General features: G+C 50.7%; 53 protein-coding genes and 2 tRNA genes. 47 read left to right on the top strand and 8 right to left on the bottom strand.

The features are described from left to right. Positions 1 to 162: 162 nt before the first annotated feature. From ACY2VT_RS06055 to ACY2VT_RS06015, 9 genes are all read left to right on the top strand, one after another. Complete coding sequence (locus ACY2VT_RS06055) at positions 163 to 564, top strand: hypothetical protein (protein WP_461879255.1); 402 nt, start codon at positions 163 to 165, stop codon at positions 562 to 564. A 13-nt stretch (positions 565 to 577) separates the two neighbouring features. Then, positions 578 to 859 carry a hypothetical protein gene (locus ACY2VT_RS06050; protein ID WP_461879254.1) on the top strand — a complete coding sequence of 94 codons (282 nt, stop codon included), beginning with the start codon at positions 578 to 580 and terminating at the stop codon, positions 857 to 859. A 99-nt stretch (positions 860 to 958) separates the two neighbouring features. Then, positions 959 to 1201, top strand: coding sequence for a hypothetical protein (locus ACY2VT_RS06045; protein ID WP_461874131.1), 243 nt, complete (start codon positions 959 to 961; stop codon positions 1199 to 1201). After that, a complete protein-coding gene (locus ACY2VT_RS06040; RefSeq protein WP_461879253.1) occupies positions 1188 to 1724 on the top strand; it encodes a DNA-deoxyinosine glycosylase in 537 nt (178 codons plus the stop codon). Before ACY2VT_RS06045 ends, ACY2VT_RS06040 begins: the two co-directional genes overlap by 14 nt. Continuing rightward, positions 1721 to 1951, top strand: a complete 231-nt coding sequence (locus ACY2VT_RS06035; protein WP_022463115.1) for a hypothetical protein — start codon at positions 1721 to 1723, stop codon at positions 1949 to 1951. Before ACY2VT_RS06040 ends, ACY2VT_RS06035 begins: the two co-directional genes overlap by 4 nt. Before the next feature lie 38 nt (positions 1952 to 1989). Continuing rightward, positions 1990 to 2334, top strand: coding sequence for a metal-sensing transcriptional repressor (locus ACY2VT_RS06030; protein ID WP_461874134.1), 345 nt, complete (start codon positions 1990 to 1992; stop codon positions 2332 to 2334). 30 nt (positions 2335 to 2364) lie between these two features. Continuing rightward, positions 2365 to 3189, top strand: coding sequence for a P-loop NTPase (locus tag ACY2VT_RS06025; protein WP_461874135.1), 825 nt, complete (start codon positions 2365 to 2367; stop codon positions 3187 to 3189). A 335-nt stretch (positions 3190 to 3524) separates the two neighbouring features. Beyond that, on the top strand, positions 3525 to 3752 hold the full coding sequence (locus ACY2VT_RS06020; RefSeq protein WP_461874136.1) for an HPr family phosphocarrier protein: 228 nt from the start codon (positions 3525 to 3527) through the stop codon (positions 3750 to 3752). Between the two features lie 388 nt (positions 3753 to 4140). Then, positions 4141 to 6633 (top strand): ATP-dependent DNA helicase, encoded by a 2493-nt coding sequence (locus ACY2VT_RS06015; RefSeq protein WP_461879251.1) that lies wholly within the window; start codon positions 4141 to 4143, stop codon positions 6631 to 6633. Here ACY2VT_RS06015 and ACY2VT_RS06010 read toward each other — a convergent pair. Continuing rightward, the gene (locus tag ACY2VT_RS06010) at positions 6624 to 7556 is read right to left on the bottom strand and encodes an AraC family transcriptional regulator (RefSeq protein ID WP_461879250.1); all 933 of its coding nucleotides are present in this window, start codon (positions 7554 to 7556) and stop codon (positions 6624 to 6626) included. The two genes, ACY2VT_RS06015 and ACY2VT_RS06010, sit on opposite strands and share 10 nt — an antisense overlap. A gap of 221 nt (positions 7557 to 7777) precedes the next feature. Between ACY2VT_RS06010 and ACY2VT_RS06005 the strand changes: the two genes are divergently transcribed. From ACY2VT_RS06005 to ACY2VT_RS05975, 7 genes are all read left to right on the top strand, one after another. After that, positions 7778 to 8947, top strand: coding sequence for a galactokinase (locus ACY2VT_RS06005; protein WP_461879249.1), 1170 nt, complete (start codon positions 7778 to 7780; stop codon positions 8945 to 8947). Positions 8948 to 8986: 39 nt separating this feature from the next. Further along, positions 8987 to 10480, top strand: coding sequence for a UDP-glucose--hexose-1-phosphate uridylyltransferase (galT, locus tag ACY2VT_RS06000; RefSeq protein ID WP_461879248.1), 1494 nt, complete (start codon positions 8987 to 8989; stop codon positions 10478 to 10480). A 73-nt stretch (positions 10481 to 10553) separates the two neighbouring features. Next, positions 10554 to 11570, top strand: coding sequence for a UDP-glucose 4-epimerase GalE (gene galE, locus ACY2VT_RS05995; protein WP_022463123.1), 1017 nt, complete (start codon positions 10554 to 10556; stop codon positions 11568 to 11570). A gap of 186 nt (positions 11571 to 11756) precedes the next feature. Continuing rightward, positions 11757 to 13715 (top strand): ATP-dependent zinc metalloprotease FtsH, encoded by a 1959-nt coding sequence (gene ftsH, locus ACY2VT_RS05990; RefSeq protein WP_461879247.1) that lies wholly within the window; start codon positions 11757 to 11759, stop codon positions 13713 to 13715. 92 nt (positions 13716 to 13807) lie between these two features. Further along, positions 13808 to 15667: an excinuclease ABC subunit UvrC gene (uvrC, locus tag ACY2VT_RS05985; protein WP_461879246.1), complete on the top strand. Its 1860-nt coding sequence runs from the start codon at positions 13808 to 13810 to the stop codon at positions 15665 to 15667. Between the two features lie 94 nt (positions 15668 to 15761). Continuing rightward, positions 15762 to 16697, top strand: coding sequence for an HPr(Ser) kinase/phosphatase (gene hprK, locus ACY2VT_RS05980; RefSeq protein WP_461879245.1), 936 nt, complete (start codon positions 15762 to 15764; stop codon positions 16695 to 16697). 4 nt (positions 16698 to 16701) lie between these two features. After that, on the top strand, positions 16702 to 17646 hold the full coding sequence (locus ACY2VT_RS05975; RefSeq protein WP_461879244.1) for an ROK family glucokinase: 945 nt from the start codon (positions 16702 to 16704) through the stop codon (positions 17644 to 17646). A gap of 96 nt (positions 17647 to 17742) precedes the next feature. Here the strand turns inward: ACY2VT_RS05975 and ACY2VT_RS05970 are convergent, their stop codons facing one another. Continuing rightward, the gene (locus ACY2VT_RS05970) at positions 17743 to 20322 is read right to left on the bottom strand and encodes a transglycosylase domain-containing protein (protein ID WP_461879243.1); all 2580 of its coding nucleotides are present in this window, start codon (positions 20320 to 20322) and stop codon (positions 17743 to 17745) included. Positions 20323 to 20522: 200 nt separating this feature from the next. Between ACY2VT_RS05970 and ACY2VT_RS05965 the strand changes: the two genes are divergently transcribed. Together ACY2VT_RS05965 and ACY2VT_RS05960 are read left to right on the top strand one after the other, a co-directional pair. Beyond that, positions 20523 to 21218, top strand: coding sequence for a YigZ family protein (locus ACY2VT_RS05965; protein WP_461879242.1), 696 nt, complete (start codon positions 20523 to 20525; stop codon positions 21216 to 21218). A 13-nt stretch (positions 21219 to 21231) separates the two neighbouring features. Continuing rightward, positions 21232 to 22260, top strand: coding sequence for a S66 family peptidase (locus ACY2VT_RS05960; protein WP_461879241.1), 1029 nt, complete (start codon positions 21232 to 21234; stop codon positions 22258 to 22260). Positions 22261 to 22332: 72 nt separating this feature from the next. Here the strand turns inward: ACY2VT_RS05960 and ACY2VT_RS05955 are convergent, their stop codons facing one another. From ACY2VT_RS05955 to ACY2VT_RS05935, 5 genes are all read right to left on the bottom strand, one after another. Further along, positions 22333 to 23016: a Crp/Fnr family transcriptional regulator gene (locus ACY2VT_RS05955; protein ID WP_238061332.1), complete on the bottom strand. Its 684-nt coding sequence runs from the start codon at positions 23014 to 23016 to the stop codon at positions 22333 to 22335. Positions 23017 to 23169: 153 nt separating this feature from the next. Continuing rightward, positions 23170 to 23640, bottom strand: a complete 471-nt coding sequence (gene trxA, locus ACY2VT_RS05950; protein WP_461879240.1) for a thioredoxin — start codon at positions 23638 to 23640, stop codon at positions 23170 to 23172. Then, on the bottom strand, positions 23610 to 24458 hold the full coding sequence (gene nudC, locus ACY2VT_RS05945; RefSeq protein ID WP_461879239.1) for an NAD(+) diphosphatase: 849 nt from the start codon (positions 24456 to 24458) through the stop codon (positions 23610 to 23612). Before nudC ends, trxA begins: the two co-directional genes overlap by 31 nt. A gap of 81 nt (positions 24459 to 24539) precedes the next feature. Beyond that, positions 24540 to 24611 (bottom strand) — tRNA-Gly (locus ACY2VT_RS05940). Positions 24612 to 24631: 20 nt separating this feature from the next. Then, a tRNA-Gly gene (locus tag ACY2VT_RS05935) sits at positions 24632 to 24702 on the bottom strand. A 267-nt stretch (positions 24703 to 24969) separates the two neighbouring features. Between ACY2VT_RS05935 and ACY2VT_RS05930 the strand changes: the two genes are divergently transcribed. From ACY2VT_RS05930 to ACY2VT_RS05885, 10 genes are all read left to right on the top strand, one after another. Continuing rightward, on the top strand, positions 24970 to 25236 hold the full coding sequence (locus ACY2VT_RS05930; RefSeq protein WP_461874149.1) for a 4Fe-4S dicluster domain-containing protein: 267 nt from the start codon (positions 24970 to 24972) through the stop codon (positions 25234 to 25236). Between the two features lie 172 nt (positions 25237 to 25408). Next, on the top strand, positions 25409 to 25864 hold the full coding sequence (locus tag ACY2VT_RS05925; protein ID WP_022463135.1) for an Lrp/AsnC family transcriptional regulator: 456 nt from the start codon (positions 25409 to 25411) through the stop codon (positions 25862 to 25864). A gap of 111 nt (positions 25865 to 25975) precedes the next feature. Further along, positions 25976 to 27100 (top strand): alanine racemase, encoded by a 1125-nt coding sequence (gene alr / locus ACY2VT_RS05920; RefSeq protein WP_461879238.1) that lies wholly within the window; start codon positions 25976 to 25978, stop codon positions 27098 to 27100. Between the two features lie 203 nt (positions 27101 to 27303). Then, on the top strand, positions 27304 to 28158 hold the full coding sequence (locus ACY2VT_RS05915) for an amino acid ABC transporter substrate-binding protein (protein ID WP_118666754.1): 855 nt from the start codon (positions 27304 to 27306) through the stop codon (positions 28156 to 28158). A 6-nt stretch (positions 28159 to 28164) separates the two neighbouring features. Beyond that, complete coding sequence (locus tag ACY2VT_RS05910; protein ID WP_461879237.1) at positions 28165 to 28812, top strand: amino acid ABC transporter permease; 648 nt, start codon at positions 28165 to 28167, stop codon at positions 28810 to 28812. A gap of 22 nt (positions 28813 to 28834) precedes the next feature. Further along, positions 28835 to 29593: an amino acid ABC transporter ATP-binding protein gene (locus ACY2VT_RS05905; RefSeq protein WP_461879236.1), complete on the top strand. Its 759-nt coding sequence runs from the start codon at positions 28835 to 28837 to the stop codon at positions 29591 to 29593. Between the two features lie 166 nt (positions 29594 to 29759). Beyond that, positions 29760 to 31196 (top strand): adenylosuccinate lyase, encoded by a 1437-nt coding sequence (gene purB, locus ACY2VT_RS05900; protein WP_461879235.1) that lies wholly within the window; start codon positions 29760 to 29762, stop codon positions 31194 to 31196. A 140-nt stretch (positions 31197 to 31336) separates the two neighbouring features. Beyond that, on the top strand, positions 31337 to 32617 hold the full coding sequence (locus ACY2VT_RS05895) for an adenylosuccinate synthase (RefSeq protein ID WP_055265795.1): 1281 nt from the start codon (positions 31337 to 31339) through the stop codon (positions 32615 to 32617). Positions 32618 to 32642: 25 nt separating this feature from the next. Beyond that, on the top strand, positions 32643 to 33335 hold the full coding sequence (locus ACY2VT_RS05890; protein ID WP_461879234.1) for a hypothetical protein: 693 nt from the start codon (positions 32643 to 32645) through the stop codon (positions 33333 to 33335). Positions 33336 to 33362: 27 nt separating this feature from the next. Beyond that, complete coding sequence (locus ACY2VT_RS05885; RefSeq protein ID WP_055265793.1) at positions 33363 to 34760, top strand: glycine--tRNA ligase; 1398 nt, start codon at positions 33363 to 33365, stop codon at positions 34758 to 34760. Positions 34761 to 34836: 76 nt separating this feature from the next. Here the strand turns inward: ACY2VT_RS05885 and arcC are convergent, their stop codons facing one another. After that, on the bottom strand, positions 34837 to 35766 hold the full coding sequence (gene arcC / locus ACY2VT_RS05880; RefSeq protein WP_461879233.1) for a carbamate kinase: 930 nt from the start codon (positions 35764 to 35766) through the stop codon (positions 34837 to 34839). A gap of 199 nt (positions 35767 to 35965) precedes the next feature. Between arcC and ACY2VT_RS05875 the strand changes: the two genes are divergently transcribed. The 19 genes from ACY2VT_RS05875 to ACY2VT_RS05785 all read left to right on the top strand — a co-directional run. After that, positions 35966 to 37441, top strand: coding sequence for a UDP-N-acetylmuramoyl-L-alanyl-D-glutamate--2,6-diaminopimelate ligase (locus ACY2VT_RS05875; RefSeq protein ID WP_461879232.1), 1476 nt, complete (start codon positions 35966 to 35968; stop codon positions 37439 to 37441). Beyond that, positions 37438 to 39666 carry a replication restart helicase PriA gene (gene priA / locus ACY2VT_RS05870; protein ID WP_461879231.1) on the top strand — a complete coding sequence of 743 codons (2229 nt, stop codon included), beginning with the start codon at positions 37438 to 37440 and terminating at the stop codon, positions 39664 to 39666. The genes ACY2VT_RS05875 and priA overlap by 4 nt, the downstream gene beginning before the upstream one ends. Positions 39667 to 39728: 62 nt before the next feature. After that, a complete protein-coding gene (gene def / locus ACY2VT_RS05865; RefSeq protein WP_349141709.1) occupies positions 39729 to 40220 on the top strand; it encodes a peptide deformylase in 492 nt (163 codons plus the stop codon). A gap of 27 nt (positions 40221 to 40247) precedes the next feature. Next, positions 40248 to 41219 (top strand): methionyl-tRNA formyltransferase, encoded by a 972-nt coding sequence (gene fmt, locus ACY2VT_RS05860; RefSeq protein WP_461879230.1) that lies wholly within the window; start codon positions 40248 to 40250, stop codon positions 41217 to 41219. 85 nt (positions 41220 to 41304) lie between these two features. Next, positions 41305 to 42000 carry a zinc metallopeptidase gene (locus tag ACY2VT_RS05855; protein WP_022463149.1) on the top strand — a complete coding sequence of 232 codons (696 nt, stop codon included), beginning with the start codon at positions 41305 to 41307 and terminating at the stop codon, positions 41998 to 42000. Continuing rightward, a complete protein-coding gene (rsmB, locus tag ACY2VT_RS05850; protein WP_461879259.1) occupies positions 41993 to 43357 on the top strand; it encodes a 16S rRNA (cytosine(967)-C(5))-methyltransferase RsmB in 1365 nt (454 codons plus the stop codon). The genes ACY2VT_RS05855 and rsmB overlap by 8 nt, the downstream gene beginning before the upstream one ends. Before the next feature lie 3 nt (positions 43358 to 43360). Continuing rightward, positions 43361 to 44401, top strand: a complete 1041-nt coding sequence (rlmN, locus tag ACY2VT_RS05845; RefSeq protein ID WP_461879229.1) for a dual-specificity RNA methyltransferase RlmN — start codon at positions 43361 to 43363, stop codon at positions 44399 to 44401. A 30-nt stretch (positions 44402 to 44431) separates the two neighbouring features. Continuing rightward, positions 44432 to 45175 carry a Stp1/IreP family PP2C-type Ser/Thr phosphatase gene (locus tag ACY2VT_RS05840; RefSeq protein WP_461874161.1) on the top strand — a complete coding sequence of 248 codons (744 nt, stop codon included), beginning with the start codon at positions 44432 to 44434 and terminating at the stop codon, positions 45173 to 45175. Beyond that, positions 45169 to 47436 (top strand): Stk1 family PASTA domain-containing Ser/Thr kinase, encoded by a 2268-nt coding sequence (pknB, locus tag ACY2VT_RS05835; protein WP_461879228.1) that lies wholly within the window; start codon positions 45169 to 45171, stop codon positions 47434 to 47436. Before ACY2VT_RS05840 ends, pknB begins: the two co-directional genes overlap by 7 nt. A gap of 2 nt (positions 47437 to 47438) precedes the next feature. Continuing rightward, on the top strand, positions 47439 to 48323 hold the full coding sequence (gene rsgA, locus ACY2VT_RS05830) for a ribosome small subunit-dependent GTPase A (protein WP_461879227.1): 885 nt from the start codon (positions 47439 to 47441) through the stop codon (positions 48321 to 48323). Position 48324: 1 nt separating this feature from the next. Further along, positions 48325 to 49008: a ribulose-phosphate 3-epimerase gene (rpe, locus tag ACY2VT_RS05825; RefSeq protein WP_461879226.1), complete on the top strand. Its 684-nt coding sequence runs from the start codon at positions 48325 to 48327 to the stop codon at positions 49006 to 49008. 33 nt (positions 49009 to 49041) lie between these two features. Continuing rightward, positions 49042 to 49695 (top strand): thiamine diphosphokinase, encoded by a 654-nt coding sequence (locus ACY2VT_RS05820; protein WP_461879225.1) that lies wholly within the window; start codon positions 49042 to 49044, stop codon positions 49693 to 49695. A 124-nt stretch (positions 49696 to 49819) separates the two neighbouring features. Next, complete coding sequence (gene ychF / locus ACY2VT_RS05815; protein WP_461874166.1) at positions 49820 to 50917, top strand: redox-regulated ATPase YchF; 1098 nt, start codon at positions 49820 to 49822, stop codon at positions 50915 to 50917. A 29-nt stretch (positions 50918 to 50946) separates the two neighbouring features. Next, on the top strand, positions 50947 to 51822 hold the full coding sequence (gene lgt / locus ACY2VT_RS05810; RefSeq protein WP_461879224.1) for a prolipoprotein diacylglyceryl transferase: 876 nt from the start codon (positions 50947 to 50949) through the stop codon (positions 51820 to 51822). Positions 51823 to 52146: 324 nt separating this feature from the next. Continuing rightward, complete coding sequence (mraZ, locus tag ACY2VT_RS05805; RefSeq protein WP_461879223.1) at positions 52147 to 52578, top strand: division/cell wall cluster transcriptional repressor MraZ; 432 nt, start codon at positions 52147 to 52149, stop codon at positions 52576 to 52578. 29 nt (positions 52579 to 52607) lie between these two features. Continuing rightward, entirely contained in the window at positions 52608 to 53546 is a 939-nt protein-coding gene (rsmH, locus tag ACY2VT_RS05800; RefSeq protein ID WP_461879222.1) for a 16S rRNA (cytosine(1402)-N(4))-methyltransferase RsmH, read from the top strand. 29 nt (positions 53547 to 53575) lie between these two features. After that, positions 53576 to 54085, top strand: coding sequence for a hypothetical protein (locus tag ACY2VT_RS05795; RefSeq protein WP_349141723.1), 510 nt, complete (start codon positions 53576 to 53578; stop codon positions 54083 to 54085). A 74-nt stretch (positions 54086 to 54159) separates the two neighbouring features. Beyond that, positions 54160 to 56214, top strand: coding sequence for a peptidoglycan D,D-transpeptidase FtsI family protein (locus ACY2VT_RS05790; protein WP_461879221.1), 2055 nt, complete (start codon positions 54160 to 54162; stop codon positions 56212 to 56214). An 82-nt stretch (positions 56215 to 56296) separates the two neighbouring features. Then, positions 56297 to 57671: peptidoglycan D,D-transpeptidase FtsI family protein (locus tag ACY2VT_RS05785; RefSeq protein ID WP_461879220.1), on the top strand; the 1375-nt coding region annotated here is incomplete at its 3' end.

Genomic DNA, 57671 nt, shown 5'->3' with positions numbered 1-57671 from the left:
TTTTACAAAAACGTGTTTTTAAAGAGCAGATCCAGATGTGCTTTTTCGGCAGGATGTTCAGAATCCAGAGGATTTCTACGAAAATCACGGATATTTATCTCCGATTTTTAGGGTATAAAAATTTATATACTTTGGATAAAGAAAAAGGAGGGAGCAAGTGTTATGAGCAAAAGAGCCAAAAAAACACGATCCGGAAAAGAGAAGTTCAGCTGGAAGCTGATGTGGAAACAGCGTTATCTGCTGCTGATGTCAGTACCGTTTCTGATCTGGCTGATCATTTTTAAGTACATACCACTCTGGGGATGGACGATGGCATTCCAGGAGGTAAAACCAAAGACCTTTGCACTGCCGGTATGGCAGCGTAAATTTGTCGGATTCGATAATTTTGTCAAAGCATTCACAGACCGAATCTTTGGACAGACCATGATCAATACCATCGGCATCAGTCTGATCGGATTGTTCCTTGGTACCGTAATTGGTATGTTCCAGTCTGTCGTGGGCGTCATCTTACTGTTTATTGCAAATAAAGTAGCCGGACTGCTTGGCGAAAGCAGACTGGTTTAGGAGGTAGAAAGTAATGAAAAGTGGAAAAAAAGCCCAGCCGTTTGACTACGTCCTGATTGTAGTTTTCATCCTGATTATCATCGCAACGGTTTATCCGTTCCTGAACGTTCTTGCAATTTCCCTGAACGATCCGATGGATACCATGCGTAACGTAAACTTTATCATCCCGAGAAAGTTTACCTTAAGTAACTATACCTATCATCAAAGAGAGAGTAGCACTTTCAGAAGAATAAAAGAGAAACGTAAAAAGGCGGTACAGAACCTTGAGGGGGGACTGTACCGCCTTTTTTTCTGATGGAAACGGGAAAATCCCCTGTTCTTTTTCGGAAAAGTGTGATAAAATACCCCATGGGCGTATCTTTTGGCGCCCGCTGCAAGAAGGAGGATGATAGATATGCGGCAGATGGAATTTAAGATGGAGCGACAGGGACTTCTCGAGGAAGGCCAGGAAGTCAACGTGACAGAGAGCGCACTGCCTACCTCCTATTATTATACGATTACCCCGGCAGTGGCCATGAGCAAGAATTATCAGGCGTATGAAAGGCTGCAGTCCCGGAAGGGAATCGTAAAAGAAGTAAAAGAGACACCGAGAGGATTCTATACGGTAGTGGAGTTTGATGAAGATGAGCCGACCTGACGAGAACAAAAAAGAGCACCCGGTGGTGCATCCGATTCCGCCGGTTTACCGTGCCGATTCCCGGATTCTGATTCTCGGCAGTTTTCCGTCCGTAAAATCCAGGGAGACCGGCTTTTTTTACGGCCATCCGCAGAACCGTTTCTGGAAGGTGACGGCCGCCGTGTGTGGGGAAGAGGTGCCGCAGACGGTGGAAGAGAAGAAGGAGTTTCTGCTCCGGAATCATATCGCTGTCTGGGATGTGATCGCGTCCTGTGTTATCACAGGCTCGAGCGATGCGAGCATCCGCGACGTTGTGCCGAATCCGTTGCAGGACATTCTGGTCTGCGCCGATATCCGGCAGATTTACTGCAACGGGGCGACGGCGTGGAAATATTACCGGAAGTACCAGGAAAAGCAGCTTGGAAGGGAAGCGGTCCGTCTTCCGTCGACAAGCCCTGCAAATGCGGCATGGTCCGTGGAGCGCCTTCTTGGCGAGTGGAGCCAGTGCGGCGATGTGCTGCGAAGTGAAGAGGAAAAAGCATGAAAAAAGAGTACGAGACCGTCTGGGAGATTTTTAACGAGTGTGCCAACAATCAGATGCGGGATGTCTTTTTCGATGAAATCGAGACGGATGACCCGGAGGCGTATATCCGTCAGAAATTTCCGGACAAAAACTTAAAATATGAAAAAACGGTGGAAGCGGACGGATCTCTGGTCTTTGACATTGAGACCTCCGGCATCCGCCAGCGGTTTACGTTTACAGAAATCTGAATCGCGCAGAAAATACCGGAAAAGCGGAGAAAAAAACGATGAGTGAAGAAAAACACACGCATGTGCATGTGCTGGAAGACGGCACCGTGATCGAGCATTCTCACGATCACGCCCACGGGCACCATCATACAAATACAAAAGCAGTCTTAAACCGCCTCTCCCGCGCGATCGGACACATGGAGTCGATCAAGCGGATGGTAGAGGAAGGCCGGGACTGCACTGAGGTTCTGATCCAGCTGTCTGCCGTGAAGGCGGCCATCAACAATACAGGAAAAATTATCCTGGAGGATCACATTGAACACTGCATCGTCGATGCAGTCGAGCATGGGGACACAAAAGCGATTGAGGAGCTGAATAAGGCGATCGACCGCTTTGTCAAATAAGCAAGAAAAACAAGAAAAGAGGAAAGAAACATGGCAAAAGAATGCAGCAATTCGAGCTGTTCCAAAGAAAGCTGCGAAGGATGTCCAAGCAAGGCAGGACAGGGCAAACCGGATTTTCATATTGATCTGAATGCCGATTCTTCGATCAAACATGTCATTGGCGTTGTCAGCGGCAAGGGCGGCGTTGGTAAATCCATGGTAACCGCATCGCTGGCAAACCAGAAAGCAAAAGAGGGCTACAAGGTTGGTATCCTCGATGCCGATATCACAGGACCATCCATCCCGAAAATGTATGGTCTGAAAGGACCTGCAAACGTAGATGACAAGGGTGTTTACCCAGCCGTTGCAGCAAACGGCGTCAAGGTAATGTCCATCAACCTTCTGCTTCCGGGCGAGGAGGAGCCGGTCATCTGGAGAGGACCTGTTATCGCAGGAACCGTAAAACAGTTCTGGACAGACGTCATCTGGGGCGATCTGGACTATCTCTTCGTCGATATGCCGCCGGGAACCGGTGATGTTCCGCTGACGGTTTTCCAGTCTCTTCCGGTAGACGGTGTAGTGATCGTATCCTCCCCGCAGGATCTGGTGCGCATGATCGTCATGAAAGCCTACAAGATGGCTCAGATGATGAGCGTTCCAGTGCTCGGTATCGTAGAGAACTACAGCTATCTCGTATGTCCGGACTGCGGCAGGAAGCTGTCCATTTTCGGCGAAAGCCACATTGACGAGATCGCAGCCGAGATCGGCGTGCCTGTTCTCGGCAAAATGCCGATTCATCCGGAGTTTGCCGAGCTGGTAGATGAAGGAAGATTCGCAGAAGTGGATAACACGGATATTGCGAAAATTAATATCTGATCATTAAATACAAGAAGATGCAATGACATAAAAAACTCGTTTTTTCTTGATTTTACAAGAAAAAGCGGGTTTTTTTGACAAGATTTTTACGTTTCTTTTGGAAAAAACTATTTTATTTTAAACGGATTTTGTGTAACCGGTTACACATGACTGCGCAAATGAGACAAAAAGCGACAAATATGAAGGGTTAATGAGAAAAACTTGCATAAAAAACATGCATAATATGGCAAAAATAAGGAAATAAATTCAATATTGACATTTAAAGAGAAAAAGTGCATAATCTACCTCAACGATAGGAAAACAAACAGCTATTGATTAAGAAAGAGGTGAATCGTATGTCACAGTGCGTAGTAAGACTCAGTGGAACTGAGGAAGTAGAGGAGTTTGTAAAAGCAGCTTCGAAATGTGATTTTGATATTGACATTTTTTACAACCGTGTTATTATTGATGCAAAATCCATTCTTGGCATCCTCAGCATGGATCTGAACCGTGATCTCACCGTACACTGCTATGGTGACAGCCCGGCATTCAATAAAACCCTGCAGAAATTTGCTGTAGCATAAATTTTGAGTTACAGTTCACTCGTGTGTTCTGGAGAGCAGATTTCATGCTTGCATGAAAATCTGTTCGCAGGAACACACGAAGAGAGCGCCGAGAAATGAGCAAAAAGGAGCTGCGTAGCAGCGGAAAGCGCTGAAAGCGCGGTTTTGCGAATGGCGCGGGTGAACTGTAACGGCTATTAAGGGAAATAAAAGAACAAAAACAAAACAAAAGCCTGCGCCGCCAGCGAGAGATGAGACAGAATTTGCGCAGGAGACTTTCTGAAGAAAAACTAATCACACGAGACACATAACTTCAGAGAGAAAAAAGGAGACTGTTGCGGCAGTCTCCTTTTTTCTGTATAATAGAGAGCAAATATATGTTCTGAGTAAAAACAAGAGGAGCGGGCAAGTGGAAGAGAAAAAGAAGGAGATCCGGATTTCTGTGCGGAATCTGGTGGAGTTTATTCTGCGCAGCGGGGATCTGGACAACTCGTCGGGTGGTTTTGGTGAGCGCGATGCGATGCAGGCGGGAACGCGGGTGCATCAGCAGATCCAGAAAAAACGGGGTGTCGATTACCGTGCGGAGGTTCCGCTGGTGCATGAAAAAGAATATGAGCATTTCACCCTGCGCGTCGAGGGAAGAGCGGACGGCATGTACGAGGACGGAACAACGACCGTGATCGAGGAGATCAAGGGAACGTACCGTGACCTCGAAGCGATGGAAGAGCCGGTTCCGGTGCATCTGGCACAGGCAAAATGCTACGCCTGCATCTACGGCCTCCAGAACTGCAAAGAGGAGATGGGCGTGCTGATGACGTACACCCTGCTCTCCTCAGAGGAGGAAGGCCTTCTGCGCCCGCTCACCAAAGAAGAGGTAAAGCCGGAGCACTCCAACTGGCGCATCCGCCATTTTCTGCAGACGTACAAGCTACCGGAGCTGGAGCAGTGGTTCGATGAGCTTCTCGATGCCTGGTTTATCTGGGCGGAATTTCAGTACCAGTGGCAGAAAGCGCGAGATGCCTCGATGCAGCATCTCGAATTCCCCTTCCCATACCGGAAAGGCCAGCGGGAACTGGTGAGCGGTGTCTACCGCACGATTCTGCGGAAAAAAGAACTCTTCGTCCAGGCGCCGACCGGCATCGGAAAAACAATGTCCACGGTCTTTCCGGCGATCCGCGCGATCGGAGAGGGCTGCGGTGACCGCCTCTTCTATCTGACGGCGAAAACCATCACCCGCACCGTGGCGGAGGAGGCGGTCTCGATTCTAAAAGAGAAAGGACTGCAGTTCAAAGCGATCACTCTGACGGCGAAAGAAAAAATGTGCGTCCTCGATGAGCCGGAGTGCGATCCGATCCACTGCCCGCGTGCGAAAGGCCACTTTGACCGGATCAATGCGGCGGTGTACGAGATGCTGACGGAATGCGATTCCTACACCAGAGAGGAAGTCCTGCGCCAGGCGGAAAAATGGAATGTCTGCCCGCACGAGCTCCAGTTTGACGTGGCTTCGTGGGTGGACGGCGTGATCTGTGATTACAACTATGCATTTGATCCGACCTCGAAATTAAAACGCTTTTTTGCAGAAGGAACGAAGGGCGGCTACATCTTTCTGATCGACGAGGCGCACAACCTGGTTGAACGGGGCCGCGATATGTTCAGTGCCACGCTCGTCAAAGAGGAGATTTTAAAGGTCCGCCAGCTCCTCCGCCCGTATGCGCCGGGCAAAAAGCTCGAGAAGGCGCTGAACCGCTGCAATCATCAGATGCTGGTCTACAAAAGAGAGTGCGATTCCTGCACGGAGCTGGAAAGCGTATCGACGTTTCTTCTGATGGTCAATCAGCTGCTGGAAGAGCTGGCGGGCTGGCTGGAAGCACACAAGACGAGCGAAATCCGGAAGCAGGTTCTGGAATTTTACTTTAACCTGCGGAATTTTTCAGAGATTTACAATTTAGTCGATGAAAATTATCTGATCTACACGAGTTATCTCGATAACGGCGATTTTGCACTGCGCCTGTTCTGCGTCAATCCGGCGGAGAATCTGCAGCAGTGCATCAACCAGGGGCGGTCGGCCGTCTTCTTTTCCGCGACGCTGCTGCCGGTGCAGTATTATAAGAAGATGTTCAGCACGAACACGGACGATTACGCGATTTACGTGGAGTCTCCGTTTGATCCCACGAAGCGGTGTCTGGCGATCGGAAGCGAGGTCAGCACGAAGTATCAGAGGAGAAACCGCGCAGAGTTTGAGAAGATCGCAGCCTACCTGAACGAGATGATCCAGAGCCGGAAGGGCAACTATATGGCGTTCTTCCCGTCATACCGCCTGATGCAGGATGTCTATGCGGTCTATGAAGAATTGTATGCGGATGAAAACGTGACCTGCCTGATCCAGGAGTCGGCGATGCGGGAGCAGGAGAGAGAAGAGTTTCTGGAAGCGTTTGCGAAAGACAACGAGAAAACGCTGGTGGGATTCTGTATCATGGGCGGCATTTTCTCGGAAGGAATTGATCTGGACGGCGAAAAGCTGATCGGCGCGGCCGTTGTGGGAGCCGGAATCCCGCAGGTGGGGCCGGAGAGAGAACTTTTAAAGCAATATTTCGACCGCAGCGGAGAGAACGGTTTCGACTACGCGTACCGCTATCCCGGCATGAATAAAGTATTGCAGGCGGCAGGGCGCGTGATCCGCACGACGGAGGACACGGGTGTGATTCTGTTGCTCGACGAGCGGTTCCGAAACAGGGAGTACCGCGAGCTGTTCCCAAGAGAGTGGGAGGACTGCCGGATTGTGCAGCGCAGCAGCCTCCCGGAGGTAATCCATTCGTTTTGGGAGAGGGTGGATTGTGAGAGCGGATCAAAAGCCGGGCAGCAGGAAATGAAATCCCGGTACGGCGCTGAACGTTACGTGTGATCCGCGCGGTTCCGGTATTCACTCGGGGAGCAGCCCATCTGCTGGCGGAAAATTTTAGAAAAGTAGGCAGGACTGGAAAATCCGGTCTGTTCGGCTACGGAAGTGATACTGGCCTGGCGCTCGAGAAGGAGCGGCAGGCTTTTTTCAATGCGGTAGTCGAGCAGGTAGTCAAACAGCGACTCGTTCATGCATTTCTTGAAGAAACGGCAGCACTCACTGCGGCAGATGTGGATCTGCGCGGCGAGATCCTCGAGCGTCAGATGCTCCATATAGTGGCGGTGGATGTAGTCGAGCAGAATGCGGAGCCGTTCGACATCGCGCGCCGCCGCGGTATTCTGGGATTCACCGGAAAAGGAAGCATGGCGGTAAATCTCAATCCAGATCGAGAGCAGAAGCTCCTGAATTTCCATTTCAAATGCGGCCGGCTGCGACAGCGAGAGGTCGTAGATGCGGTGCATACAGGTAAGCACCTTGTTCTGCCAGTCGATCTCCGGAGAAAAGACAATGGAGGCGAGCTGCATATCCGTCAGGACCGGTTCGACGTAGCGCGTCTGGATTACACTGTTTGAAAAACCATAGAGAAAGCGCGGGGCGAATGTGGTTGAAATATAGACGCAGTCCATCCCGTCGATCATGTGGCCGGTGTGAGGCGCATTCGTGTTGCAGAAAATGCCGTCCCCCTCTTTTAAGACATACGATTTTCCATTGACCTGATACCCGATCTGTCCTGAAAGGACAAACGTCAGCTCAATCTCCGGGTGCCAGTGCCAGGAAAAGGAGCCGCGCTCGTAGCAGGAGAGCTGTTCGTAACTGACATTGACGGGAAATTCATAACGGCCGTGGGCCTTTAATTCACGGTTTTCTTTATCCAGGCGAAGCTGCATGAAACGTACCTCCAGACGATAAAATTCATAAGAAATCATACGATAAGTAAAGTATGCGGCAAAAAGAAGAAAAAAACAAGGAAAAATCGAAGATCACCTCAATATAATTATCGTTTGCCCTAATATTGTTGTTGCGAAGGAGCGTATGGCTCACTATAATGATACTTAAGAAGATAAGAAAAACACACACAAACACACAATACACACACAACAAACGAAACCACGAAAACAACACACCAAAAAGAAAAGGAGACAACAAAATGAAACAGCAGGTACTGGATTGTTTTGCAAAACTGTTCGGGGGAGAGGGCGACATCCGCACCTACTTCGCACCTGGACGTGTGAACCTGATCGGTGAGCACACCGATTACAACGGGGGCCACGTATTTCCATGCGCACTGACCATCGGAACTTACATGGCAGCAAGAAAACGTGACGACAGAAAACTTCGTTTTTACTCCATGAACTTTGAGAAACTCGGCGTGGTAGAATCTTCCCTCGACGAGTTCCTGATGGGAAAAGAAGGCAACTGGACCGCATATCCGAAGGGAATGATGTGGGCATTCGGCCAGAAGGGCTTCCCGGTAGAGCAGGGCTTCGATATCGCGCTTTACGGAAACATTCCGAATGGATCCGGCCTTTCCTCTTCCGCATCCGTTGAGACGGTAACCGGCGTAATGCTGCGTGACATGTTCGGATACGACACCATCTCCATGATCGACATCGCTCTGTACGGCCAGTTCTCCGAGAACAACTACAACGGCGTCAACTGCGGTATCATGGATCAGTTCGCCATCGCCATGGGCAAAAAGGACTGTGCGATCTTCCTTGACACCAGCGATCTGAAATATGAGTACGCACCGGTTAAACTGGAAGGCGCAAGAATTGTCATCTCCTGCAGCAACAAGAAACGAGGCCTTGGCGACTCCAAATACAACGAGCGCCGCAGCGAGTGCGAGACTGCTCTGGCTGAGATTCAGAAAGTCAAAGACATCAAGAGTCTTGGCGAGCTGACTGAGGAAGAGTTTGAGACAGTGAAAGATGCCATCAAAGATCCGGTCCGCCAGAAACGTGCAAAACATGCCGTTTACGAGAACCAGAGAACCGTTCAGGCCGTTGCAGCTTTAAAGGAAAATGACATCGCAAAATTCGGCGAGCTGATGAACGCATCCCACGTTTCCCTGCGTGATGACTATGAGGTAACCGGAATCGAGCTGGATACTCTTGTGGAAGAAGCATGGAACTGCCCGGGTGTCATCGGATCCCGTATGACAGGCGCAGGCTTCGGCGGATGCACCGTCAGCATCGTAAAGACAGAAGATATTGACAACTTCATCGCAAAAGTAGGCGCAGCTTACAAAGAAAAAATCGGTTATGCCGCAGACTTCTATGTCGTAGACATCGGAGACGGCGCAGGCGTATTAAAATAAGAAACAAAAAGCCGGATCGGCAGCAGGGAGGAAGCTACAGTGATCAACGAGAGTATTGCAAAACTGGTAAAATATGGAGAAAATGCCGGTCTTGTTTCGGGACTGGATAAAATCTATGCGACAAACCGGATTCTGGAAGTCATGCAGATTTCCGATTACGAAGAGCCGGAGCAGATTCCGGAGAACCCGGATCTGGAAGAGACTTTAAATGAACTGCTTGATGATGCAGCTAAGCGCGGTCTTCTCGAGCACAACAGCGTCGTTTACCGTGATCTGTTCGACACGAAACTGATGGACTGCCTGATGCCGCGTCCGGGTGAGGTGGTAAAGAAGTTTGAAGAACTCTATGCGAAAAGCCCGCAGGAGGCAACCGATTACTTCTACAAACTGAGCCAAGATTCCAACTACATCCGCAGATACCGCATCGCAAAGGATATCCGCTGGAGCGTACCGAGTGTCTACGGCGATATCGATATCTCGATCAACCTCTCCAAACCGGAGAAGGACCCGAAGGCGATTGCGGCTGCCAAACTGGCAAAACAGAGCGGTTATCCGAAATGCCTGCTCTGCAAGGAGAATGTGGGCTATGCGGGACGCGTCAACCACCCGGCTCGCCAGAACCACCGCATCATTCCGCTGACGATCAATCAGACGGAGTGGGGCTTCCAGTACTCGCCGTATGTGTATTACAACGAGCACTGCATCGTGTTCAATTTCCAGCATAACCCGATGAAGATCGAGCGTGCGACGTTTGTGAAGCTGTTTGACTTTATCAAACTGTTCCCACACTACTTCATCGGTTCCAATGCGGATCTGCCGATCGTCGGAGGCTCTATTTTAAGCCACGATCATTACCAGGGCGGCCACTATACCTTCGCAATGGCAAAAGCGCCGATCGAGCGCCATTTTACCATCAAAGGATACGAGGATGTGGAAACCGGCATCGTCAAATGGCCGCTGTCCGTCATCCGAATCCGTCACAAAGATGAGAAACGGCTGATTGATCTGGCAGAGCATATCCTGAACTGCTGGAGAGGTTACACGGATGAGGATGCGTTTGTATTCGCCGAGACTGACGGAGAGCCACACAACACGATCACGCCGATCGCAAGAAAAGTGGGCGATACGTTCGAACTCGATCTGGCGCTGCGCAACAACATCACGACGGACAAATGCCCGCTCGGTGTTTACCATCCGCATGCACAGTATCATCACATCAAAAAAGAGAACATCGGCCTTATTGAGGTTATGGGACTTGCGATTCTGCCGGCGCGCTTAAAAGATGAGCTGGAAGAGCTTTCCAAATGCCTCGTAGAGGGAAAAGATGTCCGCGCTGTCGCAGAGCTGGAGAAACATGCCGACTGGGTAGACGAATTCCTGCCGCGCCATCCGGAGCTGAACAGCGAAAATGTGATGGATATCCTGAAAGAGGAAGTCGGAAAAGTCTTTGTCGGCGTACTCGAGGATGCCGGCGTTTACAAGTGCACCGAGGAAGGTAGAAGTGCATTTGCAAAATTCATGGAAACGTTGTAGAATAAACTAAATGCTTCAATTAACCCGCTGCGGCAAAAAAGCAGCAGCGAAGGAAAACATGGAGGATACCAAAATGAAAATCTTAGTTACTGGCGGTGCAGGCTATATTGGAAGCCACACCTGTGTGGAACTGCTGAACGCAGGCTATGACGTTGTTGTCATGGACAACCTTTACAATGCAAGTGAGAAAGCCATCGAGCGTGTAGAACAGATTACCGGAAAGAAAGTAACCTTCTACAAAACCGATATGCTGGACCGCGAAGGCGTAAAGAAAATTTTCGACAACGAGAAAATCGACGCTGTCATCCATTTCGCAGGCTTAAAAGCAGTCGGCGAGTCCGTACATAAACCGATTGAATATTATCACAACAACATGACCGGAACCCTGATTCTCTGCGATGAGATGAGAAACCACGGCGTAAAGAACATCATCTTCAGTTCTTCTGCAACCGTATACGGCAATCCGGCACAGATTCCGATCACCGAGGAGTGCCCGAAGGGAACCCCGACCAACCCATACGGCTGGACAAAAAGCATGCTCGAGCAGGTTCTGACCGACATCCACACCGCAGATCCGGAATGGAATGTTATCCTGCTTCGTTACTTCAACCCGATCGGAGCGCATAAGAGCGGCCTTATCGGAGAGGATCCGAAGGGCATCCCGAACAACCTGCTTCCGTATGTCGCACAGGTTGCCATCGGAAAACTCGAGTGCATCGGCGTTTTTGGTGATGACTACGATACTCCGGACGGAACTGGTGTCCGCGATTACATCCATGTTGTTGACCTGGCACGCGGCCATGTAAAAGCCATCCAGAAACTGGCTGACAACGAGGGCGTTTCCATTTACAACCTCGGAACCGGCAAGGGCTACAGCGTACTCGATGTCATTCATGCATTTGAAAAAGCCTGCGGCCATCCGCTGAAATACGAAATCAAACCGCGCCGTGATGGTGATATCGCAACCTGCTACTCCAAATGCGACAAAGCAAAAGAGGAGCTTGGCTGGGAGGCTGAGTACGGCATCGAGGAGATGTGTGCCGATTCCTGGAACTGGCAGCAGAAGAATCCGAACGGATATAACGACTAATGTAATGTGAGTGTTATCTGGCGGTCCGCCGATACTTGAAAGAGTGTCGGCGGGCCGTTTTTGTATAGATAAATTCAGTCTTTTTTCACAAAGTCCGGCTTGCTAATTAAGAGGGAATCCGATATAATGTAAGAGTTAAAGTGTCCGTAAAAAAGAGGGGCGGTTTGACATACAAGGAGGAAAAGCATGGACGATAGAAAAAATCAGAACCGGGAACCAGAAAACGGCTCCGGGGGAGGACCGAAAAACAGACAGACGATACTCATTATCCTGATCTGCCTCCTCGTCAGCCTGATGGTGATGGGACTTCTGAACAATGCCCTTGGGGGAATTACTTCAGAGGATCTTGACTATAGCAAATTCCTGGACATGGTAAACAACGATGAAGTGCAGGAAGTTGTCTTGAAATCGGGAACACTGACCGTAACGCCGAAAGACCAGAAATCGGAGGGAATCACCTATCAGGTAACGATGATGGGAGATGAGCAGGAGCTGGTCGATCTGTTACAGGAGAAAGGCATTACGTACCACAAAGATCCGCCGGATTCTACCGGAACGATCATTTACACATTGCTGACAGTCATTCTGCCGGTTGTGATGCTTGTTGCTGTCATGGTATGGGTGATGCGCAGCATGAACAAAGGCGGCGGAGTCATGGGCGTAGGAAAGAGCAAAGCAAAGGCCTACGTACAGAAAGAAACCGGCGTGACATTCCGCGATGTTGCGGGACAGGACGAGGCAAAAGAATCGCTCCAGGAGGTTGTGGATTTCCTGCATAACCCTGGAAAATACACAACGATCGGTGCAAAACTTCCGAAAGGAGCGCTTCTTGTAGGCCCTCCCGGAACCGGAAAAACACTGCTTGCCAAAGCCGTAGCCGGCGAAGCGCACGTACCGTTTTTCTCGATGTCCGCTTCGGAATTTGTCGAGATGTTCGTCGGTGTCGGTGCATCGCGTGTGCGTGACCTGTTTGAGGAAGCAAAGAAAAATGCACCGTGCATCATCTTTATCGATGAGATCGATGCGATCGGAAAGAGCCGTGACAACAGCTACAACAGCAACGACGAGCGGGAGCAGACGTTAAACCAGCTCCTTGCCGAGATGGACGGATTTGACAGCTCCAAGGGTGTTCTGATCCTTGCGGCGACAAACCGCCCGGAGGTGCTTGACCCGGCGTTGCTGCGTCCAGGCCGTTTTGACCGCCGGATTATCGTAGAAAGACCGGACCTGAAAGGCCGTGTGGAAATCCTGAAAGTACATGCCAAGAACGTATCGCTCGATGAGACGGTTGATCTCGACGGCATTGCACTTGCGACATCGGGAGCCGTTGGTTCTGATCTTGCAAATATGATCAACGAGGCAGCGATTCTTGCGGTCAAGAACGGAAGAAAAGCCGTTTCCCAGAAGGATCTTCTCGAGGCAGTCGAGGTTGTCCTCGTCGGAAAAGAGAAGAAGGACCGCATCTTGAGTCAGGAAGAGCGAAAGATCGTTTCCTACCACGAGGTAGGCCACGCACTTGTTACTGCACTGCAGAAGGATTCCGAGCCGGTACAGAAAATCACGATTGTGCCGCGTACGATGGGTGCGCTCGGCTACGTCATGCAGGTGCCGGAGGAGGAGAAATACCTCAACACGAAGAGCGAACTCGAGGCGATGATCGTCGAGTGCCTCGGCGGAAGAGCGGCAGAGGAGATCGTCTTCGGCAACGTGACAACGGGAGCTTCGAATGATATCGAGAAAGCGACGAAGATTGTCCGCGCGATGATCACGCAGTACGGTATGTCGGAGAAATTCGGTCTGATCGGTCTTGCGACCCAGCAGAATCAGTACCTCGACGGAAGAATGGTCTTAAACTGCGGCGATGCCACAGCAACCGAAATCGACCACGAGGTCATGAAGATCCTGAAAGAGTCGTATGAGCAGGCAAAAGAACTTCTGGCAGCTAACCGCGATGCGATGGATGAAATCGCAGCTTACCTGATCCGGAAAGAGACGATCACCGGAAAAGAATTTATGGAGATTTTTCATCAGGTGATTGCAAAACGGAATGGAAACGCGGAAGAAGCGGTTGAAAATCCAGAAAATACAGAAACAGAAAATACAGCACTTCCGGAGGCGGATTTTACCGTAAATCCAGAAGTATAAAAAGAAAGTGAAAAGGCCCGGCGGGAGCAGAGAAAACGATCTCTGCACGCTGGGCATTTTCAACATTACAGTCCCAAAAAGAGGAGGGTCATATGGCGTTTGATATCCAGGAAGAACTGAAAAAACTGCCGGGAAAACCCGGCGTCTATCTGATGCACGACGCGGACGACACAATTATCTACGTGGGAAAGGCGATTTCGCTGAAAAACCGTGTCCGCCAGTATTTCCAGACGAGCCGCAACAAAGGGCCGAAGATTGAGCGGATGGTCACGCATATCGCCCGCTTTGAGTATATTGTGACGGATTCCGAACTGGAGGCGCTCGTGCTGGAGTGCAACCTTATCAAAGAGCACCGTCCGAAATACAATACGATGCTGAAAGATGACAAGGCGTACCCGTACATTAAGGTGACCGTGAACGAGGATTTTCCACGCATTCTGTTTTCCCATCAGATGAAGAAGGACAAGGCGAAATATTTCGGCCCGTACACGAGCGCCGGAGCTGTGAAAGATACGATCGAACTGCTGCGGAAGCTGTACGATATCCGTTCCTGCAATAAGAGCCTGCCAAAGGAGATCGGTAAGGACCGCCCGTGTCTTTACTATCATATCCACCAGTGCAAGGCGCCGTGCCAGGGATACATTTCCAAAGAAGAGTACGGCGAGCAGATCAAAAAGGCGATCAGTTTCCTGAATGGAAATTACAATGACATTATCAAAGAGCTGACTGGAAAAATGACGGAGGCGGCTGAGGAGATGCGGTTCGAGCAGGCGGCGGAGTACCGTGATCTGATCGACAGCGTGCGCAGGATCGGCGAGCGGCAGAAGATTACGAACAGTGACGGCGAGGACAAGGATGTCATTGCGCTTGCGATGGACAAAGAGGATGCGGTGGCGCAGGTCTTCTTTATCCGGAATGGAAAGCTGATCGGGCGGGAGCATTATTATCTGCGGATCGGCGAGGAGGAGCAGAAAAACGAGGTGCTGCTCACATTTATGAAACAGTTCTACTCCGGCACGCCGTTCATCCCGCGGGAAATCATGATTTCCGAGGAGATTGCCGAGCAGGAGCTGATGGAAGAGTATTTAAGCAGCAAGCGCGGCCAGAAGGTCCGCATCCGTGTGCCGAAAAAGGGCAGCAAGGAAAAGATGGTGGAACTGGCGGAGCGGAACGCGCAGATTGTTCTCGACCAGGACCGCGAGCGGATCAAGCGGGAAGAGGGACGGACGATCGGCGCCGTAAAAGAGATCGCCAGATGGCTGAACCTGCCGTCCATCGACCGCATCGAGGCGTACGATATCTCCAATATCAGCGGTTTCCAGTCGGTCGGCTCGATGATCGTCTACGAGAAAGGAAAGCCAAAGCGCGCCGATTACCGAAAATTCAAGATCAAATCCGTCGAGGGACCGAACGATTACGCCAGTATGAAAGAGGTCTTAAGCCGCCGTTTTCTGCGCGGCATCCAGGAGGACAGCGGTTTCGAGCGGCTGCCGGACCTGATCATGATGGACGGCGGACGCGGCCAGGTCAACATTGCGCTTGAGGTGCTTGAAGAAATGGATCTTGCGATTCCGGTCTGCGGTATGGTAAAGGACGACAAGCACCGCACGAGGGGCCTGTATTTCCGAAACGTGGAAATCCCGATCGACCGGAACAGCGAGGGATTCAAACTGATCACACGCGTGCAGGACGAGGCGCACCGCTTTGCAATCGAATACCACCGCCTGCTGCGGAGCAAGGGACAGGTCCACTCGATTCTCGACGACATCCCGGGCATCGGACCGACAAGAAGGAAAGAACTGATGCGCCACTTTCAGGGAATTGATGATATCAAGGCGGCAACCGTGGAAGAACTTTCCGGACTTCCGGGCATGAACAAAAAGGCGGCGGAGCAGGTTTACACATTCTTTCACGCACCTGCACAGGAGGAAAATGAGAATTCGTCAAAATAGTTAAATTTCCAGGTTGCCCGTGATGCTTTATTGTGCTAAAATTATAGAAGAGACGGATTTAAAAAGACGTCGAATGAAGTCGGAGGACAGGAAAATGAAAGAAATTGAAATGACCAAAATGGTGGAGGAAATGGATCTCCGCAACCTGACACCAGAGGTTGATATGACAGATCTTGTCATTGCCACACCGGATATCAACCGTCCTGCACTGCAGCTGACCGGCTACTATGAGCATTTTGCCAATGAGCGTGTGCAGATCATCGGTTATGTAGAGTTCACGTATCTGCAGCATCTTGAGGAGAGCGAGCGCGTCCGCGCGTTTGAAGAGTTTGTAAGCCGTAAGATCCCATGTGTCATTTTCACAACGAAAATGATTCCGGGACAGGAAATTCTGGATCTGTGCAATCGTTACCAGGTACCGGCCTTTGCGGTAGACAAATCGACTTCCGTTTTCATGGCTGAAATCATCCGCTGGCTGAATGTCCAGCTTGCCCCGATGATCTCCATCCACGGCGTGCTGGTCGATGTATTCGGCGAGGGCGTCCTGATCATGGGCGAGAGCGGAATCGGAAAGAGCGAGGCTGCACTGGAGCTGATCAAACGAGGCCATCGTCTCGTCAGCGATGATGTGGTTGAAATCAGCCGTGTCAGCGACATTACGCTGGTCGGAACGGCACCGGATATCACGCGTCACTTTATCGAGCTGCGCGGTATCGGTATCATCGACGTCAAGACACTGTTTGGTGTCGAGAGCGTAAAAGATACCCAGTCCATCGATCTTGTCATCAAGCTCGAGGAGTGGGACAAAGAGAAAGAATACGACCGTCTGGGCCTGGAAGAAGAGTATATTGAGTTCCTTGGAAACAAGGTTGTCTGCCATTCCCTTCCGATCCGTCCGGGCCGTAACCTGGCGATCATCGTAGAAACCGCTGCTGTCAACCACAGACAGAAGAAGATGGGCTACAATGCCGCACAGGAGCTGTACCGCCGTGTACAGGCTAATTTAGTGAAAAAAAGAGAGGAGAAGTAAAAAAATGGCAAACTATGTATTTGGAATCGATGTTGGGGGTACTTCTGTAAAATGTGGACTGTTCCAGACAGACGGAACTCTGCTGGACAAATGGGAAATCCCGACCCGCACAGAGAACGGCGGAAGCGAAATTCTGCCGGATATCGCAAAAAGCGTAAAAGCAAAAATGGGTGAGAAGAGCATTGCAGCAGATGATGTTGCCGGTGTCGGCATCGACGTACCTGGCCCGGTTAATGACAAAGGTGAGCTTTCCATCGCAGTCAACCTGAACTGGGGATATAAAAATATCGTAAAAGAGCTTTCCGACGAACTCGGCGGAATGACAGTAAAAGCAGCAAACGACGCAAACGCAGCAGCTCTCGGTGAGATGTGGGCAGGCGGCGGAAAGGGAACGAAAAACCTGGTTATGGTTACCCTTGGAACCGGTGTCGGCGGCGGAATCATCCTGGACGGCAAGATCGTAGCAGGTGCTCACGGTGCAGGCGGCGAGGTTGGTCATGCATGTGTTGATCCGGAAGAAGAAGCAGTCTGCAACTGCGGAAACCACGGATGCCTCGAGCAGATGACATCTGCAACCGGTATCGTTCGTCTGACCAAGAAATATCTGGCATCCCATGACACTCCGTCTGTTTTAAGAGAAAGAGGAGAGTCTGTCAGCGCCAAAGCTGTTTTTGACGCATTAAAAGAGGGCGACGAAGCAGCAAAAGACATCGTAGAAGAGTTCTCCGCATACCTCGGAAGAGCACTCGCAGTCTTCGCATGCGTTGTTGACCCGGAAGTTATCGTAGTCGGCGGCGGCGTATCCAAAGCAGGCCAGATCCTGATCGACGGTGTGGCAAAATACTACCGTCAGGCAGCGTTCCTCGCATGCAAAGATACCCCGATTGTACTCGCTTCCCTTGGAAACGATGCTGGTATCTACGGCGCAGCAAAGATGCTGATCGACTGATTGATTCAGATTTTAAACGAAAGATAAGTATAAAAAAACGGTCCTGCTGGCATCTGCCAGAGGGCCGGTTTTTTGTGCATAGACTGACTGAAAAAGTTATTCGGAAGAGCCGCTCTCTTCGGACTGCGGCTGTACTTCCGATATCTCCGCCGGGGTATCCGGTTCTGACGGTGCATCAGGAGTATCCGGTGTGTCAGGAGTCTCCGGTGTATCAGAAGGCGGATCGGCAGGTGTTTCGGTCGGAGCCGGAGTTTCCTGCGGTGCCTCCGTCGGTGTCGGGGTTGCCTGCGGGGTTGATGCTGCGGAAGGGGTTCTGGTCGGCGTCGGTGTTGAGGCCGGCGCAGTGTAGTGGCCCTTGCAACGCTCGGTCGGCAGATCGGATACCGCAAAGTATTCGGTGATGGACGGACAGCTTGAGCGGGCGAGCAGGCCGGTCTTCGTACAGATCGTTGCCTCCTGTACTGTTGCGGAAGTTTCGAAATCCATATCGGCAAGGCCTTCGTGGATTTCATTCATGACCTTTGCCCAGAGACGTTTGTGGAATTCACGGTCGCTCTCCGGAAACTCCGCGTGTGTATCATACGTTGCCCAGATGGCAGCGGTATAATATGGTGTAAAGCCTGCAAAGACGAGATCCTTGGCCTCGTTCGTCGTACCGGTTTTTCCGGCTGCGTGCATATTGTCGAGGCGGGCGGCAACACCGGTACCTTTTTCCAGAACATCCTCCATGGCATTGGTGAGGAGGGAGGCAGTGCTTGCCTTGAAGACCTGCGTTGCCTTGTTTTCTGTGTTGTCAATTAAAACATTTCCCTTGCTGTCGGTAACCTTTGTGTAGAACACCGGCCTGCGGTACTGGCCGCCGTCTGCGATTGCCGCGTAGGCTGCCGTCAGTTCGAGATCACTGACACCGTAGGTGATACCGCCGAGAGCCAGCGGCTGGATCACATCGTATTCCTCGGAGAGTTTGGAAAAACCAAGCTTCTTCAGATAATCAAAGCCGACCTTCGGCGTAATTTCGGTCAGTACCTTGACGGCCGGGATATTGATGGAATTGATGATCGCCTGGCGGACGGTAACATCACCATGATAGGTAAGATCCGAGTTCTGCAGCGGTGTGCCGTCGCTGTAGTTGAACGGCTCATCCTTAATTACCGTAGCGAGTGTAATCTTTCCAAGGTCGAGCGCCGGTCCGTACGCGGAAAGAATCTTGAACGTGGAACCCGGCTGGGAATAATTATCGGTTGCGCGGTTGAAGGTAAGACTTGCTGTTTTTTCGCCGCGTCCGCCGACGATGGCTTTCACGTAGCCGGTGCGCTGATCCATAACGGTCATGCATGCCTGCGGCTGCGGGGTGAAGCTGCTACGTTCGGCAACAATCGTGTCGCCCTCCTGCATGATAGCGGCTTTATACTGGTCGATATAGCTCTGTGCCTCCTCCTGGGAGTCAAAGAGCAGATCGAAATTCGGATCGCTGTTGCGGAAGTAGAGCTGCAGCATCTCTTTGCTGTAGTTCTGTACCTCGCCGTCTGCCTGCTCTACGGTGAGCGCCCAGTCGAGACCGATCTGCGTGTTCGACGGGAAGTTCTTCGGATTCTGGAATTCCGTGTCGAGGATTAACTGCATGTAGGAATCCTGTGTGGTATAGATTTTGAGGCCGCCGCTGTAGACAACGTTCTTTGCCTGCACTTCGGTGTAGCCTTTCTGTACCATCAGATCGTTGATCAGGTTGGTGATGACTTCATCGATAAAGTAGGAGTACGGCGCGCTCTCCGCCTGGGACTGCGTGTGCATGGCGATGCGGTCGTAAACGTTGTCGTTCATGGCAATGGTGTATTCTTCTTCGGTGATGTAGCCCTGCTCTTTCATGTTGTTCAGGATCTTGTCGCGGCGCTGCTGGTTTTTTTCCGGGTGGTTTTTCGGATTATATGCCGTCGGCGCCTTTGGAATTGCGGCAAGAACGGCGCATTCAGAGAGCGTCAGATCTTTTGCATCCTTTCCGAAATACGTCTGCGCTGCCGTCTGGACACCGTAGCAGCCGGAACCTAAGTTGATGGTATTCAGATAATTTTCCAGAATAACGTCTTTGGCGTTTTCACCTTCTGCGGTCAGCGTTTTTTCCAGTTTCAGCGCCAGGTACTGTTCCTGGATTTTTCGCTTGAAGCTCTGCATCCGCGTCTCTTCCATCCAGTCGGTGAAAACATTGTTTTTCAGGAGCTGTTGTGTGATCGTGCTGGCACCCTCGGTAAAATGAAAGCCGTGGCTGACACCGACAACGAAGGCACGGATGATACCGCTTGGGTCGATGCCGTTGTGTTCGTAAAAACGGGCATCCTCAACCGCGACGATCGCGTGCTGCATGTCGAGCGGAATCTCCTCAATCGAGATCGAGACACGGTTTCCCTGCGCCCCGGTCAGCTTCTGTACCTGGTTGCCGTCAGCATCGTAGATAAACGACGCGTTGCCGAGCGGCATGATATTTGCCTCCGAGATATCAGGGGCACTGTCAATCACGCCGCGGACAGCGCCGATCACAAGCCCGGCACCGCAGACGAGAACGACAAGAAGAAGACAGAACGCGATGCGCAGCGCCGTCACGCCGGCCGTCTTTTCAATCTTTCCGTAATGGGACCGCAGATCTTCACGTTTGTCTTCCAGATGACTTTTTCCAAAGTGCATATAGAAAATCCTCCTTATGTTCCTGCAAAACTGATTCAGTTCAGTAACCAATGGTGTTTCTGCCCTGCAAAAAGCAGGGTATACTTATTTTTATTATACCAAACAAAGGGCTGAAATAAAAGTATTTCGTAAAAAGAATGCTGATTTTTCGGAGGTGATATGATAGAATAAAAACATATTTGGTGAAGGAGTACAAAAATATGATCGATCAGTTTCGGACGGTTTACCGGGGTGGAACCGGGGAAATCGTGGAGAAGAAATCACGTTTTATTGCGACGGTGCGTCTGGTGGAATCTGAGGAGGAGGCACTTTTCTGCCTGGAAGCTCTGCGGAAAAAATACTGGGATGCGCGGCATAACTGTTTTGTGTATATTATTGGAGAAAATCAGGAGACGGTGCGCTGCAGCGACGACGGAGAGCCTTCCGGCACGGCAGGACGGCCGATGCTCGATGTGGTACAGGGAGCGGGCCTCCGCAATGTGCTTGTTGTGGTGACACGGTATTTCGGCGGCACACTGCTGGGAACGGGCGGCCTGGTGCGCGCGTACTCGCAGGCGGTGCAGGAGGGGCTGGCAAACAGTGTTCTGATTGACGAGATCTGCGGCGTGCGGCTGTTGATTGAGACGGATTACAACGGCATCGGTAAAATCCAGTATCTGCTCGGTCAGCGGGGGATTCCGATTCTGGAATCCGAGTACACCGATCAGGTGAAAATCCGCGTTCTCGTTCCGAAAACGGAGGTGGACCGTCTCTGCGCGGAGATTACCGAGGGGACGAACGGAAAGGCAAAACTGGAAAAAGAAGAGGAGCTGTACTTTGCGCAGAACGACGGAGAGCTGATCTTCGGGGATGCGCTGACGCAGTATAAGAATCTGGAAGCAGAAGAATTATCATAAAGGAGGATGCGACATGAGGTTTCCGGAAAATCTGAAAAAGGGCGGAACGATCGGCTTTGTGGCACCATCGTTTGGATGCACAACAGAGCCATACAAGTCCGCGTTTGCAAATGCACAGAAAAAATGGAAAGAGATGGGATATCAGCTGGATCTTGGGCCAAACTGCTATGCAGAGCACGGCATCGGAATCAGCGCGGCACCGGAGGAGTGCGGAAAAGAGCTGACGGAATATTATGTCAGTGAGAAGAATGACTGTCTGATTTCCTGCGGCGGCGGAGAGCTGATGTGCGAGGATCTCGATTACGTGGATTTTGAAAAGATCAGAAAGGCACCGGCGAAATGGTATCTCGGCTATTCTGACAATACGCATTTTACGTATCTTCTGCCGACCCTCTGCGATACGGCGGCTGTTTACGGTCCGTGTGCGAGTGATTTCGGCATGGAGCCGTGGCATAAATCCGTAGCGGATGCGTTTGGCGTACTGACGGGAGAAGTGCGTACCGTCCGTGGCTATGAGGGATGGGAAAGAGACGATGCGAAGGGCAGAAGCGAGGAAAATCCGTATCTGCCGTACCAGATTACAGAACCGCGCGTTCTGCGCCGCTTCCCGGATGCGGACAGCAAATTTGAGGGACGGCTCATCGGCGGCTGCCTCGACTGTCTCGTCAATATTCTTGGAACGAAGTACGACGGAACGGTTGATTTTGTGGAAAAATATAAAGAGGACGGTTTTGTCTGGTTTCTGGAAGCGTGCGATCTGAATGTCTTTGCGATCCGCCGCGCAATCTGGCAGATGGAGCACGCCGGCTGGTTCCAATATGTGAAAGGCTTTCTGATTGGCCGCCCGCTGCAGTTCGGACAGAAATTCGGGGAACTCGACCAGTACCGCGCCGTGACGGATCTGCTTGGAAAATACAACGTGCCGATTGTGATGGATCTCGACATCGGACACCTTCATCCGGCGATGCCGCTGATCGTCGGAAGTTATGCGAAGGTGTCCGTGGAAGAAAATGAGATTGAAATTAAGATGGAGTGCCGTTAGAACGCTTTTGAAAAATATTTTCTCGAGCGGCAGGGCAGAGCCTGTGGGAAAATGTTTGCGCGCGTAGAAGAACTATCGGCGCATCCGGCAGATGCCGCGGAGCTTTTTGACATCGAGAATCGTGACCGTGCCGCGGGAGAGTGCGACGATGCCGTCTTTCTCGAACGACTTTAAGGTGCGGGAAACGACCTCTCTGGCACTGCCGAGGTTCCGCGCGATCTGCTCGTGCGTGGTGGAGAGCACCGGGGAACCGGTGCGGATGCGTTCATCCTCGAGATATCCGGCAAGGCGCTGGTCAAGCCGCGTAAAGAGAAGCTGGCCCATCGCCCACATGACTTCGGAAAAATGCTCCGTTGTTTCCCGGTAAATGTAGTTTTCAACGTAAATATTCTGATTCATCAGTCTGCGGAACGTGCTGGCCGGAGTGATGAGAACTTTCGTCTCCTCCTCGGCCTCAATCAGAATATCAAAGCTGATTTCCTGCATCGCACAGGAGGCAGACAGCGTGCAGACTTCGCCGGGACCGGTGGTAAACAGGGTAATTTCCCGCTGCTCGCCGGACTGGATAAAGATGCGGAGTTTGCCGGAGAGGACAAGCAGAACGCCGAGACAGTCATCGTCACAGCTGTAGAGAAAATCGCCGCGCTGATACGTCGTCAGGACGGAAGAGAGCACGAGTGTCTGCTGTTCATCGGCGGTAAGCTTTGGATAAAATGGATAATGCTCCTGAAAACAAGATTCCAGAAAAGATGACATAAATAAAACTCCTTTCGGAAGAAGATCGTTCTTTTGTAAGCTGCGGCAGCAGCCGTTTCTTCCATGATAGAAAAGAACAGAAAAAAATGCAAGAAAAAACGTATCGGTTTTGTGCCGATACGTTTTTTTCTTGCATTTCCAATATTACGCTGTTTATTTTACAGAGTTAATCAGCTCTTCCAGCTCCTCATAGGAAATGGCGCCGACGTTTTTCTTTACGAGCTCACCGTTTTTGAAGAAAGCGAGGGTCGGAACGCTCATGACTTTAAAGGATCTTGCCAGCTCCGGTGCTTCGTCAACGTCTACTTTGTAGAACTGGATCTCCGGCATATCCTCAGCCGCCTCTTCGATGACCGGGGCGAGCATTTTGCACGGTCCGCACCAGGTAGCAAAGAAATCAACAACGGCAACGCCAGGTGCTGCCTGCAGAGCTTTTTCGAAGTTTTCGGATGTAACATGAATTAATGACATAATAGAAGTCCTCCTTTTTATTGTACGGGTAATTCCCGGTAACTGTTTTTCTGTTGTGACTGTAGAATACCACAGCAGAACGGGAAGTTCTGTGACTAAGTCACAAAATGATTTCTTATTTTTTATTTCGGTTCTTTTCCCTGGCGGAAGCATTCGATCATTTCACCGGTCAGACTGATGAGGTTCGGAGTCTCCGGAAGGGAACCGCGGTCAAACCACTCGGCGACGGAGAGCTCCTCGCGGTCGAGGGTAATGGACGGATCGCCGTCCACATCGCAGTAGAATCCGGCGAGCAGCGAGCCGCTGAAGGACCACGGCTGACTCTTATAGTATCTCAGATTTTTCACCTTTAATCCGACTTCTTCCATGACTTCGCGGTGCACGGTCTGTTCCAGCGTCTCACCGACCTCGGTATAGCCGGCCACGAGGGCGTACTGGCGATGGCTGCTGTGGGAAGGTGCGTACTTCGTGAGCAGCAGGCGGTCACCGTCGGTGATGGCAACGATGACGCTCGGGCAGATGACCGGATAGAAGAGTGCGCCGCAGGAAGGGCACTGCATCGCGCGTTCATTTCCAGGCGCATGCATCTTCGTTCCGCAGCGGCCGCAGTATGTGTGGTCCGTGTACCAGGTATGGATCTGGTAACCGGTGATGCCGGCAAACCCGAGCCATCCCGGAACGGCGCGGCGCAGAATCAGTGTGTTTTCATATTTCCAGCAGTCAAATTCCGGAAGCTGCGGACTGCGCAGTTCATAATAGTCCGTCTCATCAATGCGGAACAGAAATTTTGCCTTTTCTTTAATCTCCGGAAAAACAGCTGCAATTTCCGCGATGGAAGGGTAGCGGATTTCGGGATCTTCGAAATTGCACAGAATTGTGTGATGACCGTAAATTAAAACAAGATCCGTATCGTTCGGAACAGAAGGCTGGTAATCTACATAATATTTATGCGGAGCAATGTCCTGAATCATAAGAACTCCTTTCTTTGGTAAAAAAGTTTTTGAAAAAACAAAAAACCGAAATTCCTGTGAAGAAATTTCGGTAATAAAAAGAGCGCGAGACGGGATTCGAACCCGCGACCCCAACCTTGGCAAGGTTGTACTCCACCCCTGAGCCACTCGCGCATATTCATCCTTTAGGATGAAGCGGGTGATGGGAATCGAACCCACGTATCCAGCTTGGAAGGCTGGTGTTCTACCATTGAACTACACCCGCAGATGATTGGCACTGATTTTTTTTCTCTGTCTTGTTGACTGCCGTGCCTCACTGACAAAACGTATTCTACAGGAAAGCCGGAGAAAAGTCAACCCCTTTTTTAAAAAAAATTAAAAAAATTTTTGAAATACTGAAAAAGGTGAAAATTCAGGGCAAATGGCGCGAGTGAACGTCCGGTGAATAGCACGTAAATATCAGTCTTGTTCCTGGAAGGAAAGTGTACTATAATAAAAAAACGGAAAACAAAGAAAAAGGGGGAACTTCCCTATGCAGGAGAATGGAGCAGAACCTCTGGTCGCCTGTACCGGCTGCCAGGGCTGCATGCCGTGTATGGTAAAGATCAACATCCCATTGATGTTCGAACTCTACAACCGGACGGAGAGCGAAGGCATCGAGGCCGTCCGCGCAGAATACGAAGGTCAGGAAAAACGCGCCGACGACTGCATCAACTGTTACCGCTGTGAAAAACAGTGTCCGCAGCACCTCGGGATCGGCATTCTGATGCAGGATATTGCAGAAACCTTCGAAGAATAGAAAAACCGGCATCTGTGCAATTTAAAGAGAAATTTTAATCTTTCTATAAAATATTTGGGGAAAAACTGGACTTATCTGAAAAATTTGATATAATAGAAAGGTAGTGACAGGGAAATTTTATGCTAAGATCTGGAAAGAAGAGCCCTGTCAATTCTTATGGGAGGAAAAATACATGGATGCCATTGATTATAAGATTCTGAAGATATTGCAGAAAAATGCCCGCGAGACGGCTTCCAATATCAGCAAAGAGATTCATTTATCGGTTTCTGCAGTCATCGAGAGAATCCGCAAAATGGAAGAAACCGGAGTGATTAAAGAATACACCATTATTGTAGACGAAAAGAAAACGGGAAATGAGATGACCGCGCTGATGGAAGTCAGCCTGGAGCATCCGAAGTTCTTTGACAGTTTTGCAGACGCGATCCAGAAACTGGAGTACATCGTATCCTGCTATTATCAGACCGGAGATTTTGATTTGATTATCCGCATTTCCTGTCACTCATCCGACGAACTCGAAGAAATCCACCGCCAGGTGATGAGCCTTCCGGGCGTCGATGCGACAAGAACGCATGTAGTGCTGAAAAATGTAAAAAATATCTATTCCGCCATCCGCAGACCGGACAAATAAAAACCGGCACAGCCGGAATCTGATACGAGAGCGTGTCTGAAAATAATCCGAAAGAGTTTTCAGGCACGTTTTGGCGTCTCAGAAAAAGTACGGAAAGAAAGAAGGAAAAAAGTGAACAGATACTTACGCTGTTATGCAGAGATTTCGCTTGAAGCGATCGGGCATAACATCAGAGAAGTGAAAAAAAGACTGCCGGAGGGTGTGAAACTCCTTGGCGTTGTAAAAGCGAATGCCTACGGCCACGGTGCCGTTCCGGTAGCATCCTATCTGGAAAACCAGGTTGATTATTTTGCAACCGCAACGATTGAGGAGGCCGTCGAGCTCAGAGAAAACGGCATTTCCGCGCCGATCCTGATTCTCGGCTACGTGTCCCCGTCCCAGTACAGCGACCTTGTGGAATATGACATCACTCAGACGATCGACAGCTACGCACAGGCACTTGCCCTGGAAAAAGAGGCAGCACGCCAGAACCGGAAAGCAAAAGCACACCTCGCGGTCGATACCGGCATGACGCGGATCGGCTTCCAGGTGACGGAGCACGATGCGGATGAGGCGGCAAAAATCGCGGATCTTCCGCACATCGAGCTGGAAGGTATGTTTACGCATTTCTCCTGCGCCGATCAGGAAGACAAGACGTACTGTTCGGTGCAGATGAAAAAATATGATAAGATGACGGCACTTTTAGCCGAGCGCGGCGTGACGATTCCGCTCCGCCATATCTGTAATTCTGCCGGAATCATGGAATTTGACGATCACCGCTTTGAGATGGTGCGTTCCGGTATCATTACCTACGGCATTTATCCGTCCGAGGAGGTAAAAAAAGAGCGCCTCGATCTGATCCCGGCGCTTTCCTGGAAGAGCCATGTCATCCATGTGAAAGAAGTCGGCCCGGGCATCGGCGTCAGCTACGGCGCCACGTATGTGACCGAAAAACCGATGACGCGGATCGCAACCGTTTCAGCCGGCTATGCGGACGGCTATCCGAGAGCTCTCTCGAACCAGGGCTGCGTGCTGATCCACGGGAAAAAGGCACCGATCATCGGAAGAATCTGTATGGATCAGATGATGGTGGATGTGACCGACATCCCGGATGTGCAGGTGGAGGACGTCGTAACACTTGTCGGAACTGACGGGGATGAGACCATCACGATCGAAGAGATTGCCAACCCGGCGGCGCGTTTCGATTACGAGATGCTCTGCGATATCAGCAGCCGTGTGACAAGGGTTTATAAATAGTTACAAAATAAAAAATCAAAGTCTCCGAAGACGGGAAAAAGCAGAATCTGCTGACCGTTTCGGAGACTTTTTTGTGTTGGAACAGGTTTTCTGGATTATTTGACCGGTGCGGGTTGACAGGCAGTGCCGGAGTATGGTAGGATACCAATTAGTTTAGCGTAGTACAGTGATAACATGATCGCGTAGAAAAGGAGAACATTATTATGAAAAAGAAAATGGTTAGCATTTTGACAGCAGCCTTTTGTGCATCGGCCCTGCTGGCTGGCTGCGGCTCCGCAGACACAGCAAAAACATCTGCCTCATCAGCAGGAGCAGCATCCTCTTCCGCAGACGGAACGACAACCTTTACCGTAGGCTTCGATGCAGAATACCCGCCGTACGGCTACATGGACGATGAGACCGGCGATTACACCGGATTTGACCTGGAGCTCGCCGAGGCAGTCTGCGAGATTTACGGCTGGAAGCTGGTAAAAACCCCGATCAACTGGGATGCGAAAGATACCGAGCTGAATTCCGGTGCGATTGACTGCATCTGGAACGGCTTTACCATGAACGGCAGAGAGGACGATTACACCTGGTCCGATCCGTACGTGGACAACAGCCAGGTGATGGTTGTATCCGAGAACTCCGGCATCAACAGCCTGTCCGATCTGGCAGGAAAGACGGTCGGTGTGCAGGCAGCATCCGCAGCACTCGATCTTTTGCAGAGTGAGGAAGAAGGCGGTCAGAAAGAACTTGCCGATACTTTCGCCGCTCTGCAGCAGTTCCCGGATTACAACAATGCGTTTGTAGAGCTTCAGGCAGGCTCCATCGATGCGGTTGCCATGGATATCGGCGTTGCCAAATATCAGCTGGAAAGCCGCGGAGAAGGATACAAAATCCTCGACGAGCACCTGAACTCCGAGAAATATGCGATCGGATTCAAAAAAGGAAATACCGAGCTCTGCGATAAAGTAAACGAAGGCCTGCAGCAGGTTCTGGCCGACGGAACATTCGACAAGCTCGCAGAAAAATACGGAATCGCAGACATGGTGTGTCTGGAGAAAAAAGGAGAGTAAAGCAGCATGAAGTTGTCCATGATTCTATCACAGCTTAGTACCGGAATGGCGGGAACGATCTCGATATTTGTCCTGACGCTCGTATTTTCCCTGCCGCTCGGTCTGCTGATCGCCTTCGGGCGTATGTCGAAAAACCGGATTGTGAGCGGGATTTTCCGGCTCTATATCTCCCTGATGCGCGGCACGCCTCTGATGCTGCAGCTCATGGTGGTTTACTTCGGACCGTTCTATCTGTTCGGTATGAACATCGGAAAATGGCGCTTTCCGGCGATTATCACCGGATTTGCCTTAAACTACGGCGCCTATTTTGCAGAAATCTACCGCTCCGGCATCGTTTCGATGGATCGTGGACAGTACGAGGCAGCAAAGCTTCTTGGTTATTCGAAGGGACTGACGTTTGTCCGCATTATTCTGCCGCAGGTTGTGAAACGGATTCTGCCGGCGATCACCAATGAGGTGATTACGCTGGTCAAGGATACGTCGCTGGCCTTTTCCATTTCCTATGTGGAAATGTTCACGATCGCAAAACAGATCGCGGCGGCCAAGACCACGATGGTTCCATTTGTCGCCGCCGGTATTTTCTATTATATCTTCAACTTTGTCGTGGCGTGGGTGATGGAACTTTTGGAAAAGAAATTTTCTTATTATCATTAAATAAAAGAGAGCGGAAAACGATATGATTTATCTGGAAATGAACCATGTAAGAAAGAGTTTTGGGGATCTCGAAGTGTTAAAAGATATTTCCCTCAAAGTAGAAGAGGGTGAGGTACTCTCGATCATCGGCCCGTCGGGATCGGGAAAATCGACGCTGCTGCGGTGTGCGGCGATGCTCGAAACGATGGACGGCGGTGATCTGGCATATCTCGGCAAGCAGGCGGTCACGATGGAAAACGGAAAATCCGTCTATGCAAAGCCTGCCGTACTGCGGAAAATTCAGGAGAACTTTGGAATGGTGTTCCAGAGCTTCCACCTGTTTCCTCATTATAATGTGATGAAAAATCTCTGCGATGCGCCGATCCATGTGCAGAAACGGAACCGCGCGGAGGTGGAAGCACAGGCGAAAGAACTGCTGCAGAAGATGGGCCTGACCGGAAAAGAGAAGGCGTATCCGTGTCAGCTTTCCGGCGGTCAGTGCCAGAGAGTTGCGATTGCGCGTGCGCTGATGCTGAACCCGAAGGTGCTCTTTTTTGATGAGCCGACTTCGGCGCTTGACCCGGAGCTGACAGGCGAGGTGCTGAAGGTCATCAAATCCCTTGCGGAGATGAATATGACCATGGTGATCGTTACCCACGAGATGAATTTTGCCCGGGAGATTTCCGACCGCGTCATCTTTATGGACCAGGGCGTGATCGCCGTGGAAGGAACGCCGGACGAAGTCTTCGATTCCGAAAATGCCAGAATGCAGGGCTTTTTGGGAAAATTTCGTGAGAAGTAACGACGTTGCACTTGCCTAAGAAAAGAACATGCGTTATACTAGAGCGTGGTTGAAACGTATTTTCAAACACGCTCTTTATATATTTCGTCCTGTTTTCGGGATAAAAAAGAGCGGGGATAAAGAGAAACCGAATACACATTTTGACAAGAAAAGGAGAATCGTGTCTATGAGCGGAACTGACAGATATGTAAGCCCTCTTTCCGAACGTTATGCAAGCAAGGAGATGCAGTACATTTTTTCACCGGATATGAAATTCCGTACCTGGAGAAAGTTATGGATTGCGCTGGCTGAGACAGAAAAAGAACTGGGACTTCCTATTACAGAGGAGCAGATCGAAGAACTGAAAGCAAATGCTGAGAACATCAACTACGATGTGGCAAAAGAAAGAGAGAAAGTCTGCCGTCATGACGTAATGTCCCATGTGTATGCCTACGGCGTACAGTGTCCGAAAGCAAAAGGAATCATCCATCTGGGAGCAACCAGCTGCTACGTAGGCGACAATACCGATATCATTGTCATGAACGAAGCCTTAAAGCTGGTGAAGAAAAAACTGGTGAACGTTATCGCTGAGCTGGCAAAATTTGCAGATAGCTACAAAGACCAGCCGACCCTTGCCTTCACCCACTTCCAGCCGGCACAGCCGACCACCGTCGGAAAACGTGCAACCCTGTGGATGCAGGAGTTCTTAATGGACCTTGAAGATCTCGAGTACGTACAGAGCACCTTAAAGCTGCTCGGCTCCAAAGGAACAACAGGCACACAGGCAAGCTTTTTAGAGCTGTTCGACGGAGATCAGGAGACCATCGACAAGATCGATCCGATGATCGCTGAGAAAATGGGCTTCAAGAACTGTTATCCGGTTTCCGGACAGACGTATTCCAGAAAAGTCGATACGAGAGTATTAAACGTTCTGGCAGGCATTGCGGCAAGCGCAACAAAATTCTCCAACGACATCCGTCTTCTGCAGCACTTAAAAGAAGTTGAGGAGCCGTTTGAGAAAGGACAGATCGGATCTTCCGCCATGGCGTACAAGAGAAATCCGATGAGAAGCGAGCGTATCGCATCCCTGTCCCGTTATGTGATCACCGATGCATTAAATCCGGCCATCACCTCTTCTGTACAGTGGTTTGAGAGAACCCTCGATGACTCTGCAAACAAGAGACTTTCCATTCCGGAAGGCTTCCTTGCCATCGACGGTATCCTGGATCTGTGCATGAACGTCGTAGACGGACTTGTGGTTTATCCAAAGGTTATCTTAAAACACATGATGGCAGAGCTTCCGTTTATGGCAACCGAGAATATCATGATGGATGCGGTAAAAGCAGGCGGCGACCGTCAGGAGCTGCATGAGAGAATCCGCGAGCTGTCCATGATCGCCGGAAAACATGTCAAAGAGGAAGGCCGCGACAACGATCTTCTGGATCTGATCGCAGCGGATGAGATGTTCCATCTGACCAAAGAAGAGCTGGAAAAGACGATGGATCCGTCCAAATACACAGGCCGCGCATCCGTACAGGTTGGCGCATTCCTGAAGAACGTAGTCAATCCGGTGCTTGAGGCAAACAAAGAGGCACTTGGCATGACTGCGGAAATCAACGTCTGATGCGTTTGATAAACAGAAATAATAAAAAAACAGATTTTATAAGTAATCATAAGTTTTACTTATGAGAAAAACATGGTATACTAAGCGTGTACGGTCGGGAAAACCGGCCGCAAGTATACGTTGAATTAGGAGGATGTCACATGATTAAGGCAGTAGTAGGAGCAAACTGGGGAGACGAGGGAAAAGGTAAGATTACCGATATGCTCGCAAAAGAGGCAGACATTATTGTCCGTTTCCAGGGTGGTGCGAATGCAGGCCATACCATTGTAAATAACTATGGAAAGTTTGCACTTCATACCCTTCCATCCGGCGTATTTTACAGCCACACCACAAGCGTAATCGGAAACGGTGTTGCACTCAACATTCCGGTTCTGATCAAAGAGTTAAATGAGATCGTTTCGAAGGGAGTGCCGGCACCGAAGATCAAAATTTCCGACCGTGCACAGATGGTAATGCCGTACCATATCCTGTTCGATCAGTATGAGGAAGAGCGTCTGGGCGGAAAATCCTTTGGTTCCACTAAATCCGGTATCGCTCCGTTCTACTCAGATAAATATGCAAAAATCGGTTTCCAGGTAAACGAGCTGTTCGACGATGAGCACCTGAAAGAGAAGCTGAAATCTGTATGCGAGACCAAGAACATTCTGCTCGAGCATCTGTATCACAAACCGCAGTTAAATCCGGATGAGATCTATGCAGAGCTGATGGAATACAAAAAAATGGTTGAGCCATACGTATGCGATACTTCCGCATTCCTGTGGAACGCGATTCAGGAAGGCAAGGAGATCCTGCTTGAGGGTCAGCTTGGTTCCTTAAAAGACCCGGATCACGGAATTTACCCGATGGTAACTTCTTCTTCCACACTGGCCGGCTACGGCGCAGTAGGAGCAGGTGTTCCGCCATATGAAATCAAGAAAATCGTAACCGTATGCAAAGCTTACTCCAGTGCAGTAGGAGCAGGTGCTTTCGTTTCCGAGATCTTCGGCGATGAGGCAGATGAGCTCAGAAGACGCGGCGGAGACGGCGGAGAGTTCGGTGCAACCACAGGCCGCCCGAGACGTATGGGATGGTTCGATTGTGTTGCTTCCCGTTACGGCTGCAGAATGCAGGGTACCACCGATGTAGCGTTTACCGTACTTGACGTACTTGGCTATCTGGATGAGATTCCGGTCTGCACAGCATACGAAGTAGACGGAAAAGAAATCCACGATTTCCCGAACACCAGCATTCTTGAGAAAGCAAAACCGGTTCTGAAAACCCTTCCGGGCTGGAAATGCGATATCCGCGGCATCAAGAAATACGAGGATCTGCCGGAGAACTGCAGAAACTACATCGAGTTTGTAGAGAAAGAAATCGGATTCCCGATCACCATGATCTCCAACGGACCGGGAAGAGACGATATCATTTACCGCAATAAATAATTCAGGCGGTTTTTAGAGGATTTTTATGAAAAAAGCAGGACAGCTTCTCGCAGTTCTGACAGCGGCTTCCGTGCTGCTGTCGGGCTGTGAGAAGTTAAAAGATGTGACAACGACATCTGTCTATGTGAGCAAAAATGGTGTTGTGACAGAAGCCATTGTGGAAGATTACAGCAAAGACGATGATTACACGGAAGACGAACTGAAGGTCTTTGTGGAGGATGACATCAAAAAATTCACAGAGGAGCGCGGCGATGCGGATTCTGTGAAGCTGGAAAAATGCCAGATCAAAGAGGACAAGGTGGAGATCCGGATGGAATACGGAGATTACCAGTCCTATGCGGATTATCACGGAGCAGAATTTTTCGCAGGCACGCTGGATGAGGCAGAAGAAGCGGGATATGATTTTTCCGCTTCCTTTGTCGATTCTGAGGGCAAAGAGGTTTCGGTCGAAGATGCGGTCAAAGGCGTTAAGCAGGTACGCGTGATTGTCTGCGAGGAGCCGCTGGAAATCGTAACGGAAGATCCGGTGCTCTGCGTTTCCGGCACAGCCGTGGTCAAAGGAAAAAACACGGTGGATACGGCCGGCGAGTGGACCACAAAGTCCACAGAGAGCGCTTCTGCGTCATCATCAGAGCAGACTAAGACAGAAGAAACAGAGCAGGAATATGAGCAGGACGTTCTTCTTGCCAGTCCTGTTATTGTTGTTTATGGGAAGTAAACAAATAAAATAGAGGAGTAACTAACTATGGAAAAGACAATGGACAAAATTGTGGCAGTAGCAAAATCCAGAGGTTTTGTATATCCGGGTTCCGAAATCTACGGCGGCCTGGCAAATACCTGGGATTACGGCCCGCTCGGTGTTGAGCTGAAAAACAATGTGAAAAAAGCGTGGTGGCAGAAATTCGTCATGGAGAGCCCGCACAACGTAGGTGTTGACTGTGCAATCCTGATGAACCCGCAGACATGGGTAGCTTCCGGCCATCTCGGCGGATTTTCCGACCCTCTGATGGACTGTAAAGAGTGCCACGAGCGTTTCCGTGCAGACAAGCTGATCGAAGACTTCTGCGAGGAAAAAGGCATTGAAATCGAAGGCGGCAGCGTAGACGCATGGTCTCAGGAAGAGATGAAAAACTTCATCGAGGAGCACCAGATTCCGTGTCCGTCCTGCGGAAAACACAACTTTACCGATATCCGTCAGTTCAACCTGATGTTCAAAACCTTCCAGGGTGTTACCGAGGATGCAAAGAACACCGTATACCTTCGTCCGGAGACTGCACAGGGTATCTTCGTAAACTTCAAGAACGTACAGCGTACTTCCAGAAAGAAAATCCCGTTCGGAATCGGCCAGATCGGTAAATCTTTCCGTAATGAGATTACACCGGGTAACTTCACCTTCCGTACCCGTGAGTTTGAGCAGATGGAGCTGGAGTTCTTCTGCGAGCCTGGCACCGACCTTGACTGGTTCCAGTACTGGAGAGGCTTCTGCATCAACTGGCTGAAGAGCCTCGGTATGAAAGATGAAGAGATGCGTGCAAGAGACCATTCTCCGGAAGAGCTGTGCTTCTACAGCAAGGGAACAACCGATATCGAGTTCCTGTTCCCGTTCGGATGGGGCGAGCTGTGGGGAATCGCAGACCGTACCGATTACGACCTGACCCAGCATCAGAATGTATCTGGACAGGATATGACCTATTTCGATCCAGAGAAGAACGAGAAATATATCCCGTACGTTATCGAGCCGTCTCTTGGTGCTGACCGTGTCGTTCTGGCATTCCTGTGCAGCGCTTATGACGAGGAAGTTCTCGACGCAGAGAAGAATGATGTTCGTACCGTGATGCATTTCCATCCGGCACTGGCACCGGTAAAAATCGGTGTGCTTCCGCTTTCCAAGAAGCTGAACGAGGGCGCTGAGAAAGTCTTTGCAGAGCTGTCCAAGAAATACAACTGCGAGTTTGATGACCGTGGAAATATCGGAAAACGGTATCGCCGTCAGGATGAGATCGGTACTCCGTACTGCATCACCTACGACTTCGATTCCGAGACCGATGGTGCTGTTACCGTCCGTGACCGTGACACCATGGAGCAGGAGAGAATTAAAATTGAGGATCTCGATGCTTACTTTGCAGATAAATTTACTTTCTAATCTGGCTTTTTAGTCCGGAAAAAGAGTAGAAAAAAAGGATTCCCACTCGCGGGAATCCTTTTTTGTATACTTTGTATTACTCGATAATCGTACCTGTTTTTCCCTGGAATCCGGCGAGTGCGGAATCGATGGAAGTGATGACTGCGGTGCGGCCAATGCCTTTTTCGAGGAAGGAGACAGCTGCTTCCATCTTCGGCAGCATGGAGTTTTCTCCGAACTGGCCTTCTGCGATGTATTTCTTTGCGTCAGCAACGGTGATGTGTTCCAGTGCTTTTTCATCCGGTGTACCGTAGTTGATGGATACGTTTTCCACGCTGGTCAGGATCATCAGCATGTCAGCGTTCAGCATTTCTGCCATCAGGCCGCTGGTAAGGTCTTTCTCGATCACTGCGGATGCACCTTTTAACTCTTCGTTCTGCGGGAGAACCGGGATTCCGCCGCCGCCGGCTGCGATGACAATCTGTCCGGCGTCGAGAAGAAGACGGATAGAGTCGATCTCCACGATATCCTGTGGCTTCGGAGCGGCAACGATTCGGCGGTAGCCGTCCTCTGTCTTTGTTATGTAATTTCCTTTTTCCTCCTCTGCGTCAGCCTCTTCTTTTGTCAGAGTACGGCCGATCAGTTTCACCGGATTGTTGAAAGCATCGTCGTACGGATCCACTTCAACCTGTGTAAGAATCGTGGAAGTGGTTTTGAAGATTCCTCTGCGGAGAAGCTCGGCACGGATGGCGTTCTGCAGGTCGTAGCCGATGTAGCCCTCGCTCATAGCGGAGCAGACAGACATCGGGGCTGCACTGTAATCGGTGTGCAGTTTTCCGAACTCGTTCATGGCCATGTGGATCATGCCGACCTGCGGCGCGTTGCTGTGGGTGATGACAACATCAGCACCGGCGGCAACAAGATCTGCAATTACCTTTGCAGAATGTTTTACGGCTGCTTTCTGTTCCGGAAGCGTAGTTCCAAGAGCTTTGTGTCCAAGTGCGACAACTAATTTTTTTCTTTTCATGAAAAGATACCTCTCTTTACAGTTCATAAATTTTGATACGAAAAATCGGGCATCAAATATAGAACTATTATAAAGTTTATGGATGCAAAAATCAAGAAGAAACCGACATTGCGCACATTGAAATGTTTTTCGGACTATGGTATTCTATAAAAGTATCTGAGTCGCTGCTATTCGAAACGTGAAAAGGGGAGGTCCCGGCATGAAACAATTGCGCACGTTACGAAAGAGAATCGCATTCCGGTGCCAGCAGGGCAGTCTGGATGCGGAGATTTCAGGAATCACATGCGACAGCAGAAAAGTACAGCCGCAGAACGTGTTTGTCTGCATCCGCGGAAACAGGATGGACGGGCACGCATATGCAGAAGAAGCAGTCGAGAGGGGCGCTGCTGTCCTGGTTGCGGAGCGGGAACTGGAAGGGATTCCGGAAAAGGTAACCGTACTCGTAGTAAAGGACAGCAGAGAAGCACTCGCACAGCTTTCCTGTGCCTGGGAGGACGATCCGGCGCAGCACCTTGTGACAATCGGAGTGACCGGCACGAAGGGAAAGACGACGACTGCATATATGATTTACGAAATCCTGCGAAAAGCAGGGATCCGCGCAGGACTCATCGGAACGATCGAGACGAGGATCGGGGAAAAAAGCATTCCGTCAGAAAATACAACGCCGGAGCCTGTTGTGCTGCAGAAGCTGTTTTCTGAAATGATGCGGGAGGGCTGCACCCATGTTGTGATGGAGGTTTCCTCGCAGGCGGAAAAACAGCACCGATGTGACGGCTTTACCTTCGATTACGGCGTGTTCACCAACATTGGAAACGACCACATCGGCGTCGGGGAGCATGCATCGTTTGCAGAATATCTGTCCTGCAAAAAGAAGCTGCTTCGCACCTGCAGAACCGGAATTGTAAACCGGGATGACAAAAGGTTTCCGGAGATCATAAGGCAGAGCACCTGCCGACTGGTGACATTCGGATGCAGGGAAAAAGCTGATTTTATGGCAGCAGATGCAGCACTCGATCAGGCGCCCGGCGTGCTCGGTGTCTCATACCGGGTGCAGGGCGCAGCGGATTTTCCGGTACGGGTAGATCTGCCGGGTCTGTTTTCCGTTTCCAACTCGCTTGCCGCCATTGCGGTCTGCGCGCAGATGGGAATCCCGGAAAAGGCGATGCAGGAGGCACTTTCCACAGTCCGCGTCCGTGGGCGGTGTGAGGCAGTTCCGGTGTATCCGGAAATGACGCTTCTCATTGACTACGCACACAATGCGATGAGCCTCGAAAGCCTGTTAAAGACACTGCGGAAATACCATCCGAAGCGCCTGATCTGTCTCTTCGGCTGCGGCGGAAACCGCGCGCGGGACCGGAGATTCCAGATGGGAGAGGTGTCGGGGCGTCTGGCGGATCTGACCGTCATCACCTCGGACAATCCGCGGGATGAGGAACCACAGGCGATTCTGGACGATATCCGGACGGGAATCGGGAAAACAGAAGGCGCTTTCGTTGAGATTGCAGACCGTAAGGAGGCGATCCGGTATGTGATCGAAAACCGGCAGCCGGGCGATCTCGTGGTGCTCGCGGGAAAAGGCCACGAAACGTATCAGATCCGGAAGGGGAAACGGTACGAGATGGATGAGCGCGTGCTGATCCGGGAAATACTGGAAGAAAGTAAGGGGAATGTATGAGCAGCGTTTACGCTGATGTAATCGTAGATATCACAAATGAAAAACTGGACCGGACCTTTCAGTACAAGGTTCCGCCGGAACTGACAGGGGAGATCGGTCCGGGAACGGCGGTACAGATTCCGTTTGGAAACGGAAACCGCACGATCACCGGCTATGTGCTTTCCGTCGGAAATGAGCCGAAATATCCGCAGGACCGGATGAAGGCCATCCTTGCGGTACAAAAGGATGCGGCGACTGTAGAGACGAAGCTCATCGCGCTCGCCGCGTGGATGCGTCATACGTACGGATCGACGATGATCCAGGCGTTAAAGACGGTGCTTCCGGTCAAAGTAAAGGCCCGCGGGAAAGAAACCCGCGAAATTGCGCTTCTTGCAGAGCCCGGAGAATGTGAGGAACTGCTGGAAAACTACAGAAAGAAAAATTATAAAGCGAGAATCCGCCTTTTAGACGCGCTGCTGGCCCAGCCGGTTCTTCCAGGGCCGGTTGTGAGCAAGGAACTGAAAATCACGGCAGACACGCTGCACGCGATGGAAGAGCAGGGCGTTCTGGAAATCCGCCGTACGAGCACCTGGAGAAATCCGGTATCCGATGCGGCAGGAAGAACAACTGCGGGAAAACCAAACGAACAGCAGCAGGCCGTGGTGGACGGCATTCGAAAGGAATGGGAAGGGCAGAACCGCCCCTGCCTGATCCGCGGTGTGACGGGAAGCGGCAAAACGCTCGTCTATATGGAGCTGATGGAGCAAGTGCTCTCAGAAGGAAAACAGGTGATCGTGCTGATCCCGGAGATTGCGCTGACGTATCAGAACGTGGAGCGGTTCTGCGCACGGTTTGGAACAAGGGTCACGGTGGTCAACTCGCGGATGACACCGTCCGAGCGCGCCGACCAGATGGAGCGCGCGCGGCGCGGGGAGGTCAGCATTATGATCGGTCCGCGCTCCGCGCTCTTTGCACCGTTTCCGGATCTGGGACTGATCGTGATCGATGAGGAACACGAAACCTCCTATAAAAGTGAAGTAACACCGCGCTACCATGCAAGAGAGACCGCCGTGCGCCGCGCCGGGCTGGAGCAGGCCCATGTGGTGATGGGTTCGGCAACGCCGTCGGTGGATGCTTCCTACGCCTGCGAGACGGGTGCATACGCGCTGTTCCGGATGGATGCGCGGTATGGAAATGCAGCACTTCCGTCCGTATGGATCGCGGATATGCGGGAAGAATTACAGATGGGAAACCGTTCGATTCTGTCCGGAAAACTGCGGGAAGAGATCGAAAAACGGCTTGAAAAAAAGGAACAGGTTGTACTGTTTCTGAACCGCAGAGGCTATGCGGGCTTCGTCTCGTGCCGTGCATGCGGCCATGTGATGAAATGCCCGCACTGCGATGTATCACTGACAGCACACAATAACGGAAAGCTCGTCTGCCATTACTGCGGTTATGAAACACCGCAGGTACATGCGTGCCCGTCGTGCGGTTCCCCGTACATCGGCGGCTTCCGTGCCGGCACACAGCAGATCGAGCAGAACGTGAAAAAGCTGTTTCCAAAGGCACGCGTTCTTCGGATGGACGGCGACACGACAAAAACGAAAAACAGTTATGAAGAAATCCTGTCCTCATTTGCGGCGGGGGAGGCCGATATCCTGATTGGAACCCAGATGATCGTAAAAGGCCACGATTTCCCGAATGTCACGCTGGTGGGAGCGCTGGCGGCGGATCTCTCCCTGAATGCAGTCGATTACCGTGCCGGGGAGCGTACGTTCCAGCTGCTGACGCAGGCAGTCGGCCGCGCCGGAAGAGGCGAAAAGCCGGGAATGGCAGTCATTCAGACGTACCATCCCGAACATTACAGCATTCAGACGGCGGCAGAGCAGGATTACGGGACATTTTATGAGAAAGAAATGGACTACCGCCGTCTGATGGGATATCCCCCGGCGGCGGAGCTTCTGGCGATCCACGGAGCCGGAGAGGATGAAGCGCATCTGATGCAGGCGATGGAATACATTCGCAGATACCTCGTCCGCATCCGGGGAAACCGCGAAGTCCAGATCATAGGCCCGGCAAGTGAGGCAGTGTCGAAAATCAATGACCTGTACCGCATGGCCGTGTATGTACGCACACCGCAGGAAGAGGTGCTGGCAGAGCTGCGGGAAAAACTGGAGCGGTATATCGAGATCAACAAAGGCTTCCGAACCGTTTATTTACAGTTCGATTTCAGCAGAAAGTATTAGTTTTTCATAATATTTACACATAGATCATTTATAATGAAGGAGCAAAAGAAAGGAAAAGAATTATGGCAATCAGAGAAATCAGAGTCGTAGGCGACCGCGTATTGACAAAAAAATGCAGACCGGTGGAGGAGATGACACCAAGAATCAGCGAGCTGATCGACGACATGTTTGACACCATGTATGAGGCAAACGGTGTCGGCCTTGCCGCACCGCAGGTCGGCATCTTAAAGAGAATCGTAGTCATGGATGTGGACGGAACCCCGCATCTTCTGATTAATCCGGAAATCCTGGAGACTTCCGGAAGCCAGACAGGAGCAGAAGGCTGCTTAAGTCTTCCGGGAAAATCCGGTACCGTAACCCGTCCGAATTATGTAAAGGTAAGAGCGCTGGACCGCGACATGCAGCCGTTTGAACTTGAGGGAACTGAGCTTCTTGCCCGCTGCATCTGCCACGAGTGCGATCACCTCGACGGACATATGTATACAGAAAAAGTAGAAGGCGAACTTTGGGACAACACGTACGATGAGTATGAGGAGTACGAGGACGAAGAGTAAGTTTTAAAATAAAGGAGATGACTTCAGATGAAAGTGGTATTTATGGGAACCCCGGATTTCTCCGTGGGAACACTTGAGGCACTCGTGGAGGCCGGTTATGAGATCACAGGCGTTGTGACCCAGCCGGACAAACCGAAGGGCCGCGGAAAACAGATGATGCCGACACCGGTGAAAGAGGCAGCCGAAAAACACGGCCTTCCGGTTTATCAGCCGCGCCGCGTGCGGGATGCAGAGGCGATTGAGGAGATCCGGAAAATGGAGCCGGATGTGATCGTTGTCGTTGCTTTCGGCCAGATTATCCCGAAAGAGATTCTGGACATGCCGAAATACGGATGCATCAACGTTCATGCCTCCCTGCTTCCGGCTTACCGCGGAGCAGCGCCGATCCAGTGGGCTGTCATGAACGGCGATGAAGTGAGCGGCGTGACCATTATGAAGATGGACGAAGGCCTCGACACCGGCGATATGCTGACAAAAGTGGAAGTTCCGCTTACAGCAGATGAGACCGGCGGCAGTCTCTTCGACAAGCTCGCCGCAGCCGGAGCAAAACTTCTGGTGGAGACCCTTCTGAAACTGGAAAAAGGCGAAGTGACACCGGAAAAACAGCCGGCGGAGAGTACGACAGAGTATGCGCGGATGATCAAAAAAGAAGACGGAAAGATCGACTGGACGAAAAGCGCCGTTGAGATCGAGCGTCAGATCCGTGCGATGAGCCCGTGGCCGAGTGCTTTTACAAAAGTAAACGGAAAGAACCTGAAAATCTGGGATGCGAAGGTCATTGCCATGCTCGGCGGCAACCTGTTCTCGAAAATTCCGGGACAGAATCCGACGAAGAGTGCCGGAAAAGTCTGGGTGGCAGACGAGACCGGCCTTCACGTAAAGACAGGAGACGGCATTCTGGTAATCGAAGAGCTGCAGCTCGAAGGAAAGAAACGGATGAAAACCGCCGATTTCCTGCGCGGCTATGCGATCGAGCCGGGTACCAGACTTGGCGAATAAAAGAGAAAAAGCAACCTGAAGTTGAGGCGGGGAACTGCACAGCGGCGTGATGGCTGCTGTGCCTGAGAAAAAGGAGAAAAACGATATGGGACTTTTTTATGACAGTACGTATCTGCTGGTGATTCTTGCCGCACTGATTTCCATGGCGGTATCCGCCCGCATGAACACAATTTTCAGCAAATATCAGACCGTCCGCTCGTACAGCGGCATGACGGGACGCGAAGCGGCGATGCGCATTCTGCATCAGGCCGGCATCTACGATGTGACCGTCCGCCACGTATCCGGTAAACTGACCGACCACTATGATCCGCGGACAAAAACCGTGAATTTATCCGATGCGGTTTACGATTCGACCTCAGTTGCGGCGATCGGCGTCGCAGCGCATGAGTGCGGCCATGCCGTACAGCACAATACGGATTACGTGCCGCTGAAAGTAAGAAGCGCCATTGTTCCGGCAGCGAACTTAGGATCCCAGCTTTTCTGGCCGCTGTTCCTGATCGGACTGATTTTCAGCCTTCCGATGCTGGTGAAAGCCGGTATCTGGCTGTTTGTGCTGGCACTGGCATTCCAGGTGGTAACACTTCCGGTCGAGTTCGATGCGTCGAGAAGAGCATTAAAAATGCTCAGTGAGGGCGGTATGGTGACAGAGACGGAACACGACGGAGTTAAGAAAGTACTCTGGGCTGCAGCCATGACATACGTGGCAGCGGTGATCGGTTCCCTGCTGCAGCTGCTCCGGCTGCTGATTTTATCCGGAGCATTTAGGAGAAATGATGACTGATACAATCAATACAAGAGAGCTGATTATGAACATTCTGCTTGAGATGGACAGGGAGAAAACGCCCTGCCATCTTGCTGTCCGGGATTCCCTCGATAAATACCAGTTCCTGCCGCGGCAGGATCGTGCGTTTATCAAGCGGGTCTGCGAGGGAACCGTGGAATACGGCATCCAGAATGACTATATCATCAATCAGTATTCCAAAATCAAGATCAACAAATGCAAGCCGGTGATCCGTGCGATCTTACGGATGTCGGTGTACCAGATCCGTTTTCTTGACGCAGTACCGGATTCGGCAGTCGTCAATGAGGCGGTGAAACTGGCGGAAAAGAAGCATTTTTACAACTTAAAGGGCTTTGTCAACGGCGTTCTGCGCACGATCGTGCGGGAGAAAGATCATCTGCCGATGCTGAAGGAGAACAATACTACGCAGTATCTTTCCGTGAAATACTCCATGCCGGAATTTCTGGTTGAGGAGTTCGTATCCCAGTACGGAAAAGAAACGGCGGAAACGATGATGGCGGATTTCCTGAAAGAAAAACAGGTGACGATCCGTATCAACCGCTGGAACAATACGATCGGGGAGACGAAGAAAAGCCTGGAAAGCCAGGGGGCAGAGCTGGAAAAAGCGCCGTATCTTGGCGAGGCATTCTATCTGAAAAACTTCGAGACGATCGCATCACTCAATGCCTTCCAGGAGGGCCGGTTCCAGATTCAGGATGTGAGCTCCATGATGGCGGCGCATCTGGCGGATCCCGCGCCGGGTGACCAGGTATTGGATCTCTGCGCGGCACCGGGCGGAAAGAGCCTCCACGCGGCAGATAAAATGAGAAATCAGGGCTGCGTGGAAGCGCGTGATCTCACCGGATACAAGGTGGATCTGATCCGGGAAAATGTGCAGAGAGCAGGTGTTTCCTGCGTCGTGCCGAAGGTAAAAGATGCGGAACAGCTCGATGAGGAATGGATCGAAAAAGCGGACGTTGTGATTGCGGACCTGCCGTGTACCGGATACGGCGTCATCGGCAGAAAGCCGGACATCAAATATTATGCTTCAAAAGAAAAAGAAGAGGAGCTGGTACGGATTCAGCGGGCAATCCTTGCAAATGCCGCAGCGTACGTAAAACCGGGCGGCACACTGCTGTACAGCACGTGTACCGTCAACAGAAAAGAAAACGGCGAGAATGCCGCATGGTTTCTGGAACAGTTCCCGTTTGAAGCAGTCAGCCTGGATGAACTGCTGCCGGACGAGCTGAAAAGCGGAGAAACGGCCAAAGGACAGCTGCAGCTGATTCCGGGTGTACACAAGACAGACGGATTTTTCCTTGCAAAATTCCGGAAAAAAGAGGAGGGACAGGCGTAAACGATGGATATTAAATCAATGACCTTAGACGAATTAAAAGACGCCTGTCAGCAGATGGGAGAAAAGCCGTTCCGTGCCAAACAGTTATACGACTGGATGCATCACCGGCTGGCGGGCAGCTACGATGAGATGACGAATCTTTCGCTTGCCTTCCGGGAAAAATTAAAGGAACAGTATCCGCTCACCTGCCTCGAAAAAGTGCAGGTGCAGGAGTCAAAAATCGACGGAACGAGAAAATACCTGTTCCGCCTCGCAGACGGCAACGTGATTGAGAGCGTCTGGATGAAGTACCACCACGGAAATTCTGTCTGTATCTCATCCCAGGTCGGCTGCCGGATGGGCTGCCGGTTCTGTGCATCGACGATCGGCGGACTCGTGCGGGGGCTGACCCCATCGGAAATGCTTGACCAGATTTACCGGATCCAGGAAGACACCGGGGAGCGGGTCTCCAATCTGGTTGTCATGGGAACAGGTGAGCCGATGGACAACTACGACAATTTCGTGCGCTTCGTGCGGCTGCTTTCGAGCCCCGAGGGACTCAACATCAGCCAGCGGAATATCACTGTTTCCACCTGCGGAATCGTGCCGAATATGTACAAATTGGCAGACGAGGGACTCCAGATCACCCTGGCACTTTCCCTCCATGCGCCGAACGATGAAAAGCGCCGCGAGCTGATGCCGATTGCCAATAAATATTCCATTGATGAAATTCTTGATGCGTGCCGCAATTACTTTGCAAAAACAGGCCGCAGGATTACATTTGAATACTCTCTCGTTGGCGGAAAAAATGACAGCGAGGCCGATGCAAAAGAGCTTTCCGCGCGGATTTCGGACATCAACTGCCACGTAAATCTGATCCCGGTCAACCCGATCAAAGAGCGCGATTATGTGAAATCAACGAAAAAAGTCGTAGAGAATTTCAAAAATAAACTTGAAAAATACGGAATTAATGTTACTATTAGAAGGGAAATGGGCGCCGATATTGACGGAGCCTGTGGACAGTTAAGAAAAAGTTTTATCGATAAATCAAACGAACAGCCGTAAAAAGCGGCTGTCAATACAGGAGAAAAAAGCATGAAGGTATTTTCTGCAACCGATATCGGACAGAAACGGACGATGAACCAGGATTTTGTGTTTGCCTCCGCCTCTCCGGTCGGAAACCTTCCGAACCTCTTTGTCGTTGCAGACGGCATGGGAGGCCATAACGCGGGCGACTTTGCTTCGCGTTACGGTGTTTCTGTACTGGTGGAATCTGTAAAAAGAGATACGAATTTCAACCCGGTGCGGATCATTCGGCATGGAATTGAAGCAGCAAACAGCCAGATTTTTGAGCAGGCAAAACGAGATATATCCATGGAAGGCATGGGTACGACGATGGTAGTAGCTACGGTTGTCGGCAACTATGCCTACGTTGCAAACGTAGGAGACAGCAGGCTGTATCTGGCAGCAGATGGCACGTTTGACCAGGTGACGCAGGACCATTCCCTGATCGCAGAGATGGTGCGCCTTGGAGAACTCACTCCCGAGCAGGCGCGGAATCACCCGGACAAAAACATTATTACCAGAGCAGTAGGCACACAGGATACCGTAAAGATTGATTTCTTTGACATTCAGCTTGAAGAGGGCAATCAATTGGTGATGTGCTCGGACGGTCTTTCCAACATGGTAACGGATGAGGAGATTTTCGAACTCATCTGCCGAGAAGACGGTGAGGACAAGGCGAAACGTTTAATTGATAAAGCAAATGCAAATGGCGGCAAAGACAATATCGCAGTCATTGTCGTGGAACCATTTACAAACGAGGTGAAAGAATGTTAAAAGAGGGCGTTATTTTAGGAGAACGATATGAGATCATAAGCCGGATCGGTTCCGGCGGTATGGCTGATGTCTACAAAGCAAAAGACCACAAGCTGAACCGCATGGTGGCCGTCAAGGTTTTAAAACCGGAATTCCGGGAGGATAAAACGTTTATCCGCAAGTTCCGCACGGAGGCACAGGCCGCAGCAGGACTGTCCCATCCGAATATTGTAAACGTGTACGATGTCGGGGAGGACCGCGGCGTTTACTATATCGTCATGGAGCTTGTCGAGGGAATTACTCTGAAGGATTACATTGACCGCAAAGGAAAACTGAGCGTAAAAGAGGCGACCAGCATCGCCATTCAGGTTTCCCTTGGTCTTGAAGCAGCACACAACCGCAATATTGTACACCGCGATGTCAAACCGCAGAACATCATCATTTCCACAGACGGAAAAGTAAAACTTTCCGACTTTGGTATTGCAAAGGCAACTTCTTCCAATACGATCAGTTCGAACGTTATGGGAAGCGTACATTACAGCTCTCCGGAGCAGGTGCGCGGCGGATATTCGGACTATAAGAGTGATATCTATTCCCTTGGTATCACCATGTACGAGATGGTAACCGGAAGAGTGCCGTTTGACGGCGACACCACCGTTGCCATCGCAATCAAGCATCTGCAGGAGGAGATTGAATCTCCATCCAAATATACCCCGAACCTTCCGTTCGCACTGGAGCAGATCATCTTAAAATGTACCCAGAAGAGCCCGGACCGCCGTTACAACAACATGGCGGAGCTGATCGATGACCTGAAGCATTCGCTGATGGAGCCGCAGGGCAATTTCGTAAAAGTGACTCCGTTAAGCTCCCACGCCGAGACCGTTATGGTATCCGCAGAGGAATTAAGCCAGATCCGTTCCGGCGCAGCAGCAAAAGCAAATGCGCAGACGGCAGAGGAACCGGCCCGCAAGCGCTACAGCAAGATCGAGGATGAGGAAGAGGACGAAGATTACAGCTACGAGGACGAAGAAGACGAGGATGAGGAAGAAGACGAGGATGACCGCGATTCCTACGATGAGGAAGACGACGATTCCTACTACGACGATGAGGATGACGATGACAAAGCCGGAAACAAACTCGAGAAGATCATCACGATCGGCGGTTTTGCGATTGCAGCCATCATCATCTGCATGCTGATCTACTTTATCGCACAGGCAGCCGGCATTGTCGGCGGAAAAGGACCGACCGCAGCTTCTTCCGGTTCCGCATCATCTTCGAGCAGCACGGAAGTTGTTTCTTCCAGCAGCAAGGAAGAGGAAAAAGTAACCGTTCCGGATCTGTCCAACAAGACAGAGGCAGATGCAACCGCACTGGCAAACAGCCTGAATCTTGGCGTAGTCAATGGCGGAACCGAGGCATCGGATGTCATTGAGGCAGGAAAGATCTGCCGCCAGGATCTGACACCGGGAACGAAAGTCGATAAAAATGCAACGATTACGTATTATGTAAGCTCCGGAAAAGAAACCGTAACGATTCCGACCGGCATTGTGGGAACACAGAAAGACGCTGCAAGCGCTGCTCTGACCCAGCTTGGACTTCAGGTTTCTACCACAGAGGATTTCAGCGATACGGTTGCCAAAGGATATGTAATTTCCGTTGATCCGGCCGAAGGAAGCCAGGTTGCACCGGGATCCACCGTTACCCTCGTTGTCAGCAAGGGATCACAGGATGCAGAAGAGATTGCAATCCGTGATGTTGTCGGTCTGGATGAGGAAACTGCAAAATCAATCCTGAGCGATTTCAATATCATTGTAAAAACAGGAACCAGCAGCCGGGTAGCTATCGGCGAGGTTATGGAAGTAGATCCGGCAATCGGAACAAAGGTAAAGAAAGGCTCTGACGTTACGATTTATGTCAACAGCCCGAGTACCGAGCCGACAACACCGGACGAAAATACCCCGACTCCGACTCCGGCAGAACCGGATGTGAACAACGGCACGGATGTTACCTGGTCCTGCAGCCAGACGTTAAGCGCACCGGAGCAGTATCAGGGCGGTATCGCCAAGATTGAGCTGATCCAGGAGGATGGAAGCGGAAATGAGAAGTCCGTCACGATCATGGACGGACAGGCCATCACTGGCTGGCCGTATTCTGTCAACACGAGCTGGAGCGCATCTTCCTCTGCTTCTGCGACAGGAAGAATCGTCTTCTACGAGATGGATTCCAGCGGAAGCTATCAGGCAATTGCACAGTATCCGTCTGTTCCGTTAAGCGAAGGTTGAGTATGACAGGAAAGATTATCAAAGGTATTGCCGGATTCTACTACGTAGACGTAGAAGAATCCGGCATTTATGAATGCAAAGCAAAAGGAATTTTCCGAAAAGAAGGCCAGAAGCCGCTCGTCGGCGATCTGGTGGAAATCGAAATTTTAGATGAGGCGGAAAAGACGGGAAATATGACCCGGATTCTGCCGCGGAAAAACGAGCTGATCCGCCCGGCGGTGGCAAACGTGGACCAGGCGCTTGTGATTTTTGCGCTGGAAAACCCGACACCGAATCTGACACTCCTCGACCGCTTTCTCGTTATGATGGAGCAGCAGAACATTCCGACGGCGATCTGTTTCAATAAAAAAGATCTCGCAGAGGCGGATTATACTGACCATCTGCGAAGCGTCTATGAGAAATGCGGTTACCGTGTCTTTACGGTGAGTGCAGCGAAAGAGCAGGGCATGCAGGAAGTGGAAGCATACCTGAAAGGGAAAACAACGGTGGTAGCCGGTCCGTCCGGCGTCGGAAAATCTTCGATCACAAACCGGATGCAGAAAGAAATCCAGATGGAGACCGGAGAGATCAGCAAAAAGCTGAAAAAAGGAAAACACACGACGCGCCATTCCCAGATGATCCCGATCGACCATGAGACGTATCTGTGCGATACGCCGGGGTTCAGCTCGCTTTATACAACCGATATGGAAAAAGAGGAGCTGAAAAACTTTTTCCCGGAATTTCATCCGTACGAAGGAAAATGCCGTTTCCTCGGCTGCATCCACGGAAAAGAGCCGGCCTGTGCCGTCAAAGAGGCACTGGAACAGGGAAATATCAGCAAAGAAAGATTTGAAAACTATACCATGTTCTATAAAGAACTGAAAGAACAGGAAAAGAGGAGATACTAGCATGAGCCGAGTATATCAGTTGGCACCTTCTATTTTATCCGCAGACTTTAACCGTCTCGGAGAACAGATCCAAAGGGTAGAGAAAGCAGAGTGCCGGTGGCTTCATATCGATATTATGGATGGAGCGTTTGTACCATCCATTTCGTTTGGAATGCCGGTGGTAAAGTCGATCCGAAAAGAAAGCAGTCTGTATTTTGATGTTCATATGATGGTAAAGGACCCGGAGCGGTACGTAGAAGAATTTCAAAGCTGCGGGGCGGATATGATCACGGTTCACGCGGAGGCATGCCGCGATCTGGCAGAAACCGTGAAAAAGATTCATGAAACAGGCGCAGATGCCGGAGTTGCCGTAAATCCGGATACGCCGCTTTCTGCGGTTGCGGACGTGATGGATCAGGTAGAAATGATTCTGATTATGAGCGTTTATCCTGGCTTCGGCGGCCAGAAGTATATCCCGGAGTCGACGGATAGGATCCGCACGCTCCGCAGAATGCTGGATGAAAAAGGGCTGGACCGTGTGCATATTCAGGTCGACGGAGGCATCAACCGCACGACCATCGACGAAGTCCTTGCGGCAGGTGCAAACATCATCGTGGCAGGTTCCGCTGTATTCGGCGATAACATCGAAGAGAATGCACGCGAGCTGCAGGAGAAAATTTTTTCGTACGGCAAAAACGAAGAATAAGATACAAAAAGACAGAAAAAGAGGCAGGGAACAGTGAGAACATGTATTATCGCGGGAGGAATGATCGAACCGGATTTTGCCTTCCCATATCTTCAGAAACAGCAGTTTGATATTATCCTGGCAGCAGACCGTGGTCTGGAGTTCTGCTACCATTACCAGATTATGCCGACGTATATTCTGGGAGATTTTGACAGCTTATCCCCGGAGATTTTGAGTTATTACAAGGAGAACCATGTCGCGCCGATCCGTGAATTTAATCCCATGAAGGACAATACGGACACGGACATCGCATTTCAGCAGGCGATTGTTCTGGGAAGCAGTGAAATCACGATCCTCGGAGCAACAGGGGGAAGACTCGACCATTTCTTAAGTATTGTGCAGAACCTGAAAACGGCATGGGAGAAGAAAATTCCGGCTTACATCGTGGACAGCCGCAATCTGATTACGATTCCGGTGGAAACTTCGTTTGAAATCCGGAAAGAAGAGCAGTTCGGAAAGTACGTTTCGTTCTTCCCGCTGGAAAAGGAAGTCACATCCATCACCCTGGAGGGCTTCGCCTACCCACTCGACCATCACTATCTGCCGAATACTTCGGGTGGTCTGTGCGTGAGCAATGAGATCGTCGAGGAGACCGCGCATGTATCGTACGAGGGCGGCATTCTTCTGATGGTACAGTCAAGAGATTAAAATCCATTGAAATCAAAGAGCCCGTGTGCTATAATTTATAGTTGCATTGGGCTCTTTTTGTGCATAAAAAGAACCCGAACAGAAAAAGAAGCGAAAAATAAAAACAAAGGAGATATAGATTACTATGAAATTAGGTATCGTGGGCCTTCCGAACGTCGGAAAAAGTACACTTTTCAATTCCCTGACCAAAGCAGGAGCAGAGAGCGCAAACTATCCGTTCTGTACCATTGACCCGAATGTCGGCATCGTGCCGGTTCCGGACAAGCGTCTGCAGCAGCTCGGAGATTTCTATCAGTCCAAGAAAGTAACACCGGCTGTCATCGAGTTCGTTGACATCGCAGGTCTTGTAAAGGGTGCATCCAAAGGAGAGGGACTTGGAAACCAGTTCCTTGCCAATATCCGTGAGGTAGACGCTATCGTTCACGTTGTCAGATGCTTCGAGGATCCGAACGTTATCCACGTAGACGGCAGCATTGATCCGCTCCGTGATATCGAGACCATCGATCTTGAGCTGATCTTCGCCGACCTTGAGGTACTCGAGCGCCGTATTTCCAAAACTGCAAAATCTGCAAGAATGGACAAAGAGGCAGCAAAAGAGCTCGAATTCCAGGAGCGTCTGAAAAAACTGCTCGAGGACGGAAAAGATGCCATCCTGATGGAGCTGCAGAACGAGGACGAGGAGAAATGGATCGCAGAATATAACCTGCTGACCAGCAAACCGGTTATCTACGCAGCAAACGTAGCAGAGGATGATCTCGCTGACGACGGTGCAAACAACTCCTATGTACAGTCCGTCCGCGAATATGCAAAAGAGCACAATAGCGAAGTATTCGTCATCTGCGCTGAGATCGAGGCAGAAATCTCCGAACTCGAAGAGGATGAGAAAAAAATGTTCCTCGAGGATCTTGGCCTTACTGAGTCCGGCCTGGAAAAACTGATCGCAGCAAGCTACCGTCTGCTCGGCCTTATGAGCTTCCTTACAGCAGGAGAGGATGAGACCCGTGCATGGACCATCAAAGTCGGAACGAAAGCACCGCAGGCAGCCGGAAAAATCCACACTGACTTCGAGCGCGGCTTCATCAAGGCCGAGGTTGTCAACTATCAGGATCTGCTCGACTGCGGTTCCTACGCAGGAGCAAGAGAGAAAGGCCTCGTTCGTATGGAAGGAAAAGAGTACGTTGTCCGCGACGGCGATGTCATCCTGTTCCGTTTCAACGTTTAATGAACTGAAAATCAGAGAGAATAAAACCTATGGATATGGAAATTAATTTTCCCAATCTCGGGATTTATCTCGATCATGTGGGAAAAAACATCAGTATTTTCGGATTTTCCATCGCTTATTACGGAATTGTTATTGTAACAGGCATGATGATTGCGATCTGGATTGCCCAAAGAGAGGCAAAACGGACGGGGCAGAACCCGGAACAGTACCTTGATCTTGCGATGATCGGCATCGCGGCCGGCATTCTCGGGGCGCGGATTTACTACGTTGTATTTGCCTGGGACTATTATAAAGATGATCTTTTGAGCATTTTCAACATCCGCCAGGGCGGTCTTGCCATCTACGGAGGCATCATCGGTGCCTGTATTGCGGTGGTGATCTACAGCAGAAAGAAGAAACAGAGCTTCGGCCTTCTGATGGATACCGCGAGCATGAGCATCGTATTCGGTCAGATTATGGGACGGTGGGGAAACTTCTTTAACCGTGAGGCATTCGGTGACTACACTAACAACCTGTTTGCCATGCAGCTTCCGGTTTCCGCGGTCCGTGCCAATGAAATCACACAGAAAATGTGGGATCATGTGGTGACGGTAAACGGCGTCGAGTATATTCAGGTGCATCCCACCTTTTTATATGAAGGTTTATGGAATGTGGGTGTCCTGCTTTTTCTTTTCTGGTTTCGGAAAAGAAAAAAATTTAACGGCGAAGTGTTCCTGATGTATCTGATCGGATACGGCCTTGGAAGAATCTGGATCGAGGGACTCCGCACCGACCAGCTTCTGCTTCCGGTGGTGGGACTTCCAGTTTCCCAGCTCCTTTCGGGGTGCCTTGTGGCGGGATGTACCATCCTGGTGGTATGGAAACGAAAAAAATTATCATCCGGTGGGGAGACAGCCCATTCTTAAGGATAAAACCAGTGGAAAAAACAGAATAAAAATACAGAAAAAGGGAAAACCGGCAAAAAAGGTTTTCTCTTTTTTTGATACAAAATTGATATAAAAAAGGCGGAAAATGCGCATAAAAATGTTGCATTTTGGGGAAAATCTTAAAAATGAAATAGAAAAAAGACCTTGCTATTTTCCCTGAGTTGATATAGAATAAAAACATAAGTGGTAGAAAGTGGTGAAAAGTGGTGCGTTGTGGAGCGGATGTGGCAGTCCGGTTGCGGCGCGATACATGAAGTGGTGCGTGGGGAGACCGCCATTTCAGGTGATAAGAGGGTTTTCATTATGTTCATGGGAGAGTACAGTCATACGATTGACGCGAAGGGAAGATTGATCATACCGTCCAAGTTCAGGGACCAGCTGGGAGAAGAGTTCGTACTGACGAAGGGATTGGACGGATGCCTTTCCATTTACCCAAACGACGAATGGGCTGCCTTTGAAGAGAAGCTGAGAGCCTTACCACTTACAAACAAAAACGCCAGAACTTTTTCCCGTTTCTTTGTAGCAGGTGCTACGTCATGTGAACTGGACAAGCAGGGGAGGATTCTCGTACCGGCAACGCTGCGGGAATTTGCTGGTCTGGAAAAAGATGTAGTCCTTACCGGAAATATCAACCGGATCGAAATCTGGAGCAAGGAAAAATGGAACGAAAACAGCAATTATGATGATATGGATGCCATCGCCGAATCAATGGAAGAGATGGGCATTGTGATCTGATCTGTTTCGTTGGGATACAGGAGATGACCATGGAATTTTCGCATACATCAGTATTACTGAAGGAAACCATTGAAAACCTTAAGATAAAACCGGACGGAATCTACGTGGACGGGACGTTGGGAGGCGCTGGACATTCCAGTCATATATGTGAGCGCTTATCTGCCACGGGGAGATTAATAGGCATAGATCAGGACGAAGCTGCGATAGCTGCTGCGGGTAAACGCCTGGAACCATTTCAGAACCAGGTCACGATTATCCGCAGCAATTATTGCGATATGGTCCCGCGTCTTGCCGAAATCGGAGTCACCGGGGTAGACGGAATCCTGCTGGATCTTGGAGTTTCATCCTATCAACTGGATAATGCAGAGCGTGGATTCACATACCGTGAGGATGTTCCGCTGGATATGCGGATGGATCAGAGAAATGTTCTTTCCGCGTACGAAGTCGTGAACGATTACAGTGAAGAGAATCTTTCGCGTATTCTCCATGAATATGGAGAAGAGCGTTTTGCAAGAAAAATTGCACACAATATATGCGTAAGCCGGCAGCAGGCGCCGATTCGAACAACTGGGGAGTTAATCGAAATCATCAAGCGCTCGATTCCGGCAAAAATAAGGGCGACGGGCGGCCATCCGGCCAAGAGAACCTTTCAGGCAATCCGTATCGAAGTGAACCAGGAACTTACCGTTCTGTCGGAGTCACTGGACGGCATGATTGATCTCTTAAATGACGGTGGAAGACTTTGTGTCATCACCTTTCATTCTCTGGAGGACCGTATCGTAAAAAACATTTTCAGAAAAAACGAGCATCCATGTACGTGTCCGCCGGAATTTCCGGTCTGCGTATGCGGAAAGAAGTCCAAGGGAACCGTAGTAACTCGGAAACCGATCTTGCCGGGAGAAGAGGAAATGGAAACAAATCCCCGTTCCAAGAGCGCAAAACTGCGCGTCTTTGAACGAAAAGTGTGACGGCTCGGCACGAAGGAGACAGAGAAGTTATGGCCAGACGGGCAGATGGAAGGGTAAATTCGACAGATAGAACGAAACGTTATACGCCAGATACGTTTGAGGACGGAAGTGCAGTACGGCGTCTTGCAGCACAGCCGCAGGAAGCACCAAAAGAAGCACGGCCTCTGAAACCGGGTGTGAGCAGCCAGACAAGAAGAAACCGGGCACGGGCGACACAGATCAGCGCGGGCTACGCTGTTTTTCTTGCCATTGTCTGCACACTGTGTATCGCGGCGTGTGTTGCGTATGTCAAGCTGCAGACCGTGGTTACCACGCAGGCGGAAGACATTACCAGCAAAGAAAAAGAATTGAGCGATCTGAAGGCGGACAATGACGCCTATTACAATACAACGGTTGCCTCCGAGGATCTTGAGGCAGTCAAAGAAGCAGCACAGAACCGGCTCGGCATGAAATATGCAGATGAATCCCAGGTAATTTATTTCGATGATTCAGAAAACAGCTATGTGAGACAGTATCAGGATGTTCCGGATGCGAAATAGGTGAAAACGTGAGTAAACAGAAAAAAAATAAAAAACGAAGCGGGGCATTCCGGAGACGGAAGACAAGTGGGCGTATGAGCAGAAAACTGGTAGCACTCTTTTTGGGAGTGATGCTGGTTTTTGTTGCTTTAGCGATTGACATTACGTATGTGAATGCCACAAAGGGAGAAAAATACGAAAGACAGGTTTTAAGCCAGACGCAGCAGTCCTACGACAGCAGGACAATTCCATTCCAGCGGGGAAGTATCACCGACCGGAACGGAACGATTCTGGCAACGAGTGAGAAGGTTTACAACGTCATTCTTGACTGTAAACTTGCCAATACGACGGTAAAAGATGAAGAAAAAAACGATACCCATCCGTACGTCGATCCGACCGTAGCAGCACTGGTCGAATACTTCGGACTCGATGAGACGGATATCCGGGATCGTCTGACCGGCGAAACGACAAAAGAAAGCCAGTACCAGGTTCTCGCCAGAGGGGTCTCGATGGACGCGAAAAAAGCGTTTGAGGCCTATGTGGACGAGTACACGGACAAAAAGAACAAGGAGCTCGATGAGAACGAGCAGGCGGAAAAAGCATACCGTGCCAACATCCGCGGCGTCTGGTTCGAGGAAGCCTACCACAGAACGTATCCGTTAAATTCACTTGCCTGCGATCTGATCGGCTTTACGTATTCAGGAAACACGGCAGACTGGGGAATCGAAGGGTATTATTCCAGTATCTTAAATGGCGTGAATGGCCGCCAGTTCGGCTATTACAACGAAGATGCGGATATGGAACAGACGATCATCGAGGCGCAGCCGGGCAAAAACGTGGTTACGACGATTGATGTAAATATTCAGAAGATCATCCGCACGGCGATCGAGAATTACAATGAGCGGATTCATGTCCAGAACGGCGCGGACGAATCGGACACTGAGACGAACCATCAGACAAAAGCAGCAAAGAATATCGGCGTTGTCGTGATGGATCCGAACAATGGAGAGATTCTTGGTATGGATTCTTCCGACTGGTATGACCTGAACAATCCAAGAGACCTGACACCGTTCTATTCGCAGGAAGAAATTGATGCGATGAACGATAACGAGACAATGGAGGCTTTGAGTGCCATCTGGAAAAACTACTGTATTTCCGATGCATACGAGCCAGGTTCCACGGCAAAACCGATGAACATGGCGGCGGCATACTCCCTCGATGTGATCGATGATGATACCCTGTTTGACTGTGAGGGGTTTGAGACGATTGCAGGGCAGATGATCCGCTGCGGAGCTTATCCGGGAGCACATGGCGTACAGACACCGGCCGATGTACTGAAAAACTCCTGCAACGCCGGTATGATGCAGATCGGACAGAAGATGGGAGCAGCGGAATTTCTCCGCTATCAGGATATTTTCGGTTTCGGCAGTCTGACGGGAATTGACCTGCCGGGTGAGGCGTACGGCCTGGTTCACACGGAGGATACTATGGGACCGACCGAGCTTGCAACGAGTACATTCGGACAGGGCTACACCGTGACGATGGTACAGCAGGCAGCTGCGTTTTCCTCTCTGATCAACGGAGGCAATTATTACCAGCCGCATGTGATGAAGACGATCACGGACAGCACAGGAGCCGTTGTTGAGAGCAATGAGCCGAATCTGGTGCGTCAGACGGTTTCCGCGGAAATCAGTGATAAAATGAGAAGTTTCCTCCAGGGAGTCGTGACCGATGGAAGCGGCCAGAGTGCAAAGGTTGCCGGTTACACGATGGGAGGAAAAACAGGTACTGCACAGAAGTATCCGCGCGGCAATGGAAAATATCTCGTTTCCTTTATCGGATTTGCACCGGTAGAAAATCCGAAAGCTGTTGTTTACGCGATTGTGGACGAGCCGGATGTAGAAAATCAGGCGAACAGTGTGCTGGCACAGGAGATCGTAAAAGAGATCTACACAGAACTGCTGCCGTATTTGAACGTATTTCCGGATGATACGGACGGTGTGACGGGCGAAGGCTCCGAGACCGGAACGGATGATCCAAACGTAGCGGCACCGGTACAGGGAGACGATACGGAAAACAGTGCTGAAAACAGCAATATCGAGAACGGCGGTCTGACAAACGCCGAGCTGGATCTCATCAATGAAGAGTAAAAAAACATAAAAAACAAAAGACATAACCCCATAGCAGTTTCCATATAGTGTTATCATAATGGATTCGGCTATGGGGTATTCTATGCGTAAAAACAAAACGTATCACCGGAAAAAGACGGTTCTTCTGTGGGTACTCTGCATGGGAATGATGGTCGGACTTGCCGGGCGGCTGGTGTATCTGTGTGTGTTCCGGTCCGTCTATTATTCCGAGAAGGCGGATGATCTGCACGAGCGGGAGCGCGGGATCAAGGCGGCGCGCGGCCGGATTCTTGATGCAAACGGGGAAGTTCTCGCGGCAAACCGCACGGTCTGTACGATTTCCGTGATCCACAGCCAGATCGAGGAGCCGGAGGCGGTGATTGCGATGCTGGTAAAAGAGCTTGGAATTTCGGAGGAGACAGCGCGGAAACACGTGGAGAAGCGGTCTTCAATCGAGCGTGTCAAGACGAATGTGGACAAGGAGACGGGTGATGCCATCCGGTCGTACGGATACGCGGGGGTAAAAGTGGATGAGGATTTCAAGCGGTATTACCCCAAAGGGGAGCTGGCGTCGCGCGTTATCGGCTTCACCGGAGGCGATAATCAGGGCATCATCGGACTGGAAGTGGAATATGAGGAAATTTTAAAAGGCATCAACGGAAAAATCCTGACGACAACGGATGCGCGCGGGATTGAGCAGAACGGCATCGGGGAGAGCCGCCAGGAGCCGGTGGCGGGAAGGGACTTAAAGGTCAGCCTGGATGTCAATATCCAGGCGTACTGCCAGCAGGCAGCGGAAAAGGCGATGGCAGAAAAACAGGCGGACAGCGTCTCGATTCTTCTTATGAATCCGCAGAACGGAGAAATCTATGCCTGTGTCAATGTGCCGGAGTTCGACCTCAACGATCCGTTCACGCTGCAGCAGGATACAACGGGACTTTCGGAAAAAGAAATTCAGGATCTGCTGAACCAGATGTGGCGGAATGCCTGCATCAACGATACGTACGAGCCGGGATCTACCTTTAAGATCATCACGATGTCGGCGGGACTTTCGGAGGGCGTTGTGTCGCCGAACGATTCGTTTTTCTGCCCCGGTTACAAAATCGTGGAGGACCGCCGGATCCACTGCCACAAGCGGACGGGACACGGAGCTGAAAACTTCGTGCAGGGCGCGCAGAACTCGTGCAACCCGGTGTTCATTGAAGTGGGGCTGCGGCTCGGTGTGGAAAAGTTCTGTGATTACTTCCGGAATTTTGGTCTGATGGAAAAGACGGGGATCGATCTGCCGGGGGAGGCGGGAACGATCATGCATAAAAAGGAAGACATGGGAAATGTGGAACTTGCCACGGTTGCCCTCGGACAGTCTTTCCAGATTACGGCGATACAACTTCTTACAACGGCATCTTCCATTATTAACGGAGGCAACCGTATCACACCACATTTCGGGATAGAAGCGCTGAACCAAAACGGTGAGACGG

The sequence above is a fragment of the Fusicatenibacter sp. genome (assembly GCF_050872605.1).
Classification (GTDB): domain Bacteria; phylum Bacillota; class Clostridia; order Lachnospirales; family Lachnospiraceae; genus Fusicatenibacter.
This window is presented reverse-complemented; position numbering and strand designations above follow the sequence as displayed.

What these genes read in the sequence shown, in the direction of transcription:
- ACY2VT_RS06055 (WP_461879255.1), top strand. Translation starts at nt 163, where the DNA reads ATGAGCAAAAGAGCCAAAAAAACACGATCCGGAAAAGAGAAGTTCAGC.
- ACY2VT_RS06050 (WP_461879254.1), top strand. Translation starts at nt 578, where the DNA reads ATGAAAAGTGGAAAAAAAGCCCAGCCGTTTGACTACGTCCTGATTGTA.
- ACY2VT_RS06045 (WP_461874131.1), top strand. Translation starts at nt 959, where the DNA reads ATGCGGCAGATGGAATTTAAGATGGAGCGACAGGGACTTCTCGAGGAA.
- ACY2VT_RS06040 (WP_461879253.1), top strand. Translation starts at nt 1,188, where the DNA reads ATGAGCCGACCTGACGAGAACAAAAAAGAGCACCCGGTGGTGCATCCG.
- ACY2VT_RS06035 (WP_022463115.1), top strand. Translation starts at nt 1,721, where the DNA reads ATGAAAAAAGAGTACGAGACCGTCTGGGAGATTTTTAACGAGTGTGCC.
- ACY2VT_RS06030 (WP_461874134.1), top strand. Translation starts at nt 1,990, where the DNA reads ATGAGTGAAGAAAAACACACGCATGTGCATGTGCTGGAAGACGGCACC.
- ACY2VT_RS06025 (WP_461874135.1), top strand. Translation starts at nt 2,365, where the DNA reads ATGGCAAAAGAATGCAGCAATTCGAGCTGTTCCAAAGAAAGCTGCGAA.
- ACY2VT_RS06020 (WP_461874136.1), top strand. Translation starts at nt 3,525, where the DNA reads ATGTCACAGTGCGTAGTAAGACTCAGTGGAACTGAGGAAGTAGAGGAG.
- ACY2VT_RS06010 (WP_461879250.1), bottom strand. Translation starts at nt 7,556, where the DNA reads ATGATTTCTTATGAATTTTATCGTCTGGAGGTACGTTTCATGCAGCTT.
- ACY2VT_RS06005 (WP_461879249.1), top strand. Translation starts at nt 7,778, where the DNA reads ATGAAACAGCAGGTACTGGATTGTTTTGCAAAACTGTTCGGGGGAGAG.
- galE (WP_022463123.1), top strand. Translation starts at nt 10,554, where the DNA reads ATGAAAATCTTAGTTACTGGCGGTGCAGGCTATATTGGAAGCCACACC.
- ftsH (WP_461879247.1), top strand. Translation starts at nt 11,757, where the DNA reads ATGGACGATAGAAAAAATCAGAACCGGGAACCAGAAAACGGCTCCGGG.
- uvrC (WP_461879246.1), top strand. Translation starts at nt 13,808, where the DNA reads ATGGCGTTTGATATCCAGGAAGAACTGAAAAAACTGCCGGGAAAACCC.
- hprK (WP_461879245.1), top strand. Translation starts at nt 15,762, where the DNA reads ATGAAAGAAATTGAAATGACCAAAATGGTGGAGGAAATGGATCTCCGC.
- ACY2VT_RS05975 (WP_461879244.1), top strand. Translation starts at nt 16,702, where the DNA reads ATGGCAAACTATGTATTTGGAATCGATGTTGGGGGTACTTCTGTAAAA.
- ACY2VT_RS05970 (WP_461879243.1), bottom strand. Translation starts at nt 20,322, where the DNA reads ATGCACTTTGGAAAAAGTCATCTGGAAGACAAACGTGAAGATCTGCGG.
- ACY2VT_RS05965 (WP_461879242.1), top strand. Translation starts at nt 20,523, where the DNA reads ATGATCGATCAGTTTCGGACGGTTTACCGGGGTGGAACCGGGGAAATC.
- ACY2VT_RS05960 (WP_461879241.1), top strand. Translation starts at nt 21,232, where the DNA reads ATGAGGTTTCCGGAAAATCTGAAAAAGGGCGGAACGATCGGCTTTGTG.
- ACY2VT_RS05955 (WP_238061332.1), bottom strand. Translation starts at nt 23,016, where the DNA reads ATGTCATCTTTTCTGGAATCTTGTTTTCAGGAGCATTATCCATTTTAT.
- trxA (WP_461879240.1), bottom strand. Translation starts at nt 23,640, where the DNA reads ATGCTTCCGCCAGGGAAAAGAACCGAAATAAAAAATAAGAAATCATTT.
- nudC (WP_461879239.1), bottom strand. Translation starts at nt 24,458, where the DNA reads ATGATTCAGGACATTGCTCCGCATAAATATTATGTAGATTACCAGCCT.
- ACY2VT_RS05930 (WP_461874149.1), top strand. Translation starts at nt 24,970, where the DNA reads ATGCAGGAGAATGGAGCAGAACCTCTGGTCGCCTGTACCGGCTGCCAG.
- ACY2VT_RS05925 (WP_022463135.1), top strand. Translation starts at nt 25,409, where the DNA reads ATGGATGCCATTGATTATAAGATTCTGAAGATATTGCAGAAAAATGCC.
- ACY2VT_RS05915 (WP_118666754.1), top strand. Translation starts at nt 27,304, where the DNA reads ATGAAAAAGAAAATGGTTAGCATTTTGACAGCAGCCTTTTGTGCATCG.
- ACY2VT_RS05910 (WP_461879237.1), top strand. Translation starts at nt 28,165, where the DNA reads ATGAAGTTGTCCATGATTCTATCACAGCTTAGTACCGGAATGGCGGGA.
- ACY2VT_RS05905 (WP_461879236.1), top strand. Translation starts at nt 28,835, where the DNA reads ATGATTTATCTGGAAATGAACCATGTAAGAAAGAGTTTTGGGGATCTC.
- purB (WP_461879235.1), top strand. Translation starts at nt 29,760, where the DNA reads ATGAGCGGAACTGACAGATATGTAAGCCCTCTTTCCGAACGTTATGCA.
- ACY2VT_RS05895 (WP_055265795.1), top strand. Translation starts at nt 31,337, where the DNA reads ATGATTAAGGCAGTAGTAGGAGCAAACTGGGGAGACGAGGGAAAAGGT.
- ACY2VT_RS05890 (WP_461879234.1), top strand. Translation starts at nt 32,643, where the DNA reads ATGAAAAAAGCAGGACAGCTTCTCGCAGTTCTGACAGCGGCTTCCGTG.
- ACY2VT_RS05885 (WP_055265793.1), top strand. Translation starts at nt 33,363, where the DNA reads ATGGAAAAGACAATGGACAAAATTGTGGCAGTAGCAAAATCCAGAGGT.
- arcC (WP_461879233.1), bottom strand. Translation starts at nt 35,766, where the DNA reads ATGAAAAGAAAAAAATTAGTTGTCGCACTTGGACACAAAGCTCTTGGA.
- ACY2VT_RS05875 (WP_461879232.1), top strand. Translation starts at nt 35,966, where the DNA reads ATGAAACAATTGCGCACGTTACGAAAGAGAATCGCATTCCGGTGCCAG.
- priA (WP_461879231.1), top strand. Translation starts at nt 37,438, where the DNA reads ATGAGCAGCGTTTACGCTGATGTAATCGTAGATATCACAAATGAAAAA.
- def (WP_349141709.1), top strand. Translation starts at nt 39,729, where the DNA reads ATGGCAATCAGAGAAATCAGAGTCGTAGGCGACCGCGTATTGACAAAA.
- fmt (WP_461879230.1), top strand. Translation starts at nt 40,248, where the DNA reads ATGAAAGTGGTATTTATGGGAACCCCGGATTTCTCCGTGGGAACACTT.
- ACY2VT_RS05855 (WP_022463149.1), top strand. Translation starts at nt 41,305, where the DNA reads ATGGGACTTTTTTATGACAGTACGTATCTGCTGGTGATTCTTGCCGCA.
- rsmB (WP_461879259.1), top strand. Translation starts at nt 41,993, where the DNA reads ATGACTGATACAATCAATACAAGAGAGCTGATTATGAACATTCTGCTT.
- rlmN (WP_461879229.1), top strand. Translation starts at nt 43,361, where the DNA reads ATGGATATTAAATCAATGACCTTAGACGAATTAAAAGACGCCTGTCAG.
- ACY2VT_RS05840 (WP_461874161.1), top strand. Translation starts at nt 44,432, where the DNA reads ATGAAGGTATTTTCTGCAACCGATATCGGACAGAAACGGACGATGAAC.
- pknB (WP_461879228.1), top strand. Translation starts at nt 45,169, where the DNA reads ATGTTAAAAGAGGGCGTTATTTTAGGAGAACGATATGAGATCATAAGC.
- rsgA (WP_461879227.1), top strand. Translation starts at nt 47,439, where the DNA reads ATGACAGGAAAGATTATCAAAGGTATTGCCGGATTCTACTACGTAGAC.
- rpe (WP_461879226.1), top strand. Translation starts at nt 48,325, where the DNA reads ATGAGCCGAGTATATCAGTTGGCACCTTCTATTTTATCCGCAGACTTT.
- ychF (WP_461874166.1), top strand. Translation starts at nt 49,820, where the DNA reads ATGAAATTAGGTATCGTGGGCCTTCCGAACGTCGGAAAAAGTACACTT.
- lgt (WP_461879224.1), top strand. Translation starts at nt 50,947, where the DNA reads ATGGATATGGAAATTAATTTTCCCAATCTCGGGATTTATCTCGATCAT.
- mraZ (WP_461879223.1), top strand. Translation starts at nt 52,147, where the DNA reads ATGTTCATGGGAGAGTACAGTCATACGATTGACGCGAAGGGAAGATTG.
- rsmH (WP_461879222.1), top strand. Translation starts at nt 52,608, where the DNA reads ATGGAATTTTCGCATACATCAGTATTACTGAAGGAAACCATTGAAAAC.
- ACY2VT_RS05795 (WP_349141723.1), top strand. Translation starts at nt 53,576, where the DNA reads ATGGCCAGACGGGCAGATGGAAGGGTAAATTCGACAGATAGAACGAAA.
- ACY2VT_RS05790 (WP_461879221.1), top strand. Translation starts at nt 54,160, where the DNA reads ATGAGCAGAAAACTGGTAGCACTCTTTTTGGGAGTGATGCTGGTTTTT.